Raw genomic sequence first — 57,671 nt, forward strand, 5'->3', positions numbered from 1 at the left:
GTTTTTTATTGATTTTATCTAGTAACTCGTCTTCTGTCGGTGCAGCAACTGGACGGTTATTGACAAAGGCAAAAGACTTCTTTCTGCCAGGACCGCAATAGGATTGACAGCCCACTTCAATTTTCGCGTCGGGATCAAGCTTTTCAAGACGCGGAATCAACGTTTTAATGTTTACCGCCAAGCAGTCATCGCACACTCTGAATTCATTGGACATCCTCCGGTCACCATCCTTTCCATGACAAACTATTTTTCATCCATTTATACGACTAAAGGGTATTTTACCGTTTCTACTTATGAATATCAAGAGGGCTGGATGATGTGAAAAGGATGTAAATAATCAAAAAACTAGTATCCTTTTAACCTTTTTGTATAAAAAATCCATATTTTGTCCAAAATGCTAGTAGAACACTCCATAAATCACTGCCACACGATATTTTATATAGTTATTTATTTTAAAAATTACCAGAAAGGGAGTATGTAGAAATGAAGGTTCGTCAAGACGCCTGGACAGAAGAAGATGATTTGCTTTTGGCAGAAACGGTATTGCGCCATGTGCGGGAAGGCAGCACTCAGCTCAATGCTTTTGAAGAGGTAGGAGATAAGTTGAATCGCACCTCTGCAGCATGCGGATTCCGCTGGAATGCAGTTGTCCGCCATAATTATGATAAAGCGCTTTCCCTTGCCAAGAAACAGCGTAAGCAGCGGCAAAGGATCCTTGGAAAAGATCAAGGAGGGAAAAAACGGCTTCTTTATACACCGCCGTCCCCAACGATTTCCGACATAATGGTTCCCCATGTACAAGAAGAGGAACTAGAGTTGAAATCCGAAGTCGATACTACCAATTATGAAGCAGCAGAGGAATTCGTTGTGGCAGAAGCCCTCGCTCCTAAGACACAGCACACACCAGTAACTTTGGAAACGGCCATGAGCCTTGATACCGTCATCGCCTATTTGGAATCTATGAACGGCCGCATGCTTCAAGCCGAAGTATTAAAAACCGAAAATGAAAGATTGAAGCTTGAAATTAAAGGGCTGAAAAAGCGAAACGAAGAATTGGAGAATAAAATCAGCCACCTAGAACAAAACAGCGGCTTGATGCAGGAAGATTATGAAACTTTGATGAATATCATGAATCGAGCAAGAAAGCTGGTTTTGTTAGAGGAAGAGGAACGTCCGGCAACTAAATTCAAGATGGACCGGAATGGCAATTTGGAAAAAATGGCCGAGTAATGAGATAATGTGGGGATAAGTTACATAGATCAACCACATGATAAAGGCCGTTTCACCCATGTTTATCCGAAAAAGGGAGCCAATAAGGCTCTTTTTTTCATTGTTTCAAGATAGAAGGAATAATATCTCCCCGGACGCCACTGCCTATCATCCAGTCCTTTTACAGTTTCAGTGAATGCTAAAGTCGTATTAAATGAAAGAAGCCGTTCCTGACTTAATGGAACGGCTTCTTTCATTTCAATCCTTTAATGCATCAAATACTTTATCATTGCGTTCCACCACTCTTGTCAAGTATGCCTCATACATCGGCCATTCCTGAACGGAAAGAGTGTCAGAGAATATCCTTTCGCTATGTTCCTTCAATACATGCAGGAATCTGAGCATCACGTCCTGAACACTCAATTGCACGCCCAACAATTCAGTTAGGGACGCCATTACCGAAGGGACGATATCAGGATAAACGAATTTGGTTTCTGCATTTCCTTTAGCTGCATCATAAAAACCCTTCACGAGGCTGGCACGTTCAGCCCCGCTTCCATTGACACACAAATAGATTTGCACCGCTACGCCATTGCGGATCCTGCGTTGGGAAATACCGGCAAATTTTTGCCCATTTATACTTAAATCATAACTTCCAGGACAATAGGAACCGACGATTTCCCTTGCTTCCATCGTGACTGGGAAATCGGAAAACATCAATTGGACAAGCTCCCACATCGCATCATATCCACGATTGATTTCAATTTTCCGCTCGTTTTCAGGAAAAATGAGCGACAAATTAAGGACACCCTCATCCAGCACGACTGCCAGTCCTCCGGAATTCCTCACGATGGCCTGAAAGCCATGTTCTTCTAAATGATCCAAACCCTTTTTAAGAAAAGGCAACTTCGTATCCTGTATACCCATGACGATGGTTCGATGGTGTACCCACGCCCTGGCTACGGCCGCTGATTTACCTGACCCCACGGAAGCGCAAAATGTATCATCCATCGCAAAGGACTCCAGAGCAGGAAACTGAGGTCCGACGGAAGATTGATCAATAATCCTCCACTCTTGCTGCATTAATAATGAATCTGTTTCACCCATACGAATCTCCCTCTAACATTTAATCCTCAAGCTGCCTATTGATACTGCGCCACAAACCCCTGTGCCGCTGTAATGACAGCCAGTTTATATACATCCTCTTCACTGCATCCCCTCGAAAGGTCATTCACCGGACGATTCAGGCCCTGAAGGATCGGACCGACAGCTTCGAAGCCGCCCAAGCGCTGTACCATCTTATAGCTGATGTTCCCTGCTTCGAGACTTGGGAAAATAAAAACATTCGCATCCCCCTGAATAAGGGAATCCGGTGCTTTTTTTCTTGCTACCGAAGGAACGAAGGCCGCGTCAAACTGAAATTCCCCATCAAGGATGATTTCCGGGTCCATTTCCTTTGCCAAATCGACGGCATCAACCACTTTTAAGGTCTCGGGGGATGTAGCCGATCCCTTCGTCGAAAAGCTCAGCATCGCCACACGCGGTTCGATATCGAACATGAGTGCAGTCTTCGCACTTTCTATGGCAATTTCAGCCAGGTCCTGGGAATTGGGGTTTATATTGATCGCACAATCGGCGAACACATATTTTTCTTCATCCCGGACCATGATGAATACTCCCGATGTTTTTTGGACGCCTGGCTTTGTTTTAATGATCCTTAGGGCGGGCCGAACCGTATCGGCAGTCGAATGAGTTGCGCCGCTGACCATTCCATGTGCCAGTTTCATATGGACGAGCATGGTTCCAAAATAGTTCTCATCCATTAAGATTTCACGTGCTTGTACATCGGTCGCTTTACCATCACGGACCTTCACGAACGCTTCAACCATTTCATCCATCATGATATAATTCTTCGGATCATATATTTCGATTGCATCAAGGGAGATCTTTAAATCTTTTGCCTTCTCTTGAATCAACCCGATATCCCCGATCAATACCGGTGTCACCAGTTTAGCTTTGGCAAGCCTGCCTGCCGCTCCCAAAATCCGTTCATCTAACCCTTCCGGAAAAACGATCTTTAAATTATGCCCCATAATTTTCGATTCCAATATTTCAAATAAATCACTCATTGGCTCTTCCTCCTTTTTAGATACGTTTCCCCCATTTTTTTTATATTTAACCATTGGATGAAAATCCATTGCCGTCTTCTTTTAAGAATACTCTAGCAGCCAGGTAAATTCCAGCCACTTTGGTCCCCTGCCAATCCGCAAATCAAAAATTTGCAGAAACGCCAGAAAACAGTGATGGTGTTTGCGGGTTGATAAAAATTTCCTTATACTGAAACTATGTTATATTAAAGTTATAATAAGACTTAGGAGTGATCGTAATGAGTGAAGCAGCACAAACACTGGACGGCTGGTATTGTTTACATGATTTCCGTCTAATCGACTGGTCTTCTTGGAAAACGTTATCAAGTGACGAACGCCAATTGGCCATCTCAGAATTCCAAGGTTTACTGGATAAATGGAATATGACACAAAACGACAATGAAGGCAGCCATGCCCTATATTCGATCGTTGGTCAGAAAGCGGACTTCATGCTTATGTTTGCCCGCCCAACCATGGAAGAATTGAATGCAATTGAAAACGAATTCAACAAAACGAAGCTTGCCGAATATACAATTCCCGCTTATTCATACGTTTCCGTCGTGGAATTAAGCAACTACTTAGCTGGCGGAGATGGTGAGGACCCATATCAGAATCCTCATGTCCGTTCCAGACTTTATCCGATACTTCCAAAAGCGAAACATGTATGCTTCTATCCAATGGACAAGCGTCGTGATGGCGATGATAACTGGTATATGCTTTCCATGGAAGAGCGCAAAGGATTAATGCGTTCCCACGGCTTGATTGGCCGCAGTTATGCCGGTAAAGTAAAACAAATCATTTCGGGTTCTGTCGGTTTTGACGATTACGAATGGGGCGTAACACTATTTGCAGATGATGTCCTTCAATTTAAAAAATTAATCTATGAAATGCGTTTTGATGAAGTGAGTGCACGTTACGCTGCATTTGGTTCTTTCTTTGTAGGCAATATCCTGCCGGAAGAAAACGTACCTTCATTCCTATACGTATAAGACGATGAGCTTCCGGTTTCCGGAAGCTTTTTTTTTGCGTCCCCCTCCTTATTTTTCCCCGGCTTTGGAATAAATCCATTCCACATCCCATACATTTTCAATAGTGATGAATTTATTTTTTCACAGTCCCATTCAGCTTCAGGAAAATTGATCAAGGCAATTCCTGACTCCAGCGAGGTGAAGGAACGTTACTTTTATTCATTAGCCGACAAGGGGATATGGCTTTTATCATGAACGGCAGCCGTTATGTATCGCTTAACATTCATTGTGGTTTTTTAAGCCACCCGGGGATTGTCCAGAAAACATATACAATACTACCGGTCGCTATAAATCGCACTGTTTCTTCCAGTCCACACTCTCGGATTGTCCAAATTCCACAGCATCAACTAAACCTTGAATTTAGGAGGGAATGCAATGTCACAAAATAATCCTTATGGTAACTACCCGTACGGGGGAAGCCCTTATTACCCCTATGAGAATAATGAGCCTGAACTAAGGCAGCAGAATCCTAACCAGCAACAAGGTTACCCGCAGCAAGGATACCAACAGCCATCATACCAGCCACAACAGCCCACTATGGCAGGCACGCCACAACAAATGCCGATGACGATGGGTCAACCCCCTTCCGGACCACAGATACCTGGCATGCTTCCGGTCGAACAATCATACATCGAGAACATCTTGCGTTTGAATAAAGGGAAACTAGCCACTGTTTATACAACGTTTGAAAACAACAAGGAATGGAATGCCAAGATCTTCAAAGGAATCATTGAGGCTGCAGGACGCGATCATTTAATCATAAGCGACCCTCAAACGGGAAAACGATACTTAATCCCGATGGTATACTTAGATTATATAACGTTTGATGAAGAAATCGAATATGAATATCCATTTGGAGGCGCTGGGCTTGCCACCTATTCGCCAAGGTGAAAAAATCCTATATAGAAGAGCCTCAGAATCTATTTGATTCTGAGGCTCTTCTTATATTGGAATGACTTTTTCCCAAAAAGAGCTGACCCAAGAAGATCAGCTCAGTTTGTAGACAAAAGAGGTTCGGAAAACTTTCTTTCATCAAATGCTGTTCCCAAACCAACACCTTCAACTCATCAGGTTTGGTTTCTATCTATATGTTATAACAAAGAGAAAGGTGCGAGACTCCTGCGTGAAAAGCGAGTCTAGGGAAGACCCCACAGGCGCAAGCCGAGGAGGCTCCATGACCGCCCGCGGAAAGCGAGTGCTTGTAGCGGAAATCAACGTCCAAATTGTACAAGCCATAAAAAAAACTGTAGGCAAACTCGATACTCGATTTCTTCGAATTTGTCTACAGTCTCAGCTAATCTAAGAAAATCAGCTAATTCCATTACAAGTATTTATATGCAGCAACGATCATTAAGACCCAAGCAACCAAGAAAGAAACTCCGCCAAGCGGTGTGATGGCCCCTAGGACTTTGATTTGCGTAACGCTTAGAACGAATAGACTTCCGGAAAACAGGATAATTCCTATTAACATAAGCCAGCCGGACCAGTTGATCATCGGACTTGAAATTTTCCCAGCCAATAAACCGAGTACCAATAAACCCACCGCATGGAACATTTGATATTGAACAGCGGTTTGCCAGGTTTCTAAATATTTATCGGGAATTTTCCCTTCCAGTCCGTGTGCACCGAATGCACCTAGTGCCACAGCAATAAACCCATTCAATGCACCTAAAATGATGAACAGTTTCAATTATTTCGCTCCCCTTCCCTAATTTAAAAATCGAACAAGGACTCCCCATTAGCCTCATCCATTTTAACCGGTTCTACATTCGGTGTAGCCGACATAACGGGCTGGGTCAATGTGATTGGCTTCGGTATGCTGATGTTCACCGCTTTTTCATCAACCATTACTTCACAAAGGGACTTAATCGCAATAACATACCCCTGCACCTTATCCTCTGAATTTGTCTGTTTCGCTTTTAAAACAAGCTCTTCGATTTTATCTAACATTTGTCTTGATGAAATATCCAACTTTACCACCTCGTCTATATACAGGTCAAAACTATCATATCTAGCATAGCAAAAATCAGAGAAGAAAACACCTTGCATATTTCCTACCTTTTCATTGGCTTGGCTTGAAATTTCAAGCATGGCTGTCCTGAGGAATGAAAGACATCAAGAGAAGGCTGGTTTGATGTTTTGAATTGAAAAGCACGGCAGCCCTTTGGAAAACTGGGATCCCAAGTTATATAGAAATGACTGCACGCCATACAATTCACCCGTTTCGTTTTCCTGCCCATATCATCGGTTCGTGATTTTCCAATCAATTGGGGATTCCCCCATTTCCAACAGAAATTGATTTGTTTTGGAAAAAGGTTTTGTGCCAAAGAAACCACGGGAAGCCGACAGCGGACTTGGATGTACGGACTTAATGATTTTATGGCGGGTTTCATCAATTAAAGGGATTTTGGTTTGAGCAGGTTTTCCCCACAGGATGAATACAACCGGTTTCGGACGGTCATTCAATAGGCGAATAACTTGATTCGTAAAGATTTCCCATCCTTTTCCGCGGTGTGAGTGCGCCTCTCCCTCACGCACAGTCAAGACGGTATTCAATAGAAGCACTCCCCGTTTTGCCCATTCAACAAGGTAACCATTATTCGGAACCTCATAGCCAGAATCGGTGTTTAACTCTTTAAAGATATTTCTTAAAGAGGGTGGGATGCGAACTTCCGGCTTAACTGAAAAACTAAGGCCATGCGCTTGACCAGGGCCATGGTAAGGGTCCTGTCCAAGGATGACAACCTTTACGTCTTCATAAGGAGTATAGTGAAGCGCATTGAAAATATCGTCCTGATCAGGATGAATGACTTGCTGGCTGTACTCTTGCTTTATAAATTCCCTTAGTTCCTGGTAATATTCTTTTTTGAATTCCTCTTTCAATAGAGGCCACCAATCATTTGCCAATAACTGCTTTTCCATCTGCCACAGCCCCTTTCCACTTTTTGAAACTATATTATATCAAACTTAATTGCCTTGCCTTTTCCATAGATTACGATTTATGTTTCTATATACCCCAAAAGTGGGAAAGTAGAAAGTTAGCAAGCAATTTAACCATGTTGGAGGATTCCCTATGAAAAAATGGTACAAAAGAAAACGATTTTATCTGCTTGTCAGCATTTTGATCGTCATTGCAACCGTAATCGTCTATAACAGCTACAAGCCTCTCCCCGATGGTATTTCTTATGAAGGAAAGGTTCATCATGTCGAGGATATCGATTTCATCTATGACCTTTCCTATCACGATGAACAAGGGAATCTGCAACATGAGCAGCGAATTTTCCAAACCATAAATCAAGCGATAGAAGAGGCTGATTCTTATATCGTAATCGATATGTTTTTGTTTAATGCTTTTTATGATGAAAAGATAAACTTCCCGAAGTTAACCGAGACTCTGAAGGATAATCTGGTGAAACAGAAGAAAAGGAAACCTGATCTCCAGGTTATATTCATTACAGATGAAGTGAATACTTCCTATAATGCCTACCAGTTAGAAGCATTGGAAACGATGAAGAAAAATGGAATTGATGTCATTGTTACCAACTTAGACCGCCTCCGGGATCCGAATCCTCTCTATTCAGGTGTGTATCGGACCTTTTTCCAATGGTTCGGTGAAAGCGGAAAAGGCTGGATTGTGAATCCAATGGCCAAAAGCGCACCAAAGGTCACCTTGCGTTCTTATCTTAGACTGATGAATATCAAAGCCAATCACAGAAAAGTGGTCGCTACTGAAAAAACGGCCATCATCTCATCTGCCAATCCTCATGACGCAAGTGGATTCCATTCCAATATCGCGTTCCAGATGGATGGGAATATCATCGGCGATTTTCTTAAAGCCGAAGAAGCCGCTTCGAAATTCTCGGGAGGACCAAAGTCATTTCCTGAGTTCAAAGGGAAATCGGCAGATGAAGGACCGATATCGGTACAACTGCTAACGGAAGGAAAAATCAATAAACATGTCCTTAAGGCAATTAAGGATGCAAAAAAGGGTGACAAGATCCATCTTGCCATGTTTTACATTGCCGATCGCGAGGTTGTCGAGGCATTAACGGATGCAGCTGAACGGGGTGTGAAGATTCAAATGATATTGGATCCGAATCAAAACGCTTTCGGAAGTGAGAAAATCGGGCTTCCCAATCTTCCGGTTGCCGCCGAATTCGAAAAGCTGGGGGATGAAAACATCTCGATCCGCTGGTACAAAACAGATAAAGAACAGTTCCATACAAAATTGATGATGATCGAAAAGGCTAATGAAACGGTTATCCTTGGAGGATCGGCTAATTATACCTCCCGCAATCTGGATGACTATAATCTTGAAGCGAATGTTGAAATCCATGCTCCAAATGATGCTGACGTTTCCAAGGATGTCGATAGCTATTTTCAAAGACTTTGGACAAATCAAAACGGAACTTACACGGTGGATTACAGCGAATACCAAAAGAAACTGCCTGTCTTCAAATACCTGACCTACCGCATTCAAAAGGTATTCCGCTTCACCACTTACTAAATATTCTTCGATAAAAATGTTTATCCGTGCCCAAACAAGGTTATATACCACTATAGCCAATCAGCAACTGTAATAAGCAAGATTCCATTTACCTATTTTCAAGAGAATCTTACTAAAATTCAAAGGAGGAGTTTATATGTATCAAGTACATGTAGTAGAAAACGGGTTACAAGCAAAGGAAAAAATCGATGAATTAGTTACATCAGGTTATACGAAAGACGATGTATATTTGTTTGCCCATGACAAAACCCGTTCAAAACACCTTACCGAGAATACAAATACAGAAGGTGTAGGCATGAAGGAACAAGGTTTCCTTGATACCGTCGGAAATCTCTTTAAATCACGCGGAGATGAACTTCGTAATCGAATGAGCAACCTTGGCCTTAGTGATATGGAGGCAGAACGTTACGAGGAAGTTCTTGACGAAGGAAAAGTAGTCATCGTCGCTTCCAAACAAGATAATAAAGACGGGGTTACACACTAACACCCGCTGACCCTATATGGATTCATAAAAAACGAGGCCCCAAAACCTGTGGCCTCGTTTTTTATGATCATTATCCCAGGATTCTTTGGTACGTGGCCTTTGCATGGACCATGTCCTTCGTACCGTGAATCAACGCCCGTCCATCCTTGAAAATGACGATACGCTCCCCAGCTTTTTCACAAGAGAGAAGAAATGGATTGAATTTCACCAAATAGCCGCTGCCGTCCAGATCCTTGGCTAATTTCTCGAGTTGCAGTTTCAAAGGTTTTGGCGGTCTTACCTGTACAGTATCCCTCCCGCAAAGAACAGCCGTTTTCGTTGCATTTTCCATTGTTAAAAAGGGGTATGTCCTCCGCTCCCCGCATGAGAGACAATCTTTCTTTTTCGCTTTTGTCAATTTAACGGTTTGGTATTGATTTCTCCACAGATCAAAAGAAACAAGTGCAGGTCGTACCGATTCCCAATCTTCCACAAGGATTTTCAAAGCTTCGGCAGTTTGGTGTGCCACTACCATCGTTACAGCTGGTGATATGATTCCTCCTGTGTCACAGGTCATACCTTGAATGGGGATCGCTTTCAGCAAACAGTGCAAACATGGAGTCTGTCCGGGAAGGATCGTCAAAGTCATCCCTACACTCCCCACACATGCCCCATAAATCCACGGTATATGAAGCTTTTGTGATATATCATTAATTATCATCCGTGTCTCAAAATTATCGGTTGCATCCAATATCAAATCAACATCACCAAGCAGCTGCTCGAGGTTTTGGGCAGTTGCGTCCATGATGATGGCATTCACTTCAACTTCATGATTGATATCAAATAAATGACGCTTTGCCGCTTCGGCTTTTGGCAGTTTCTCCTCGACATCCCGTTCCGTATACATTTGTTGGCGCTGTAAATTACTGGTCTCGACATAATCCCTGTCGACAATTGTAAGCTTCCCTACTCCTGCACGAGTAAGGGCCTCGGCATTAGCAGATCCCAAAGCCCCTGCACCAAGAAGCAATACATGCTTCTTCATAATTTTCAATTGGCCCCCTTCACCAATGGGGGCGAATAAAGTCTGCCTTGAAAATCGCTCTTTCACCGTGAACCCTCCCTTCCGAATGCTTTAGCCTCCACTTACTGGCGGAATGAAAGCTACGGTATCTCCATCAGATAGAATTGTGTCATCATCGGCAAATTCTTCATTGACCGCTGTCATCACGGTTTCAAGACCTTCCAATTGAAAATCCACCTTCATTTTTCCTTTTAGCTGCGCCACACTCATTCCATTTCCTTCTATAGTAACAGTCTCTTTGCCTAGCTCATCTTTCAATTGGGCAAATAAAAGTACATTAATCATCAATATCCTCCTCTTCCGGTTTCCCTGTTGGATATGGAACGGTTTCCAACTGGTTTCCGACCCATGTCTCCCCATCTTCCCAGTGTTCTTTTTTCCAAATCGGGACGATTTCTTTAATTCTTTCAATCGCATACCTGTTTGCCTCATATGCATCATTTCGGTGTGGCGTACTAACAGCAATAACCACTGCGATATCAGTGATTTCAAGTTTACCTACACGATGGGTGATCGCCGTTTCTGCATCAGGCCAACGCTCCTTGATCTCAGATCCGATTTGCTCCAATTTCTTGATGGCCATCGGTTCATACGCTTCGTATATTAAGTAGAGAGTCTTTTTTCCTTTCGTCATTTCCCTCACCGTACCAATAAAAGTCGTGACGGCACCTGCATTTCGACTGACTACTTTATCAATCACTTCCTGGATGACAATCGGCTCTTTTGAAATATTATAATTCATGTCTACCATCCTTTATATATAATTCAGTTTGATCAATATAACCTGCCTCTTGATAATCTTCCATCGTATTCATATTGAAAAAAAGGTAGTGAAAATGTTCAGGATTCTCGCGATATAACTTAAATTCGGTCTCTTTCATGATTTTCACCGAAATCTTTTCCAAAAATAGTCTCATTTTCAATTCATGTTTTAATAAACACTCCGTCAGTACAGGAAGACACCTTTTATGGTAAACAGCAAAAAGCGGCTGGAGCCTGCCATTTATTTCTGGAATGACAGCATCGAATTCAGGTTCATAATGGGAAATGATATCCTTTATGGCATCTGCATTCACAAACGGCATATCACAGGCTGCAAGGAACTGAAGCTCCGTTTTCGATGAGGTCAACCCTGCATGCAATCCGCCAAGAGGTCCTTGATCTTTATGTAAATCCGGAATTAGCGGCAGCTGCAGAAAACGATATTCTTCAAATGTATTCGTAATGACCATAATGTTTTCTGACACCTTTTTCAATTCGGATGCCACTCTTGAAATGTTCACAACGCCACCTATGGTCAACAGGGCCTTATTCACGCCCATACGGCTTGATTTCCCACCAGCTAAAAGCAACATTGTCCATTCCATAGAAACCACCCTCCCTTTTTTGGGTTTAATCCAGCATCGAACGGTAAAGCTATACTAAATGTATCCACTATAATTAAATATTTTAAATCAACTTTGAAAATAATGACACCTTCACAAACTTTGCTTTATATATCAAAAGATGGAAAATAGGATCAAAAGCTAAAAAGCATGCCACCCACCCATTTTATTTTCTGAATTCCAGGTCCGAAAAATGACTCATGCGTGGCCATTCCATTACCTTTCTTAAGGTACTCATATTAGGGTGAAAACTAAGTTTTACATAAAAGAAATTTTGGTATATTCTAAAAATAGGATATTACCTGGTATGCTGATAATATCGATATCTAATTCTCCTAAGGAGGTCACATAATGACTATGAAAAGAGCTATGACAGTTGCCGGATCGGATTCGAGCGGCGGTGCGGGTCTTCAAGCAGATTTAAAGACATTCCAAGAATTCGGCGTTTACGGTATGTCCGCTTTAACGACAATCGTGACGATGGATCCAAAGAATGGCTGGTCCCATAATGTATTCCCTACACCGGTCGAGGTTTTGGAAGCCCAAATCGAAACGATTCTATCAATCGGCATTGATGCCATGAAAACGGGAATGCTTGGATCAGTGGAAATCATTGAACTTGTTGCCCGTAAAATAGACGAGTTGAAGCTGGACAAGGTCGTAATCGATCCAGTTATGGTATGTAAAGGTGAAGATGAAGTGTTGCACCCTGAAACAGCTGTAGCTCTGCGCGAACTGCTTGTTCCACGTGCAACTGTAGTCACGCCAAACCTGTTCGAGGCCGCTCAGTTAGCGGGAACTGCGCCTATCAAGACGATTGACGATATGAGGGCTGCAGCCGAAAAGATTCATGCACTTGGTGCAAAATATGTCTTGATCAAAGGCGGTAATAAGCTGGATCATGATAAAGCCATTGACCTTTTATATGATGGAACTGAATTTGAAATCCTTGAATCAGAAAAAATCGAAACGACCAATACACATGGTGCCGGCTGTTCATCTTCAGCAGCCATTGCAGCTCAATTGGCTGAAGGTAAAAGCCCGCGTGAGGCTATCCTCATTGCTAAAGACTTCATCACCGAGGCCGTTCGCCATTCTTGGAAGATGAATGACTATGTTGGACCTGTCAATCATGGTGCATACCATAAATATGGAATCGCTGAAAAAACACAAAAATAAAACATCAAGTTTAATGGCCGCTCAAATTCATCGAGCGGCCTTTTTCGCTTTTTTTGTTTTTATTTAGTAAAATAGAAAGAAGGAAAAGCTTATCTAGCCGCCCAGTTAAGGAGGAAATTATAGAATGAAACCTATAGACCGTACAGAGGTGCAAAATGCCATTGATTCTTTCGCCGGACAAGATATATATCTTCACCTTGAAACGACAAATGGTGCCTATGCCACTCATGTAGATGAAGCTTTCTTTTCGGCAGGTGCTTATATTCGTAATGCTCTTATACAGTATGAACATGGGAAGATAGTTGGGGATGGACCCTACCGCATCGGCTTGAAGCTCAATATTGGCTGGGTATATGCAGAAGGCGTTAACCACTTCGAAATGGATGAACAAGGGAGATTGCTATTGGCAGGCCTTGATTTTTCCGGAAAGCTTGCGGTCTCCATGCAGCTCAGTCCCACTCCTTTTGAATGATGACAACTTGCTTGATATATATCATATAATTCCGATGAAAACTCCCATTTACCGATAACCATACTCACTGTAAGTAGAACGGAAGGAGAAATATACCTTGGAAAAAGAACGCCATGTATTAGTTATATTCCCACATCCCGATGATGAAGCTTTCTCGGTCTCCGGAACGCTTGCCCTTCATAGAGAAGCGGGCACTCCTGTCACCTATTTATGCTTAACTTTAGGAGAAATGGGACGTAATTTAGGAAACCCTCCATTTGCAACAAGGGAATCGCTCCCTAAAATTCGTAAAAAGGAATTAATCGATGCAGCAAATGCGATTGGCATCCAAGATTTACGCATGCTTGGATTGCGTGATAAGACAATTGAATTCGAAGATGATGAAAAGCTGACTTCATTATTTACCGATGCCATCAATGAATTGAATCCTTCATTGATCATTACGTTTTACCCAGGATACAGTGTCCATCCAGACCATGAAGCAACAGCACGGGCTGTGGTGCGGGCCGTTGAAAGAATGGAAGCGAAAGAGAGGCCTAAACTTCATTGTGTCGCCTTCTCGAATAACTGCATTGACGAATTAGGGCCACCTGACATCATCCATGATATCTCTGCCGTCGAAGAAAAAAAGGTAGCCACATTCACTGCCCACCGTTCGCAAACTCAGGCAATGGTGATCGATTGGAAAGAGAAATTCGAAAATCAGGATGCCGATTTTCTAGACTGGATCCGCAAAGAACGATTATGGACCTATAAATTTTAATAAACCGCCAATATGGCGGTTTTCTTTGTTTATGGCATAAAAAAAACGCCTGTGGGATACAGGCGGAGAAAAGGGGGATACTTTGGAAAATCAATCATAATATAAGCATCCCCAAAATTCTTCATTTTATACATCTTATTCAAAAAATCAGGCAGACAAGCGTTCCTCATGCTGCATTTTCACTCTTGCCGAGGCTTTTTTTCCATGCGCCAAGTAATAAATGCCAATAAGTATGAACGCAAAGATCGACATTCCTATGAATAACCCTTTGAACCCTGTATATGGAATAAGGAATCCCAATAGGAATGGGCCCACACCAATACCGAAGTCATACATGGTAAAAAACGTGGATGTGGCTAAACCCATCCGATTTGAGGGGGCTTCCTTGATGGAAATCGCTTGACTGCTTGATTGGAACGTACCATACCCCACTCCGATAAAGGCACCGGCAATCAGAAGCGTGATCCCATGATGGGATTGGCTCAGGATGACCATACCGACCGCAAATAGCAAGAGCGATGGGTAAATAACTGCATTTTCCCCCTTCACATCAAACATCCGGCCAGTAAACGGACGGGACGCCAAAAGGAATACAGCAAATACGACAAAGAAAAAGCTCGCCGCATCCATTAAATCCATTTCTTTTGCAAAAGACGTTAAATAGGACAAGATGCTCGAATAGGTAAATCCGGCAAATCCGATAAAAATGGAAATGGGCAGTGCCCTTTTTTCAAAGTAATCACTGATTTTAAATCCTTTTTGTGGTGAAGCTCCGACCTTTTCCCCTTCAGGCACATTCATGAATAACGATGCAACTAAAGAAAACGCGGCAAATAAGGAGGCTGCATAGAAAATGATGGAATAACTGAAATGCTGTGTTATCAGCAATCCAATAAACGGACCGAAAGCCATTGCCAAGTTTGTACTCATGGCAAAGTAACCTGTGCCTTCCCCGCGTCTTTCATTCGGAATGATATCTGCAGCAATCGTTCCAGTTGCCGTAGTGGCAAGGCCAAAAGCAAAACCGTGAATAAGCCGATCGATCAATAAGAGGGATAAACCATTCACCAGGAAATAGCCAATGGATGCAATCAGGAATAGCACCAACGAGCCAAGCAACATCCTTCTGCGGCCGATCTTATCAATTTTTTTCCCTGCAATTGGTCTGACAAGCACAGCCCCAAGAACAAAAATACTCGAAGCAAGCCCTGCTTGTGCTTGCGACGCATGAAAGTTATCCATCGTGTAAATGGTCAATGTCACCATCAAGACATAAAAAGTTAAAAATAGAAAAAAGTTCGCAGACGAGACAATCAGAAAGTCTTTCGTCCACAATTTCGGTTTGTGATTCATTTCAATCCTTCTTCCTTACTATTGTTTTAATTTTTCCTTCAGGAAAATCAACGTACGTAACGTTGCCTCCCGGTCTTCTTCAGCCAAACCGCTCATTAATTGAAGTTCAAATTCTTCAACTACCTTTTTGGCCTCTTGATAAGTCCTTAAACCTGACTCCGTTAACTGTATTCTCCGTTCCCGTTTATCTTTTCCTGGGACTTGTTCAATCAAATCAAGTTCTTCCAACCGGTTTACCGTCCTGGTTACCGTCGGTTTCTCCACATCTAGATAAGTGCTTATTTCAACAAGCGTAGAACAGCCAAACTGACTCAGATAATATACAATCGACCATTGGGAATGAAAAAGATCAACCTTGGCCAATTGTTCATTTAACTTTTTGGTAAATGACCTTGAAAATTGTAAGTTATGATGAAAAAAACCATTTTGAAAGGACAAAGGTATTCCTCCTGTAAAGTAGTTACCTAGGTAACTATACACCTATTCATTAAAAATGTCTAGCCTTCGGATGAACGAAAATAATCGTAGACACACTGTTTCCTAAGCTTCTCCACCGCTTCCGACACAACAAAAAAACCTCTTTTCAGGAGGTTCGGGCTTTTATTTGGGAGTTTAGAGGGATTACTCAGGATTTGGTGCCTTTTCTCATGAATTCGGGGCATATACTTGTTAATTTGGGCGTTACTCGTGGGTTTCGCGCTTTTACTCGTGAGTTTGGTGCTTTTACTGAATTTGGGCGTTACTCGTTGGTTTCGCGCTTTTACTCGTAAATTTGGGGCATTTACTCGTGAGTTTGGGCGTTACTCGTTGGTTTCGCGCTTTTACTCGTGGGTTTGGTGCTTTTACTCGTGAATTTGGGCGTTACTCTTGATTTGGGCGTTACTCGTGGGTTTCGCGCTTTTACTCGTGGGTTTCGCGCTTTTACTCGTGAGTTTGGGGCTTTTACTCGTGAGTTTCACGCTTTTACTCGTGATTTGGGCGTTACTCGTGGGTTTCGCACTTTTACTCGTGGGTTTGGTGCTTTTACTCGTGAATTTGGGCGTTACTCGTTGGTTTCGCGCTTTTACTCGTGAGTTTGGTGCTTTTACTTGTTAATTTGGGCGTTACTCGTTGGTTTCGCGCTTTTACTCGTGAGTTTGGGCTTTTACTCGTGAATTTCACGCTTTTACTCGTGAGTTTCACGCAAATACTCGTGAATTTCACGCTTTTACTCGTGAATTTTGCGCAAATACTCGTGAGTTTCGCGCAAATACTCGTAAGTTTATAGGACATAAACCGAAAAGGAAACCCCGCCATTAGCGAGGTTTCCGATTATATGCTTCTTTTCTTCTCATTGATAACATCAAGGCATATTTAACCGAGACAGCGGCAAACGATAAAGCTTATCATCCTTTTCATCAGGATTTCCTCGGCCGTCCGTATTGTTGCTTATGAAATAAAGAAATTCTTCATCAACGAATACATCGCGTATCCTTCCTGAGCCTGTGATGATATTAGTCAGTTTTCCGCTTTTCACATCATAACTCTTAAGTGCTTCGCCCCTTAAGGCTGCAAAATAGAGCTTTCCGTCAAAATAGGCCATGCCAGAAGGAGCCCATGTATTTTCACCGGAATGAATCAATGGTTTTACCATATCAGCTTTTTGCTCATCGCCCTGTATCTCTGGCCAGCCATAGTTCTTGCCCGGATCAATTTTATTTAATTCATCGTGAGCCGAATCTCCATGCTCACTTTCATACAACTGTCCTGCTTCATCCCAAGCAAGGCCTTGTGGATTGCGGTGACCGTATGAATAGACGTATGAATTCTCGAAAGGATTATCGTTCGGAATGGTGCCATCCAGGTTCATGCGCAGAATTTTTCCGCCTAAAGAATCTGTGTCCTGTGCGATCTCAGCCCTTCTTGCATCACCTGTCGTTGCGTATAGCTTATCATCCGGACCAATCTTGATCCTGCCGCCATGGTGGAAGTCCCCGCTTGGTATTCCGTCGATTAAGGTCTCCATCTCCTGCCACTCATCATCATTTTTTTCTAAAATGACGATTCGATTGATGGAATTCCCGCCTTCTTCATACGTATAATAAGCGAAAGCTTGCCCACTGTTAGAAAAATCGGGAGCTAATAAAAATCCAAGCAACCCAGCTTCCGCTTTAGATGACAATGTCTTTTTTAGGTTGACCTTTTGCCGTGTCATCTCACCCTTGTCCCATTCAACGATAGTTCCTGTCCGCTCCGAAACATACATTGTGTCCCCATTCTTCTGAATCGACCATGGGGCATGCAAGTTCGTTACCAGCACATCCGGATCTTCACCTAAAGTGCCCGTCACTTCCTTGTCAGGATTCGGCTCGGTTTTACTGTCATCATCATTCATGTTACAACCACTTAAAATCAATGCAGCCATAAGGAAAAATAAGAGCATTTTTTTCAAAAGTCTTTCCCCCTTCGATTCATGATTTTAATAGGCTGACTGTTTAAGTACCTTTAAAATGGCCTCCGCTACACCGGATTCATCATTTCTGCCTGTTACTTCATCACACAGTTTTTTAATTTCGAGCGGGGCATTTCCCATTGCGACAGACAAACCTACCCGTTCAAACATGGATACATCATTATAATTATCCCCAATAGCCATCGTTTCCTGCATCGAGCCGGATTTTCCATTCACATATGTTTCAAGTGCCGTACCTTTTTGAGCTGTTTCACTCATGATTTCCACATTTTCACGTCCCGATGAAGTGACTGTAACTCCCTGTCCTTTCAATTTCGAAGCAATTTCATTTAATAAATTTAAATCCTTTGAGAAGCTGAGAATTTTATAATATTCCTCATTCGAACGGCTGAATAACTCGGAATAATCGGAAATGGAAGTTACCTGTCCAAGCTGTAGACGCTCCTCAGCATATTTCCGCATATTCTCAGGGTCAATGTCCGGATTGGCTGTAACGAATACATCAACCAAAACAGATATTGCGTTTTCATAGTCTTTAGAATAAATCCCCTGACTCGTATATATTTCGAAATAAATCCCTTTTTCTTCGAGGAATCCAGCGACCATTTTAGCAGTGGCAGCTGACATTGGATTGGAAGCGGCAATATTTCCGTCCTCCGTGAAGAGGGCAGCCCCATTTACACAGATGACAGGGCAAACGATGCCTGCTTCATCTAAAGCGAACCTTGCTTCCACATAAGATCTTCCAGTAGCAATGATCACTTCCACTCCCTCACTTTGCGCCCTCTGGATAGCGTGCTTATTTTCCTCACTGACCTTTTGCATTTTGTTTAACAATGTTCCGTCCATATCAATCGCAATCGTCTTTATCAATTCAACCGGCTCCTTTTTTTCAATATAATCCCTATTTTAACCGAAAGGACGTGGATAAACACGTTTAACAAACCCGTATCTATTCTTGTGTGACTTCCGTCATTAAAAAATAGTCTTATGTATATAAATAAACTGCACCTAATTAAAATAATAGGTGCAGTTTGTTTTCTTAATGCAGAATCGTTTGGCTATCGACATCTTGTGCCCGTTCAATGATCTGTTCTTGGATGTCTCTTTGAATGTCATCGATGGCTGTAAAGTCCATTGCTTTTACATAAATCTTTTCAAGTTCGTCATGCAGCTCTTTCGCCTTAGCCAGATTTGCTGTCGCTTCATTCATTTTTGTCCGGTACCTGGTGGAAACATCCTTTATCTGATCGGCATAAATTTCATCTGTTCCAGGCAGGATAGCTGTTTTATATATATCTATGATTTCATCACCTTCACAACTCGGGAAATATTCATGCGGTGATGTGCTGTCAAAAATGGCGATCCCTACCTCCCGGACGATTACCATGTCCAAGCTATGCGGATCGAATCCGCAATGATATACTTCCACATCAAAACCTCTTTGCTCCGCAGCCTTTGCAATCTTCTTCAGCATCGTTGATTTTCCTGAACCTGGACGTCCCTTTAAAAAGTACCGTTTTTGTATTCCCTCAGTAATATTTGGGATGAAATCAACTGCACCTTTTGGTGTAGCTGCCCCTAAGAATCGGTGACGAACATCCGACTTCTTATTAAGGGTTATATCTCTATAAAAGCCTTCTATCAATTTATTGGTCAACCCATTCAATTTAGCGAAATCAATATTTGCTATATAAATGTCTTCCCATTCATCATGTATCTTCAATGCTTCAGCGAATAGGGCATATGCCTTCTCGAAACTCTTGCTTCTTGCATTCGTCAATCTTATGATGGCCGCTCTTTCAGAAGCCAGCTGCTGGGAATTCCAGGCAGCCCCTAGATTGACATATTCCTCAATGGCCCCAGGTGCCTTCGGCTCAATCACATGCGGCGCGGTCCCATCCACGAGTCCGATTTTCAAAGCAGGAATGATCACTCCATCAATGGAATCATTATCGGACGAACAATGTAAATACTCGATGTCATAGTCTTTATCCAGCCATTCTTGGCCGATTTTTTTCATAATGGTCGATTTACCGGAACCAGGTCCGCCTTTTAAAATGAATAATCTTTCCAGACCTGCCAAATTGGAATCATATAAACTATAAAAACCTTGAGCCGTATTGCCTCCTGCGAAATAATGCATCACTTTTCCTGTCACTTTCACACTCTCCCTCACAATACAGATGTGATCTTCAAGACAGCTTATGCAGAAATGAACTAATAGGTGAATGCCTACAGGTTAACAGTCTATTTTATTAGGGCTGCAGATTCCGCTTGTGTGACCTCCAGGAATTCTGACGGTTTTAATACGATCTGTGTACCGATCTTTCCTCCGCTTACGATGATTTCAGGCAGGTTTGCTGCACTTTCATCAATAAAGGTCGGGTATTGCTTTTTCATTCCGATCGGTGAACAGCCTCCCCGAATGTACCCTGTGAATTTTTGCAGATCTTTAACCGCAAGCATTTCAATTTTTTTTGCACCTGCAGCCTTCGCTGCTTTTTTCAAGTCCAGTTCGGTGGCTACAGGAATGACAAATACGTAAAGCTGCTGCGGTCCGTTATGGGTAACAAGCGTTTTAAAAACGGTTTCTGGCGCTTTTCCAATTTTGTCCGCAACAGTGATCCCATCGATTTTTCCGTCGCGGGCATCATAACTCATCATGCCATACTCTATACGTTTGTTATCAAGAATTCGCATTGCATTCGTTTTACTGGCTCCCATAGAAAATTCCCCTTATCGTTTTCTACCATCTTACCATTTTAATTACCAGGCAAAAAGAAAAGCACAGTGCCAAATGCATCTGTGCTTTCCCTAAAAATCATTCTAAATGACGTCTTTGGAAATCAGCGATTCTCTTGTAGTCGCCTTCCAATTGCCTGCTCACGGATAAATAAATCGACATTAATTCTTCATATACTTTAACGTTCTCTTCAATCGGGATAAGTTCATTCGTTTCACCAACCATACCTTCAACCTCATCAAGGCTTTGGATTTCTCCTAAAGCGTATAATCCAAGAACGGCTGCACCTAAGCTTGAACTCTCGAAGCTTTCAGGAATTGTCACGTTTTGATTGAATATATCAGCCATGATTTGGCGCCAGAGCTTTGAGCGGACAAATCCGCCGCTTGCATGGATCTTCTCGGGAGCACCCGTCAATTCCTTAACAGCAAGAAGGACACTATACAAGTTATACATCACACCCTCCAGCACTGCCCGGACCATATGGTCACGAGTGTGATGAAGCGCCAGTCCGAAGAAGGAGCCCCTTGCATCGGCACTCCATAATGGTGCCCGTTCCCCTGCCATATACGGGTGGAATATCAAACCATCAGAACCAGGTGCAATATTTGAAGCCATATCCGTCAGGATCTCATAGGAGTCCTGTCCCGAAGCCTTCGCTTTTTCGATTTCCACACGGCCCAACTGATCGCGTGCCCATCGGAAGGTGATTCCCCCATTGTTGACCGGTCCGCCGATTACCCAGTGATTCTCAGTAAGGGCATAGCAGAATGTCCTGCCTTTCGGATCTGTAAGCGGCCGGTCACTGACGGTTCTTACCGCACCGCTCGTTCCGATTGTCACTGCCAGAACGCCTGGCTTGATTGCGTTTTGCCCTAAGTTGGCAAGCACACCATCACTCGCGCCAATCACAAACGGGGTACCAGCCTGAATGTTCATTTTTGCAGCTAATTCCTCACTTAATCCTGAGAGGATATGCGTTGTAGGGACAAGCATCGGCAGCTTATCAGCCCCAATTCCAGCAATGGTGAGTGCCTCTTCATCCCACTTCAGGTCATTCATGTTGAACATGCCCGTTGCAGAAGCGAGTGAATAATCCATCACATACTCATTGAAAAATTTATAGATGATGTATTCTTTAATTCCGATAAATTTGTCCGTTTCGTTAAAAATCCCGGGATGCTCATTTTTTAACCACATTACTTTCGTGATTGGGGACATCGGGTGAATGGGTGTTCCGGTCCTGTGATACAATTGCATCCCTTGTTCCGAAGCCTTCAATTTCCTCGCATAGGCAACACTTCGATTATCAGCCCATGTAATGCTATTTGTCAGCGGTCTGCCGTCTTTACCCATTGCGATAAAGCTATGCATCGCCGAACTGAACGATATCAAGCCCAGTTCTTGCTTTTCTATTCCGCTTGCAATCATAACCTCGCCTATTGCAATGATGACCGCTTTATAAATTTCTTCGGGATCTTGTTCCGCCACGGAAGGAGTTGGACTGTGCAGAGGATATCCCCTCGAACAAGATTGGACAACCTCCCCCCCTTTTGAAAAAAGAACAACCTTCGTACTCGTCGTACCAATATCTATCCCCATCATATAACCTGAATGTCCCATATTTACAACATGCTCCTTTCTCTTAAACAATTGAATTCAATAGTAAGATTAGGATAAGTGAAACGAATGATATAATCGTTTCCATAACCGTCCAAGACTTTAACGTTTGTGCGACTGTTAAATTAAATCTTTAGCGACATGGATCATAAGCTGCAACGGCTTCATCCACCCCGCTCGTGATCAATACAATTTTAAATGCACCGCACGCCCCGATAATCAAGATGATGGAGCAGTTGGGCGAGGCAGGCGGACATGAATTGGTTTAGTTCTTCTTTATTAAAACCTCTAGCGCATTCTAATGTAAAGAATGATACCACCACAGAAATCATGAGGGCGATGATTGGTTTTCCAATGAAGGCATTCCAATCATTTCTTTTTATATCTTCAGCAAACAAAGCACCGAAAGCCGCGATCAACAATAAAAAGACCGGCATTAAAACCGTGTTCCGCTAGCCCCTCGATGCTTGTTCATCCATTAAAAATGGCATTGGGAATTTCGATGATCAAAGCATATAAAATGCCAAAAGGGATTAGCTACCCTTACTGCACCTCCGAATCGACCATCATCTTTCCAAGCATGTTACCTAAACCGAAAATGATTGCCATCTAACCAAGAGTATTACCTACCCCTATCTGAACAGCATCTGCAACATCCGTAATATCCATACCTGCGTTAATCCTAAAATGACGGAAGCAAGAAGTAACGCAATAAATGGGGACCATTTTGCTTTGGCTATGATAACGATCAAGAGCAAACCATTGTTATGGCTAACAATCAATAAAAGTAAGATTTCAATGAAAAAAGCATCGAACCAGTTCTTTATGAACAAACTCGATACCTGATTCAGTCATGAGAACATCATTCTCCAATGAAAAGAGGACCGGATATGTGCTTGATTTCTTTCTCCAGATGTTCAGGATAGGCAATGAGGAAGCAGGTGGATGGTCCTGATGATTTTTCAATATCGACATTATCACTTATATGCACAGAAACACCTTCACCACTTTGATCCAGGTGCTTCCATTCATATGCTATCCCTTTTGAGCCGACTGGAAGTGCCTGAACGTCTTCCATTTCACATAGGCTTTTATATAAAGATAATGGCGCGACCCAATCTTGCTGTTCCATTACTTCTTCTCCAACGAGCGGCCTGCCGATCAGAGCGATTTTCCGTGAAGGATGCTGCTTTTTAACACGTTCATTCACTCGCTTACCAATCACCATAAGACCAAGTGCTGATTGAAGAAGCGGCATGTTACTTTCTGTGCTGCCAGTAATGGGAAGGTCCCCCATTCCCAATTCACCCAGACCCTTTTTGACACCCCTGGTCAAGTCCTCCCAGGCTTCATCACCGCAGAAATTATTTAGAACGACGGATACGGGTCTTCCGCCAACGCCCAAACACTCCATGACGGCAACCCGAAAGGAATAATAGCCAACGACCTCATAAGGGACATGGACAATGTCCTTTTCCTTCAGCCCGATACCGCCGCTATTATCACTAGAAACAATCAATGAATCTGATTCGGAAAATGGCAAAATCAACGAATCACTCATTCTACGAGTCCATCTTTAAAAATCACTTTTTTCAGTACAGGCTCCAAGCGTGGCAGTAAAAGGGCAGCCAATACTACATTTACCGCCGTCGCTGCCGTTAATCCCGGAACCAATAACGTGTAAAAACCAGGGCTGATAAGAAATGCGAAAGGCAGGGCTAAAACGAAGGCATTACCGATAAAGAAGAGGAAAAATGCGCCTACTTTTTTTCCGTGCATATATAAAATGCCATACATCCATGCAAGGACTGCCATTTCGACCATGATCAAAAAGTGGAATGGCCCAAGCGGCATGCCGCCGATGAACGCTGAAATGATATGACCAAGCCCAGCTACTATAGCCCCCGATACCGGGCCAAGTATGACAGCCGCCAAAAGGGCCGGAAAACTATCCAAAGCGATGCTCCCGATCGGGGAAGGGATTTTAATCATTGCCCCTACCGCCGATAAGGCAATGAATATAGCGATTGCACTAATTTTTCTTACGTCCATGTTTACTCTTTTTCCTTTCTTTTCCCTCCACGGAACACATTTGCGCTGCGGATATATTCCACATCTTTCACACCAAGACGGAAATTGATCACACGTGCAACAGCAAAGAAGTAATCCGACAAACGATTTAAATATTGAAGTGATAATGGTGAAACAGCCGCACCCGACTTGATCAATGAAACGACCAATCGTTCTGCCCTTCTTGTAACGGTTCTGGCAATATGAATGGTTGCAGCCGCTTTTGAGCCGCCAGGCAGGATAAACTTTTCCAATTCCGGCGCTTCAAGTATGAAGGCATCTATCCGTTCTTCCAAATAGGTAATGGCCTCATCCGTCAGCTTTTGTGGGGCCTTCTCGGAAACGGTTGCCAAATCACCGCCGCAGTCAAACAACTCATGCTGGATTTTCTCTAGGTCGGCCAGTATATCCGTAAATATCGCTGGATCCAATTCTGTCACCGCAAGACCGATATAGCTATTCACTTCATCAACCGTTCCATAAGATTCCACACGGATGTCATCCTTGTCAAGCCGACCTCCGATTACGCTTGTTTGTCCCTTATCCCCTGTACGTGTATAGATTTTCATCCCAATTACCTCCTCTACTTTATTCGCTGGTCAATTCCATACCAGATGATATCAACGCGCCATGATATGGATGCTACATCTTGAAAGACCCATCCGCAGGCATCGCGCCATCTGCGATCTCTTGCTTCCATCGGCACTATGCCTTTGGTGATATCTGAACCTATCACAATGCAGTTGCGGTCATCTCTTTCTTTCTCCCATATTCGCCAATCAGCCATGATTTCCTTCCATTTTTTTCGAATCGAATCTGAATCCATCTTTTCTGCATCTTGTTGAATCCATGCATCCAACCCTTGCAATGCAACAGTCTTGCCTTGAAAATCAATCATTTCCGGCTGTTCTTTTCGATAACCGGATAGCCAAAGGACATCATTTTCCAAACCATACAATTGCTTTACCCATTTTGTTTTGCCATTATAGGCGCCTCCTGTAACAAAGTGCAGCGTTCTCCCCTCCTTAAGCTGTTCCGGTCTTCCCATATCAGCTCATATCCCCTGCCATGGGAAATCCTCCAATCAAAAAAAGACTTTTCCTGCGGGGCATAGCGGACCAATAAATCACGCATTACCCCTCCATGCGTCATTAGGGCAAATCGGTTCTCCTTACAGGCAATCAATTCGTTCCAGCCCTTATTAACACGCTCGGAAAATGCCGGATAGCTTTCACCCCCAGGCACCAGTGCCTCCATGGGACGTTCCAGCCAATTAAGATATTCTCCATCTGTCTTCAACTCATGATACGTCCGTCCTTCCCAATTGCCGAAGTTCATCTCACGGAACGAAGGGTTTTTGACCGGAACTGCATATGGAAACAGAAGTCGTGCAGTTTCCACACAACGGGGCAAATCACTGCTGTGAATTTTTTCATACTGTGGGTAAGAGCCCCTTAAGTCCAGTATTTCCTTTTCTCCTTCGGTACTTAATGGAGAATCCGTCCAGCCTAAATAGGCCCTTCGCTCATTTGCTACTGTCAGCCCATGGCGAAGTAGTGTAATAGCCACAATATCAGCCATAACCAAAGCTCAACCCCTTCCACGGATGCTCCCAGTACATCCCCTGTTATCCCACCGAACCAACTGACGACTTTACGTTTTATATAAACCAGTAAAATCATTGCAGCCAGGCACATGATGAAAAATAAAGTGACAAGCTTAAAATCGATGATCCAGGCAATCGTCAGACTTACAAGGAGATACAGCCAATAAATGGGCAAACTGCTTTTCGTTACTGCACTTTGAAAAAAAGCACCGAGCCCCTCTTTTTTAGCCAGCGGCATCCGAATGAGTAAATAACCCATCACACATTTGCTTAAGAGCGGAAGGGCTATGATCAAGAAGTATGTCCATTCATTTACCCTTTCGACAATTTCATAGATAAATAGAAACCGGGCGGCCAATAGAACTATGACGGAGATGACACCGAATGCACCTGTCCTGGAATCCTTCATGATTTCCAAACGCCTATTCTTATCCTGATAGGAAAAAAAAGCATCACTTGCATCGATCCAGCCATCAAGATGCAAACCACCCGTTAATGCCATCGTCAAAAACCAAAGGAAAAAGGCAATCGCAAGCGATGACAATGGGGTCCATTCCACTAGTGCATACAAAACGCCGCCCAATATCAAGCCTAGCAAAAGACCTACTAATGGAAAGGTTTGAATGGCACGGTGAATATATTTCTTCTCCATCGGAAGCTGCTTCTTTATTGGAAAGACCGTAAAGAACTGCAGGTTAATTAAAAATCCGATCACTCCGCTCATTCCTGCATGCACCCTTTCTTCCGCAATGGAATTCCCGCTTCCACAAGATAGGCTTCATCGGCCTGCCCGACGATCGTTTGATGAAGCAGGCCCAGTGTTTTTCCGTATATATGGAGGAAATCATCCTGGAAAATCGGTTCCTGCACCAATTCATTGCTCACGACTATTAAACAGCTGGATTGTTTTCTTATCTCATTGATCCCGGTTATTATTTTTGAAAAAACGCTATTTAAGAATTCTTCTTCAAGCGGAATGCCAGGGCCAAATAGCTCGTTATCAAGCAGGGTTGTCAGACAATCGAGCAGAATTATGGAATCATGATCAATGTCAGCCCCTATTCTTGTAATATCCGTTGCGTATTCAGAGGTCTTCCAAGCAATCGGGCTGCTTTCTCTATCTTTTCGATGCCTAAGGATGCGTTCACCCATTTCAGCATCACTGACACGGCCGCAGGCGAGATAATGCAAGTTCCCATTCGTTTGGAGCGCAAACTCCAGTGCTTTTCTTTCTGCGAAGCTGCTTTTTCCTGAACGGACACCCCCGGTTATAAAACAGAGCCTTGCTTTCTCCACTGTCTTACCCCCTCCATCAGTGCTTCGTTATCATGTTCACTCTTCACTGCAAACCGAAGCCACACTCCGTCCAAACCCGGAAAATTATAGGTATGGCGCGGTACAATTCCTTTTTTCAGCAAAAAGGGGAAAAGGGATAGAGATTCATCCTTCACCAAATAAAAATTAACTGTGCTAGCGGAGACATTCAACCCTTGCTCCTCATAAAACCGGAATAGTTTTTGCTTTTGCAATGCAATATCGTCTCTTGTTTTTCTCATATAGGCTTCTTCCGCAAGACACATTTTCCCCACTTCAAGCGCCACGTGGTTGACGCTCCAATGCGGCTTATAGTTTCTTACCCGTTTTATGATGTCAGGTGCCGCAAGCAAGTAGCCTAGTCTCAAACCCGGGATTGCAAAGATTTTAGTCATTGATCTTAGAATGAGTAAATGTGGAAATGAATTGATTAAAGAAGCATAACTAAAGGCATCTTCCGTAAAATCATAAAAAGCCTCATCCAAGACCACCAGGCAATCCGCTTTTTGGCATTCCATGATCAATTCCCTGACTGCATCCCGATTAAATGAAACACCCGTCGGATTATTAGGCGTACATAAGAAAATTGCATCATATTCGGGTAATTGGGGAATCAATCGCTCCAAGTCCAATTGCCACTCAGGAGCATCAAGCTGGTGAAAATCGACCTTACATCCTGCTGCCAAACAAGCTTCAGCATATTCCGCAAATGCCGGCTGAATGATCAGCACCCTTTGATTGGCTAATCCGTTCGCTACCAGCATGATTATTTCGGCACCACCGTTCCCCACCAAAACGGATTGCTCAGGAAGAGCTTCTTTTTTTGCAATGGATTTTGTCAGTTCAATGGCATGCGGATCTGGATACTGAAGGATTCCTTCGAAAAAACCAGCCCACTGTTCCATTATGCGTAAAGGCGGACCCAATGGGTTGATGTTAGCACTGAAGTCGAGAACCGCTTCAGGCATCTCGATTTTCAGCGCTTCATAAAGATAATGAGGATTAGAGCCATGAGAAGGTAATGTCAAGAATAAGCCCCCCTAGCCATAGCATCAGCAGAAATAGAAAAGATGACCGATGCATGATGGTAATCGTTTTTGGTATATGTTTTGCTTCCAATCGAACAAGCGGGACTCCCATCCTCGCACGGTCGGAAACAATTCCTTTGTACATATTACGGCCTCCAAGCTGTATTCCCAAAATCGCAGCAACGCCTGCTTCACACCACCCGCTATTCGGGCTTGGATGTTTTTTTGCGTCATTGAATAATATCTTCCATCTAGCACCAAATCCATGATAGCGGGATTTTGAGCTCAGTAACATCAGGTAACCGGTGAGGCGGCTGGGAATCCAGTTCACGATATCATCGAGCTTGGCTGAAGCCCAGCCGAATTGCCCATATTTATCATTTTTGTACCCTACCATGGAATCGCATGTATTAATTGCCCTGTACACCATAGCGAGCGGCGCACCGCCAATAGCTGCCCAAAACATTGGGGCTGTAATCCCATCACTGGTATTTTCAGCTACAGTTTCCACGGTGCCCCTGACGATTTCGGATTCATCAAGATCCTCCGTATCACGGCCCACGATATAGGAAAGCTTTAGCCTCGCTTCAGGAAAATCGCGTTCATTAAGCGGAAGGCAAACATCCATCCCAGCTTGCTTCAAGCCCTTCTGAGCTATCGTAGTAGAAATGACAGCAGCTTCCCAAAGGATACCTGCAAGCGGATGGATTAGATAAGCCAAATAGACGGTAAGACCCGTAATCAATAACACCGCCGATAAGACGATGATCAACATGAAGAGTCCATTCCGTTTCTTATATGCCCCTCTATTGAATGCCAGATCCAGCTTGCTTATCATCGTTCCTATCCATTTGACCGGATGCGGCCAATTTGGCGGATCACCGATTAATAGATCAAGGAAAAATGCCAGCGTAACCGCAAAAAGATGATGATAGATCATAAATCCTCAATCCTTTTCCGATTATTCTTTAATGCTTCCACTGTACAATCATATACGCCGCGACTGATCAGCTTCCCTAACGGAGTGATGGTGCCTGCATATTGAAGCTTTGCCCCTCTTTGAGCAGCCGCAATCAAAATGCTGTCAGTGGATGTTCCTGTTGCACATGTATTTGTCACCTTATCCAGTACATGCAAATCATGAAGCGCTTTTACTTTTGCCTCGGTCGCAGTAACTATACTGTGGATGAAAGCCTCTTCTGCCAAATGTCCATTTACGAATATCCATGTATTTATCGTTCCCGGAGCGGAACTCCAAGAATGCCGGTCAGCTAAAGAAGCGTCGATGGCATTCCCTACACCAGCCGTCACGATAATGAAAACAGAGAAATCTTCAGCTCTTAAAAGCTTGAAGGCAACCGTATCGAGAAAGACAGCTGTCATCATCCCTACCGTCTCCTGAGGTTCAAAACCATGAGTTTTTAAATAATCGGCCATTTCAACATGATGATCCTCGCAGTCATAGCCATGATGGACGTGCCTATTCACAAAATATTTATGCCAGCCCGTCCCTGAACCAGTCACTCCGGAAGACATCGTTCTAAGCGGGATCGGAGAATGCAATTGAATCATCTCAGGCCCGACTGTCAAATAAGATTCATCAATTTCCAATGGAATAGTATCATGGCCATGCTTTTCCGGAACGATGAACATCTGCGGTTTCGGAAGGGCGGGATGTGGATGTTTTTCGATCGTCGTATGATATACACCCTGAATCCGTTCCTGTTGGAGCACTTCATTCGGCACATCAACAACCTGAATTTTCCCTTTCTCAAGCAACATCAGCCGATCACAATATAACCCAGCCAAATTCAGGTCATGGAAAATTGAAATAACGGTCAAATTCTGCTCTTTTGCCATTTTCCTCATTAAATCAAGAAGGTCTTTTTGATAGGAAAGATCCAAGTGATTCGTAGGTTCATCCAAAAAAAGGATTTCAGGCTCTTGGGCAAGTGCCTGTGCCAGCAGCACCCGCTGCCTCTCCCCTCCTGATAATCGTTCAAAATGCAGATCCTGAAAATTGGCTACGCCCGTTTGTTCCATAACCCGTTGGACAATCGCTTCATCTTCTGCGGACCAACTATGGAACCAACCTGACTGATGGGCATATCGCCCAAGTGAGACCGTCTCTTTTACTATATAGGAGAAAGCTAATGAGGAATGTTGAGGGAGCACAGCAATGACCTGTGCAAGTTGTTTTGACGAATAATCCTTCAAATCCCTACCTCTTATCCGTACGCTTCCGCCCTTATAATCGAGCACCCCGCTAAGCATACCTAAAAGCGTCGTTTTTCCGCTGCCATTAGGACCAATAATCCCGAATAATTCTCCTTTATGTACATCAAAAGAGACAGAGTCCAAAACAGCTTTGTTGTCATATCCACCTGTTAACCCTTTAACTTCAAGCATCCGTTTTTACCCTTCTCTCCGTCTCTTTAATAAAATCAGCGCAAATGCAGGTGCCCCGATAAGTGAGGTGATCACCCCGATCGGCAGTTCCGATGGGGCAATGACCGTCCGTGCTACAAAGTCAGCCAAAATTAGAAATCCGCTTCCTATCAACAATGACAGCGGAAGCAAATGTTTATGGTCAGGTCCCCATAACTTTCGGACAAAATGAGGAATGACCAATCCTACAAAGCCAATCGCCCCTGAAACGGCAACCGCCGCCCCTGTCAATGTCGAACCGGCTATCAAGATCCACATTTTCCGCCGCTTAACATTCACACCTAAGTGTTTTGCCCGGTCTTCCCCGAAAGTCATCGCATTCAATTCGCTTGTATTCATGATCAAGATAAAGGAACCAATGATAAAAAACGGCAAAATGATTGCAATATAATTCCATCCGCGCATTGAAACGCTTCCCATCAGCCAGCCGATGATTTGTCTTAATTCATCACCCGTCAGCGCAATCATCAATGAAATGAATGCACTTAAAAACGAGCTGAAAATGATTCCCGTTAAAATGATCGTTTCCACTTTCATGGATCGATCCATTTTTTTTGCAAAAGTCAATACGCAGAGCATCGTGAGCACTGAGCATAAGATGCTCAGTGCCGGAAGAGTGTATAAACCGATGAACGGCAGTGATATATTCAAGAATATTGTCAATACGGCGCCGACCGATGCTCCTGATGAAATACCTAATGTGTAAGGATCAGCGAGCGGGTTCCGGAGCAGCCCCTGAAATGCCGCACCCGCAATCGCAAGCGATGCCCCGACCAAACCCGCAAGCAACACACGCGGCAAGCGGATGTTCATCACGATATTCGTCAGCATCACATCCGGATCAGCAGAAATCGGCAAATGAAAGATCTCCTTGCCGATTATTTGTAAAAGTACGGAAATCGGTACTGACACCGAACCAAAGGAAATGCCTATCGTCATTGCGAATAACAAAATTAACAACGCAATCAAATAAGCAACCGTCCATTTAGTTGTCAAATAGGTTCGGATAGACTTTTTGGGCAAGTTCCTCTACTCCCTCTATCAAGCGTGGACCTGAACGGGTCACCAAGTCTGAATGGACATCAAAGACTTGGCCATTCTTAATGGCATTTACGTCTTGCCATCCTTTTCGGCCCGTCACTTCATTTACTGCGTCTTTCGTATAATAACCATATGTTGTAATGATGACATCCGGATTTGCAGCAATCATCGACTCTTCATCAATTTTTGCCCAACCGTCCAAATCAGCAGCAGCATTATCCGCTGAAATAATATTAAGCATCTCATTCATGAAAGTATTTTTTCCCGGTGTGTATATTTCCGGTGAAGGCGAAACTTCCACTAAAACAGTCTTCCTATCCTCTTCCTTTACGGATTTGGCTTTTTCCTCGATATCCTTGAGCTTCGTTTTCATATCCGCAACGATTTCATCTGCCTTGTCATGTTCTCCCGTTGCCTGTCCAATCATTTCAATAGACTCATAGACTTGGTCAAAGCTTTGTGCATCATTGACTACGAGGACATCTATTCCAGCATCCTTAAGCTGCTGTAAACCCTCATTCGAATTATGGGCACTTGATGCATGGGCAAGAACAAGGTCAGGCTTCATGGAGACAATCAGCTCTGTGTTCATTTCCATTCCGCCAACTTTTTCAATTTCTTTCGTTTCTTCCGGGTAATTATCATTATCGGAAACACCAATGACCTTTTTACCCAAACCAAGTGCAAAGACCACTTCCGTATTACTTGGTATTAACGAAACGATTTTCTTCGGTTTTTGTTCTATCGTTACTTTTTCCCCAGTTGCATCTTTAATCGTAATCGGGAAAGCTTCGTGTTGAGCATGATTCGTTTGCTGCTTTTCTTTTCCTTCATCAGTAGTGTCACTGCAGCCGACCATCATGCCTGCAACAAGCAACATCAACAGTATCAGACCAAAAATTTTCTTCATTTTCATTCCCCACAATCTTTTTATTTAATTTCTTTCCACCTAATAATCTCGGAAGATGCCCCCAAAACAAAAAGCACCTCCCGTTAAACGGAAGGTGCTTGTATGGCAACAATATCATTACGGACTTCTTATGGTCTGCCACACACCTTCCCATCCGCGTAGGTTACAGGTGTACGAATTTTGGCAGGTCTCCTGGCTCATGGTCATCGTCAACGGCACCTTCCCATATCTCATACAGTGGTACACAGCCGTCAGCTCCCATATACAGTGGCGGGACCGCGCTGGCATTTCACCAGCTTCCCTTTTAAGTCATTACGACACCAAATCGTTCATATGTATATAATTTTCACTGCCTTCATTATACACCATGTAAGAATCGATTATTATATGATTTTTCTGAACAGGTTCGAAATGATCCTCCCACCTTCAATGATTTGAAGCATTTTCAATCAGTGACGCAAACCCATCGTCTGATAACCCGGGTGAAATCCGAACTCGATGCAGGGCATGCATCCCTTGTTCCCTTGAAGCTCCCCTAGGTTCGGTAGTGACTGCCATCTGTATCCGGCTTCTTCTGACAGCCTGAGAGTCACTTCGTTATACCGGCCAACCGGATAGGAAAGCACTGTCGTGTCCTGGTCGAGAATACGGTCGAATAGCCCCTTCGACTGGACCATTTCAGCTTCTTGCTGCTCTGCCGTCATGCGGTTCAGCTCCAAATGGTTGATAGTATGGCTTTCGATCGAAATCCCATTCCCGCTCATCTCCATCATTTGATTTTCAGTCAGGTGATGACCTTTATCAATGGACTTCCCGATCATGAAAACAGTTGCTTTCATATCATTTTCTTTTAATATCGGGAAAGCCTCCGTGAAGTTATCTGTATAGCCATCATCAAAAGTAAGCCAGACGCACTTCTCACTTGGCATCCGGTTCTCGGTTAAAACGAGGAATGCTTCTTCAGGAGATAATGTATAGTAGCCATTCTCCCGAAGCCAAGCCATCTGAGAACGGAATTCCTCTCTTGGAACCCGAAGGCGATTACCTTCAGAAATGCTATGATACATCAAGATTGGAAGCTGGACGTCGGACTCGGCCGTTATCCAGTCTTCCGTATCGATTTTGCCCTCCACTTCCTGCCCTTCCGCATTCTGCGGAGCCGTCCTTGTGCCTATACCTTCTAAAATCCCTTGTGAGCATCCAGGTAAAATCAAAATCCCCAGCAATGCAACCATCCATAAAACTCTATATTTTCCCACTATCATTCTCCTGATTTTTTATAGTAAAATAGTACCGGAAAACTAGTGATTAATAAAGTATTCCATTAAATGAAAAAAAGGAAAGATGAGAGCTTAGTGACCTGTTAAGCATTAATGAGGATTTTTTTTCATAAGTATGTGCTATTAGCTTGAAAAGTTTGCCTATAAGAAATATAATAAATAAGTCGTCGACTTTTTTATATGTCCCAGTAGCTCAGCAGGATAGAGCGACAGCCTCCTAAGCTGTAGGTCGTAGGTTCGATTCCTATCTGGGACGCTAATTAAAAAACCCTGTTACAATGCGGTTCTTCCGCGTAGTAACAGGGTTTTTTCTTGTGATTTATGGGGCGGTTAGACAAAGCTAATCACAAGTTCATATAAAAAAATCCGAGCCCTGTAAAACACAGAACTCAGATTTTTTATATCAAGATAACCAATAGTTCCAAACAAAATTCCCTTTAGCTATACTTACTTTCTATCTAAGCCTATCTCGTTGATTTTTTCTTCAAAAATAGGTCCAAAACTTTCAGAATAAGTATTCGTTAAATGTCTATTGTCCCGATAAATTATAACATTGCCAATAATGGGCTGAAATTTACCGTTCACTTTAAAGTAATCTGTTAAGTCAATTTTATGCAATGATTTATTCTCTTTTTCAAATTGTCTCCAAAAGCTTTCGTCTTTCTGATTATCTACTGAATTCATTTTTTTTGTAGTTTCTTCTAGTCCATCTGTTTCTAATGATTCCAGTACATTAAAACTATATCTTGGATCATCACGAACAGCTAACACTTCAATACCATATTCATCTTTAACATACTGCAGCTGATCAACCATCTGTTGCTGTATTTTATTATTAGGCGTATCAGAAGCTGTGGCGTGAGAAATGACTAGATCTACATCTGCATCCTTTAGATAATCGAGAACATTATTGACCCAGATACCTTTCAAATCATCATCCGCATAACCTGTTGAAAAACGTGTACCTGAACGGGTCATATTCAATACACGATAATTATCATCTTTTGTTGCTTGTAATATGGCACCTAACCAATGCTCTGAATGGGAACTGCCGATCAGGGCAATTGTAGCATCGTAATTTTCAGTTTCGCCATATTCCCCAATTTTCAAGTCACTTTCCTTCAACCCTTGGTTACTGCCGTCCAAATGCGCTTGTGGTAAATCATCAAAGACTTCAGAATATGATGGAATTGGTTCTTGATCAGGTATATCATCAGGGTTTTTTACAGCTAACGCTCCTGGATAATTTTTATCGTTTATATTATTTTCCAGTTTATTTTGATCTATATATACTCCAATTAAAAGAGATGCAATCAAGAGTACATTCAAACTGCCCATTATCCCGAGTCTCTTGAATGAGAATTTATTGTCCTTTGAGCTTCGGATTGGTTCTTCTATATACCGAGTCATTAAAAAAGAAAGGGCAATTGATGAAATGATAATAAGCGTTCCGACGATGAATCCTGGAGTTTCTTGGACATTATAACGATAGAACTCCAATAGTACCCAATGCCACAAGTAGATTCCAAAAGCGATTCCACCTAGCTTCACCATTACGGGTGAACCTAAAAAGCGTTTGACACCATATTTTGTATCGCGTGTACCAGACAAAACAATGAATAATGCGCAGGTCATTGGCCATAAGGCAATATACCCCGGAAACATTTCAGATACATTGAAAACTATTCCCGTTAAAATTAAACCGATTAATCCAAGCCACCCTATCACTGTTGCTATATATTTATTTACCTTAATTGATGATAAATTGATACAGAGCAAACTGCCTAAAGCAAATTCCCACACACGTGTCATCGTTATGAAATAAGCCCATGGCTGATTGACAGAGGTTAAATATATGGAGTATATAAAAGAAGAAACAAATAATATTCCTAAAATCGTATTAATTAATGTTTTAACTTTAGTTAATTTATATTTTTTTATTAAAAATAAAATCAAAGTGAATAATAAAAACCAAATTATATAAAATTGTCCTTGTATAGACAAAGCCCAAAAGTGTTCAACAGGTGTTTTCATTTGACTGGAATCTAAATAATCCGTGCTCGAAAAAGCCAGTTGCCAGTTTTGATAGAAAAACATGGAGGCAAATACTTCATGTATAGTTTTATCTAAAATTGATTTAGGTAATAAAAACCAACTTAAAACCAGAACAATTGCAAGAATAAAAAATACAGAAGGAAGTAATCTTTTCATTAATTTTGTGACATATGGCCGAAACCGAAATTCCCCTGTTCGATTAATTGTGGAAACAATTGAAGTAGTAATAAGAAAACCTGAAATTACAAAGAATACATCAACCCCGCCAGAAACACGATTAAGCCATATATGATAAACCGCCACCAGCAGTGCAGCAACAACGCGTAACCCTTCGATTTCGGGTCTGAACTTACTTTCAGTATTAATTAATTTTTGATTCATTTGATTCTATCTCCTACCTTTTGTCATGCATACAATTTAAAATTATATCACTTTACAATAATGATTTGTCAACATAGTAGAAAAGGTTCTTTAATTTTCACAAGTACGGATTTTTTTCCAACTTTTCAACCAAGGCCCATTACAGAAAATGTACGTTGCCTGGGTACGAAGCCTACAGCTGAGAGTTACTTCTTGATGGAAAAACGTCATGGGGCATTTTGAATATTTGGAAGCTGACGCAAACTCGGCATGTTACAACTTGTTATTTCAGCAACATAATCATTTTTTAGGATATAATCATGTTTTTTTAAAAATATATGTTTTAACCTGTCCTATCCGGGTATATGAATACTGTAAGACATTCTCACCAAAGGAGATGATAGTGCATGATGAGTACAATCAGAAGCCAATGGAACAAAGAGAATGACGCAGCGGTGTTTAGTCCCGGTGATCAGCGTTAGAGTCAATTGAAGAGTTGGATGATAATCAAATATGGGAATTACTAGTCTTCTCATCCAAAGGAGGAGGATACGATCATGAGTATTTACAGCCTATGGAATCCAGAGAATGATGAAGCAGTTTTCAGTCCGGGTGATCAGAAGCCATTCAGTACGCTCATACGAGTAGATTCGGATAAACACACACACACTGACAAAACACTTGAATATGATTTACATGGCACCGTACTGAATGAAACTTAACAGATGCAGCGATATATGGAAAGGGATGGAGCGAGCGCTCCATCCCTTTCTGCCGTCTTTTTCTTTTATTCCAATTTCGCCACTTCAGCAAGCAGCAACCTTAGGAAAGACGGGTCTGCCGGCAAGGAACTTTGCCCAGACCTGTTCCATGCATATAACCCATAAAAAAGAGCCCTTTCACCAAGGAGCTAAAGGTGAAGGACTCTTTTCTTTTATTTATCGAATTTCAGTTTGGCCAAGGCATCCGCCAATGCAGTATTGATCGGCTCTTCCTTATTTTGCTTTTTCATATAATTGGATACTTCATTTTTGGATACTTTTTGATTCTTATTTTGCCCTCTTCGTTTATTGTAAGAAGAAAGTTTTTCGTGAAAACCGCATTTACAGGTGAATGTCTGTGCTTCTCCTTGACCGCGCATTTCCATCTTTTTATGACATTGCGGGCATCTGGCATTTGTTACACGTGAAACACTTTTTTTGTGGCCGCATTCACGATCTTGACAGACAAGCATTTTTCCCTTTTTACTATTCACTTCTAACATCAGCTTGCCGCATTCAGGACATTTCGTTCCTGACACGTTATCATGCTTGAATTTTCGGTCACTATTTTTGATTTCAAGGACGATATTTTTGGCATAAACGCGCATATCGCCGATGAAGGCTTGCTTTGGCAGCTTCCCTTTTGCTATCGCAGTTAACTTTTGCTCCCATTGGGCTGTCAAAGCTGGAGATCGCAAGTCTTCAGGTGCCAGTTGAAGAAGTTGTTTTCCTTTCGAGGTAACATGAAGGCCCTTTCCTCTCTTCTCGATTAGGAAACTATTGAACAGTTTTTCAATAACATCCGCACGTGTTGCAACAGTTCCAATCCCGCCAGTTTCACCAAGTGTCTTGATGAGCTCTTTGCTTTCCCCTGCCATGAAACGAGCAGGATTCTCCATTGCCGAAAGAAGCGACCCTTCATTGAATGGTTCCGGCGGTTTCGTTTCACCCTCTGATTGTTTCACAGTCGAAATGGTTAAACTGTCACCTTTTTGAACGTTCGGAAGCAGTTGCTCAGCAAGGCCATCCTTAACTTCTTCCTCATCAAATTGGTGATCATAGACTTCCTTCCATCCCGATTTCAGGACGACCTTCCCTTTTGCCATGAACGTTTCCTGCCCCATTTTTGCGGTGATGGTCGTTTGTTCATATTCAAAAGGCGGCATCAATACAGCTAGGAACCTTTTAACGACCAAATCATAGATTTTCGATTCTTTGTCGCTCAGTTTTCCCGGCAGTGGCGTTTGCTCAGTGGGGATGATTGCATGGTGATCGGAAACCTTGCTATCGTCCACGAACGATTTATTGGTTTTAATCGGGCTGCGCAGAATCCTAGATGCATACTGGGCATATGGTTTAATGCTTACAGCCTGTAATCTTTCTTTTAACGTATCAACCAAATCCGTTGATAAAAAGCGTGAATCCGTCCTTGGATAAGTCAAGACCTTATGGCTTTCATATAAGCGCTGCATGATCGATAACGTCTCTTTCGCCGAATAGCCGAATTTCTTATTGGCGTCCCGTTGAAGTTCTGTTAGATCATATAAAGAAGGGGCAAAACTTTTCTTATGTGCCTTGTTCACTTCAACCACTTCTGCACTTTTCCCCTTAACGGCTGCAAGAACCTTTTCTGCCTGGGTTTTATCGAATGTGCGGATATCTTTTGATTGGGCATCTTGCCAAATCAGGCGCAAATTGGATTCTGCAATTGCCGAAACGCCATAAAATTTCTTGGGCTGGAACTGTTTTATTTCTTCTTCTTTTTTTGCAATCATCGCAAGTGTCGGCGTTTGGACCCTCCCGCAGGATAACTGGGCATTGTGCTTCGTTGTTAGGGCACGTGTCGCATTCATCCCAACGATCCAGTCCGCTTCCGCCCTTGCTACAGCAGAGGCAAATAGGTTTTCATACTCCTTGCCATCCTTCAGATTTTTGAATCCATCTTTGATCGCTTTATCCGTTACAGAGGAAATCCAAAGCCGTTTGACCGGCTTCTTCACATTCGCTTTTTCGAGAATCCAGCGTGCAACAAGTTCCCCTTCACGGCCTGCATCCGTCGCAATGATGACATCCTTGACATCATTGCGATTCAATTGTGTTTTAACCGATTGAAATTGTTTGCCTGATTGCTTGATCACGACCAATTTCAAAGCAGGCGGCAGCATGGGCAGGTCCTCAAGGCGCCACGTTTTATATTTTTCATCATAAGATTCCGGATCTGCATGGGTGACCAAATGACCAAGTGCCCAAGTGACGATATACTGATCGCCTTCGAAAAAGCCATTACCCTTTTTCCCGCAATTCAGCACTTTTGCTATATCTCTGCCGACCGAAGGTTTCTCGGCCAGTACGACTGTTTTACTCATAATAACATCCTTTCGCTTTTAAACTGGTTCCTCCATTATCTCATATAATTTAAGACAGGGCGATAATGCACGGCATGGCATTGGATCCATTGGTTCACAATAAGGATTTCCCTTCGAGGGGCTCCCTGTACCCACATATATGTAAATTAATAGATTAGATAGCAATCCCGTGCAGATTTTAGTATGATGAAACTTAGGGATTTTTTCAAATTAATTGGGAGGTTCAATATAAAATGAGCTTACTTTCTATAGATAAATTAGCACACAGCTTTGGCGACCGTACCTTATTCAAGGATGTATCGTTCCGCCTGATGGCCGGTGAACATGTTGGGCTGGTCGGGGCGAATGGTGTCGGGAAGTCAACGATGATGAATATCATTACAGGACAACTCATCCATGATGAAGGCCGGGTCGAATGGACACCTGGTGTCGAATATGGCTATCTTGATCAACATACGATACTTTCTAAAGGTAAATCGATTCGCGACGTCTTAAGGGATGCATACTTACCTTTATTCGAGCAGGAAAAAGCACTGAATGAAGTTACAGAGAAAATGGGTACTGCCACTCCGGAGGAACTTGAAGAACTCTTGGAACAAATGGGTGAAATCCAGGACAAGCTGGAAGCCGGCGGCTTTTACAATCTGGATATTAAAATTGAAGAAGCGGCACGCGGTTTAGGGTTGGATGCAATCGGTTTGGACCGTGATGTCTCTGCCCTAAGCGGCGGACAACGGACAAAGGTTTTACTGGCCAAGCTACTTTTGGAACAGCCTGAAGTACTGCTCCTTGATGAACCGACGAACTACTTGGATGTAGAGCATATCCGCTGGCTGAGCAGCTACTTAAAGGAATATCCTAATGCATTTCTATTGATTTCGCATGACACTGAGTTCATGAACGGTGTCGTCGACGTCATTTTCCATCTTGAATTTTCTAAACTGACCCGTTACACGGCAACTTATGAAAAATTCCTTGAGCTGGCTGAATTGAATAAAAACCAACATATTAACGCATATGAAAAACAGCGCGAATTCATTAAAAAGCAGGAAGATTTCATTGCAAAAAATAAAGCACGCTATTCAACGACAGGCCGGGCAAAGAGCCGTCAAAAGCAATTGAATCGAATGGAGCGTATCGATCGTCCAGAAACTGCAATGAAACCTACCTTTGACTTTAAAGAGTCACGTGCGAGCAGCCGTTATGTCTTTGAAGGTGAAGATCTGGAAATCGGATATGACCGCCCATTGCTTCCCAAGTTATCCATGACCATCGAGCGGGGAGAAAAAATTGCCGTGGTCGGCTGTAACGGAGTTGGTAAATCCACTCTATTAAAAACGATTTTGGGTAAAATCGATCCTCTAGGCGGTAAAAGATCACTTGGAGATTTCCTTTTTTCTTCTTATTTTGAACAAGAAGTGAAAGCAGGCGATACGACGCCGATCGATGAAGTATGGAATGCATTTCCGCATCTGGACCAACCGCAGGTACGTGCGATTCTTGCCCGTGTCGGTTTGAAAAACGAGCACATTACACGTCCGATGAGCCATTTAAGCGGTGGAGAACAAGCAAAAGTGCGCCTATGTAAACTCATGCTTACCGAAAGCAATTGGCTGTTATTCGATGAACCGACGAACCATTTGGATGTCGTTGCAAAAGAAGAACTGAAACGTGCATTGAAAGAGTATAAAGGAACGATTGTCCTTGTATGCCATGAACCTGATTTCTATGAAGATTGGGTAACCAAAGTATGGGATGTAGAGGAATGGTCGGCACAAAATTAATTTTGGGGGGATGTCGCAGAACGCGGCATCCCCTTTTTATTCGGAAAGTCACGATTGCTGAAAAGCCAGAAGGTATTCTCTTTAAACTCAATTATGATTGAAGAAATCTTCATTTCGATCTTCATACCGGCATCCGTGCCGTATAACTGGATAGAAGAAATCCCGCAAGATGCTTGCTTTGATGAGGCTTGGCAGACAGTCGGCGGAAAGTAAGCGGATTTCCGAAAACAACTGGAACGTTTTAAAGAAAAAAACTGTAGGCAAACTCGCTTTCTTCGAATTTGTCTACAGTCTGAAGGTAAATTCTATTGAGTTTTTCCTTTTTCCTTCTGCATTGAGATTGGCCATTAGATTCCCCGTAACTTTATCCATTTCCATTATATTGGTAGTTAATCACCTTTTGTTTTTTCGGTTTTTCTCTATACCTCAGGAAGTAAAGGATCAGTGTCAATGTAACGGCTATAGTCATTTGAATTATAAAGATTGTTTTCATAATAAATAACGTTTCAATACTGATTCCAATAACCATATACGAAACGATCATCAAGGCCTTTATCTTCTTTTGAATTTCATACTTATAAAAGCAATCTATGATTAAGCTTAACATTAGAAAACAGTAGAAGGCCTTATAGCCATCAAGTATCAATAAAAAGGGAATGCCCTCTACCAATACTTTTAATAAAAGAAGAAGCGTGAACGTTACAATCAGAAAAAAACCATTCGTAATGTCTACGGCGATTCGTTCCATTTTTAATGAAATGGGTAATACATCAAGTCTAAGCTTTTGATGTAATTTGTATTCAATTTTGATATTTGTTAAATTTAGGAAGTTGACGAAAAATGCAATATAAATGGTATCCACGAAAAAGTTAGTATGCATATCTTCGATTTCCATAAATGGTAAATACATACTAATTAAATTAAAGACGATAACTGTAATATTAATCGTAATGAGTTTACTAATATAGTTAACATCTCTCAGTAGCCTGAAGAAATTGTACTTTATTAGACCATTTATAACTTTATTCCGTATGAGGATATTCACTACCCTTGTAGATATCCGGTTTGTGACGTGATTGAACTTCTGAGAATTTAGATTGGCACCTTTTTCTTTTATTAACCCACCGACAATGATTGGATAAGTGATAAACGTTATTACTAAAAACATACAGAGAATAAGCAAAATGGTTGTTATCGTGAAATCTAATTTGGATAATAAAGGCGAAAGTTTACTTGAATTAATATAAAATATTAAAACGATGAGAAGGGTAATGGCCGAAAAATACGGGAATCGAACCTGATACTTCTTAAACCAAAGGATAAAAAACTCAGAATATGTCCGAAGAAACTTCAATGAGAAAACAAAGAATAATAGCAATAGGATATTCAACGTTGATGCCCCGTAAAATAAAAGAAAAGAAACCACGATTGTAAGCTCTAGAACAATTTCTGCTGTTAGGTTCGATTTAATCAAATGATAAAAAAAGAGTTGGTTGGGCTTAATCGGAATGGTTTTGGAAAAGCTTATGATATAAGTGGTGCTTTCATATAAAGCCATAAACACAAAAAGCAATAACAACTCGATTACAGTGAGCACAATGATATAATAGTAGATTACCGTACTCGTATGTACATCAAAAAAAGACAAAAGGATAAAGAGCAAAGAAACCCAAAAAAGAGCTGTGAATAATAATTTTACAGCTTTTTGTTTTTGGTTTAGACTCTTTTCTTCGGTATAGATATTGTATAACTTGCTGTATGAATGAAAATTCATTCTACTACCCTCTCTGTCATTTCTTCATTTTTTTGACTATGAAGCTTTCCATTTTCCAATTGATATATGCGGTCGGAAATATCCCATGTATGGTCCATGATATGACTTGTGAATAAAGTTGCTTCTCCATTTGCTTTTCGTTTTAGGAAATATGCTTTCACCCAGTTAACAGCCTCATGGTCCAAGCCCTCGAAAATTTCGTCACATACCAATACCTTAGGATTATAAAGAATGCTACCGATCAATTGGATTTTTTTCTTTGTTCCGAAAGATAAAGAACTAAATGTGGAATCTAATTGATTTATGACATTCAATTCCTCCGCTAAGGATGTATATTTAGCAACAACTGATTCTTCTGGAAGGTTGTATATAGAAATTATAAGTTCAAAGAACTCTTTTCCGGTAACCTTCTCCAAATGCAGTTGATTATCAACCGAAACAAACGAAGTAACTGTTCTCAGGAAGTTATGATTATTATGATTTTTATTCAAAATATTAATTTCACCTGAATCATAATCCATGAAGTTCAATAAGCAGTTTAAGAAAACACTTTTCCCAATTCCGTTACTTCCTACTATCGCTACTATTGAATCATGTTCAATAGTTAAATTTAAATTGTCTAATACTTTCTTGGAACCAAAACTCTTATTTAGATGATGAACCTCTATACTATTAATCGCAATCACATCCAATTTAACTCATAGTATCTATATAGTACCAGAAATTACAGATAAAGTAATGACATTAGGATAAGTATTAGGTTTTGTTGCTTAAGTTAAATTAATAAATTAATCTATTAGTCCAGCAGCTCTTAATGCATCATAGATTGCATATAGTGCACTTGCGTTTGATGCTAACCATTTAGTGAAAGCCCAGTATCCAGCTTCCCATGCAGCTTTTGCTGCACTGTATACTGAGTATGCGCCAGCTTTGATTGCGTCCCATGCTCTAGATCCGTATTTTACGATTGCGTTATAAATTTTAATAGCGATACTTAACATTTTTAATCATCCACCTTTTGGTTTTTTTTAAAATTTCCTAATGTCATTTACGATATCTTGCTTTAATAATACAAAAGAAAAAAAGAAAAAAAAGGTAAAAAAGGCAATGTTTCGGAAACCCGAAAACCCTTTGCCACAGGTGGTTTCGTCTTTCCGCAAATCCTTTTACATTCATGGAATTCCTATGTAAATTATGGTAAAATTTCCTTTCATGGATTAGTAATTTCGTTGCTCCCGGATGGAGGAATGAGGTTTACATTTTTTAAACGCTATAATCAAGAGCAAAAATCCATGTTATACATAATCAGCTTTTAAACTTAGAAAAGGAGTTTTTATAGTGAAGAAACTGACCGTATTTTTCGAAATTATCTTTGTACTAAGTTTCGTTGGTTTAACCCTCCGGTTTTTTGGAGTTGAAAAGGCAGAAGATTGGGCCATCATCTTTTACATAACCGGTGGATCTAGTTTCTTAATCAGTTACTTGCTTCGACAATCAACAAAGAATAAAGATACCGTAAGTAGTGATAAATAAAGTGCCCAATTCCATTCCCACTTTATGAAAAGGCGTACTCCAACCGGAGCAGCGCTTTTTATTTTGTTTATATTTGTTATTTAACAGGATAGAAAAGGATAAATGGAATCCCTTCCTGCGGTTCATCGTACGGCTCCTCCATACTTATCTCCTTTTGTGGGGATCCCACTTTTAATTCCCGGCACGGAGAACACACCAATTCCCCTTACTAGGGTCTACAGGTAGTTAAATTAGATGTTGCCTTTGGAGACGAGTTTATCAAACTCCTTATCCTCCCTTTGGTCCGGTACAGGTGACAGATGCCAAATAGGTAAGGTAAAGGGTTCTTATCTAAAATTAGATAAGAACCCTTTTCCATTTCATCACTATCCATATGATCAATAGAATTACCGCAATACTAGCCCAAATTATTACTTGACCGTTTTTTTCAAATTAACACCTTCTTTTAACAAGCTGAATACCAGTTACTTGGTATATATGCATAGTAATTTTGGTAGAGTCCACATCCATTATCTTGTTTGGGATAATTAAAACTCTGCAGAGCTTCTTTGGCGTGGAACATGTCGGCAAAAGTTTGACTTGTTACTTGGCCAATCATCTCAAATTCCCCTACAGCACCCGCTATTACTGCAGTTCTTGGCAGTACTGGTTATTTAGGTACAAATATATCTTATGTTATTGAAGATGAATTAAAGATACGTAAAATGCCAAAGAAAGGGCATCCCTTCTTTGGCACTTAATAAAAAACTAGAAATGTCGTTCGATGAGATTTTTTAATGCCGTAAATTTGTGCCGGCTTAAGTTAATCTTGTGATTGCAGTGATGTAATTTCACATTATATGATTTCATATAATTGTCCGATTCTATGTATTCGATTTGGTCAATCGACACCAAATAGGATTGATGCGTTCGATAAAAATTACACTGATTAAGAATGTCTTCTAACTTATTTAAGCCTTCCGAGCATTCCACAGTCTCTGCATCTTTTAGGTGGATAAATGTTTTTCTCCCCTTTTTCTCTATATAGAGAATGTTGGCTGTATCGATTAAAGAGATTTTCCCATTCGCCTTTACGCCAATTCTTCTTATCTTTTTATGCGTATAACTAAGGCGGTCAAGCGTCTGCTTTAGTCTTACAATATTAATTGGCTTAGTTAAAAAATCTTCTGGGTAATATTTGTAACCCTGCAAAGCGAAGTCTTGATGGGCACTCATGAAAATAATCTTGATTTGGGGATGATTTTCTTTCAGATAATGGGCAATGTCAAATCCATTGGACACAGGCATATTAATATCTAATAATATTACGTCAATGGTCAGCCCCTGATCGATAGAATTAAACAATTCACTCACATCAGTTGTACTTAATATCAAATTCACATTTGGGAATTTAGTTACAAACCCCTTAATCTCGTTAAGGATTGGTTCCTGATCATCAATAACAGCAAGACGTATAAATCCCATCATGACTCCTAGTTTTCTTCATCTGGTAGCTCTGGTTCGTAGGAAAACCAGAAGCAACTACTCATCGAGGTGATGGAATTAAAAAATAACGATATCATTCCAATAGCAAAAGTTAGAAATTTCAACATAATCAATGTAACCCCTTTAAGGTAATTTTATATATAAAAGCATCTAAAATTAAGACGCTTTTCCCCAAAAAATCCGTTAAGGATAGTCCTTGGAAAATTAGAGCAGACCACACACAATACATTATGGTTTGAGGTAGAAAAACGCTCAATCCCGTGCATAGAATGAATGTGGTCACAGCCTTCATTTTCTGTTTTAAAATACTTTTTTGTGTGAAAAGGTGCTTTTTTTTATGTAATATAGGTGCTTTTTGAACAGTAATCAAAAAACTTATAAGTAAAAATAAGATAAATAGAATCTTATAGGATGAAAGAACGTCTGTATATTGTACGCAAACTAATGTCAGAAAAATAATTTGCAACGTGCTAAGAATAAGACATGAATAATACCCTTTGAAATGGGCACCTCCTGAAAACATTCGAAGGAGAGCCCCTGAAAGCAAGCCCATCATGGTTTCAGGTAAGATTCCTAATGGCCAAACAAGTAAACTGACCAAAATGATTTGATTCATCCCCGATATCATCCATTCAAGTCCATAGCGAATTTTATCTTTACTTTTTATGAGTTGCGGATTCTCAGAGACAACCAGGTTTGAGATGTTCGTTGCCAAAAGGTTCGGTAAGAAATGCTTAAACATATTGCCCTCCATGCGGTATTTTTACAATGAACGTAATCATGTCATCTATGACTTCTGGGTATATATGTCCTCCGTACTGCATGACAAGACTTTCAACAATGGCCAAACCCTGACCAGTGTTGCATGCATTAGTTTTAGTCGTAAAGCCTTGATCGAAGATACTACCAATATGTTCTAAAGTTCCATCCTCTATAAAGTTGCTTACTTCTAAAATATAATGGATATCGTTTCTTTGGATTTTCATGTTGATATATCTCTTTTCCTCTTCTAATTGATCGACAGCTTCAATAGCATTAAGGATTAAATTTCCGAATATCTTATTTGTTTCATAAACCTTACAAGGAAAGGCAGATAAATCATCTGCAATGTAGTAATACATGTTGATGCCTTTTTTGGCACCCTTCTCTTTGTAGGAAAGTAATAACCCCCCAACAGCTTCTGAAGCTATGGGTAATACATCGCTTACGTAGGATATTTCTTCTAGCACTGAGTTAATATAGTCTACTGAGTCATTGTATTTTCCACTGTTCAGCATTTGTTTCAGCGCTAATATATGATGAATAAAGTCGTGTCGCTGCGAACGCATTGTCGTGATATGTTTAGTAATGTCTTCTTCATATTGACCATCTAAGGAAACAGCCAGATCCTCAATTTTTTTTACCATATGATAACGAATTATATACAATAAAGAAATTGTAATTAAAACTAATACTATAGCTGATGTTATGCTTAAAAACTTTAACTGTTTGAATTCAAAAACGAAAATGTAAAACAAAAAAAGAAGGCCAAATAAGAATACTAAAACAGATAAAATAGTATCGTTTTTATTTTGTTTTTTCTTGACTGGTATGGGAATATAATAATTTGCTTTTCTCAAGATTACATAAAATATTACCATTATCACAAGGTGCGGAATGGCCCTTACTAAAGGTAAAGCACTCAAAGAATGTATATATGGGAATTCTTTAAAGAGCGTGAATCCGATAACCTCTGAGATTAACAATAAAAGACATCCAAGCAACACAGCTATAATTGATGCAAAACTATTCAGGTTTGTGACAAAAGTCAGTAGAAACCCAATCGCTAAAATCGTTACTAAAAGGTAAGTTATCGAAGGCAATGTTTCTTTTACCATTAACAGAATAATACTTCCATAAAAACTTACGATGCATATCGGGATCATTTTATCTTTTAAAGAAATTCCAATTAATCGATACCCCACAAGGATAATGACTAACGTTTCCAAAAACCCACCGAATATCGACAATAACACGACAAACTTCCTCCTCAACTTTACAAAAATACCATAAAAGGAGTAATTTTACATCTATTTTTAGGATAATTTATGCAAATATTTCAAATTAGGGCATTTTTTTTGTTAATTGGGATAAAATAAACATCGTTAAGACCCACTTGGACCTTTATGACCAAATCAACTAATAACTCTGGTAGTATTTGTTTAATAATTAATGGAGGAGTGTTATCGTGAAAAATGAAAAAGTGGGGTTTAATAGTGTAGAAAGTCGTATTATTCAGCTTATTGCCAGTGAGGTGCCAAATAAACAAATTGCACTAGAATTAAACTATTCGCAGAGGATGGTAGAGTACTATATTAGTAATATTTCCAAGAAACTTGAAGTGCATACACGAGTCGGCATTGTTGTGAAAGCATTTCAAAATAAAATTCTCCATTAAAAGAAATACTCCTTCTATGACGTTTCTTTTCTATTAGCCTGTAGAGAAAAATTGTCATTTCTCTCTACAAGCTTCTAAAAAAACATTTTACATAAGGTCTGTTCCTACTTGGATACCAAGTAACAGCAACATTTGGTGGTGTCCTATTTCAGGAAGATGAGCGTAATCTTTGTACCCTTATTTTCTTCAGATTCGACTTCGATCGTTCCATTATGGTATTCGACAAGTTGTTTTGTTATAGCAAGTCCTAGCCCTGTTCCATCAGTATCTTCTGATACAGATGTGCCACGATAATACCGATTAAATAAATTTTGCTTCGTATATTCGTCCATGCCTATTCCATTGTCCTGAACATGGATGCTGAAACAATCTTTCCCTTGTCTTACGATCACCCCAATTGAGGTTCCTTCAATATTGTATTTTGCTGCATTACTTAACAGGTTCACAATAATTCTCTTGAAATACTTCTTATCAATTGTATAGAAAATGGGGTCCTCTTCAACGTCGACGGTATAAAAGTGATGTTTTTCAACATTCGTTCTAAAAAATTGATTTACAACTTCCTTAGTAAAGTCATTAATATCAACCTCTTCTCTATACATCGGAAGCGCATTATTTTTTATGCGATAGGTTAAGTTAATGTCTTCTATGAGATCCGACATATAGGACGCATTCTGTTCAATCGATAAATAAAAGTCACGAACTTCATCCTCTGTCCAATTATAATCAGAGGAATTCAGCATCACTGCATATCCGTAGATAGTGCTTAGAGGAGTTTTCAAATCATGTGAAAGTCCCGAAATCCATTCTTCTCTCGTTTGTTGTATTTTTTTCTGCTGCAATTCACTTTCTTTAAGCATATTTGTCAGCTTTTTCAACGAATTTATGACCTCTTTAAAAGGTTTAAAAGACGATTTAAGATTTCCGTTCGTTTTCAGGCTGTATGCCAAACCCTTACGTTTCCCCATTGGTTCCTCATAGACACCTTTGGCTAACGATTGAAGCCAGTGAATGATATGGATAATCGGCTTTCCAAACTTCTGAGCATACCACCAAGAAATGATAAATAGAATAAGCAGCATGACAATGAGGGTGATAACCAGCCCTCTTAGTACTGTTTGATTAATATTAATTGAACTAAACATGTGTTCTTCATAGTTTTTATTGGGAGCTATTACGACATAAGATGTGTCTGACTCCTTATTATAGTAAGTGGCGATGTTCTCTGTTTTTTCCCAGTAGCTATCTTGAAAATCAACTATCTGAAATAAGGAAGGTTCTGCTAGATTTTCATTCGTTACATACTTTCTCATTAACTCACTCTGATCATCATAAATGTAAAGATTAGCCTTTTCCTTGGATAACACTTTTTTGATTCGTTCAGTCACCAACTGTTTTTCGCCTGATTTTCCCATCTGTTCTCCAACCAATCTGATGATTTCAACCAAAGTTCGCTTCGAACCGAAAACAGCAATGTATGACTGATTTTTTATATCAAGGGACCAAAACGTCCTTTCATTCGATTGGTTTGATGTCATTTCAATTATTTGTTGTTTTGAATAGACTGATGGAAGGCCCTTAGGTGTGTTCAGAGAAAACTGAACTTCACCTTTATCATCAATGATCTGGAGCCATCCATCCTGTTTAAGGATGCTTTCCTTGATATTCTCCTTTACGCTTACTTGCCCGTCATTTAGCTTTATGGATTGCTGCAGAAAATCACCTGGAGTTTTAGAAAAATCCTCCTTTGCATCTTGTTCAACAATGGAAAATGCTAGAATGAGAAGGCCAATTACTGAAAAGAAAATTAAGAAACTCAATGCCATGACAATTTGAACAATAAATTTAATTATCAGATGCTGTGTAACACTCATTTGACCGATTTGCTCACAAATTTATACCCAATGCCGCGAACTGTAATTAAAAGCTTGGGATTACTTGGATCTTGTTCGATTTTTTCCCTTAGTTTTCGCATATGTACAATAACCGTATTTTCATCTCCGTAGGAGTCTGCCCCCCACACCCTATCATAAAGCTGTTGTTTTGAAAAAATCTGATTGGGAGACTTGGCGAAGAAAGTCAGAAGCTGATAAAGCTGTGCCGACAAGTTTATTTCTTTTCCATTTACTTTTACAACAGCCTCATTGTATTTAATGAATAAAACGCCGTTATCAAATCTATCATTTACTTGTGACAAACTCAGGTTCTTTTTATTTCTTTTCAATTGAGCTTTTATTCGAGCAACTAGTTCTAATGGGTTAAACGGCTTCGTTATATAATCATCTGCCCCATATGCAAATCCTGATACTTTATCAAAGTCTGAACCTCTGGCAGTGAGGAAAAAAACCGGAACATCCGACCTTCTTCTAATGATGGAACAGATATCAAACCCTTCCATATCCGGAAGCATGACATCCAGCAAAATTAAATCATAGTCAGTTTGTTCAACTAAGTCGAGTGCATCTCTCCCAACATATGCAGCATCGACATTTGTAAAGCCCTCTTTTTTCAATAACACTTTGACCATCTTAACCAACGTCACTTCATCATCCACGATTAATATTCTTGATGCATGCACATTTATCACCCCTGATTAAAAATATATCATGAATGACATGCTTTAATTATCCAAAATTAACAATTTTAAGGTTCCGTTAATGTACCTTTATGCAAATGTTAATCTTGCGCTCTTATAATAAGCGATGAAAGGAGCTGTCACGATGACAACGATATGTTTACGAGAATTCAAGAGTCTTTTCAAGAGTATTCGCTCAATTATTATTATTATTTTTATGCTTGGAGTTACATTAGGGTCTGCAAAGCTACTTAGTAAATGGAGCTCTGAGTTACAGGATGTAGGTCTTGATAATGCTTATATGGGCGGTCTTTATATTCTCCTGTTGCTCGCAGGTCCCATTTTTGTTACGAGCTTATCTCATGATGTAATAAATCGAGAGACCCATTCTCGAACCATGCGTTTTTTAGTAACAAAATTGTCGAGGGATAAAATTGTTATCGGAAAATTTTTAGGGGTTTCACTCTTCTGGTTTGTATGTATTCTACTTTCTTTAATCATGTTGATTCCTTTTGCAAAAACATTCTATTTTGCAGAATTGATTGAATCAGTTATTTTTATTACCTACTTTGTTGCCCTGTTCCTATTTATCTCAACCTTAATTAATAAACCTGGATTAAGTATATTTTTAGGTATCATTCTATCGATTACGCTTCCAGTTTTGGGGATTTGGGGTATGGTTTCAAAAGAAATAATCATCCTGAAGATATTCAGTTACTTGACCCCTTACTTTTATGTTGGGCAGGAACAGTCCTTTTATGTTTATTTCATCCCAATCTTGTCACTGGTCTTTCTTTTATCAAGCATAATAATTCTTAGAAAGAGGGATTTCTAATGTATGCTTTTGAAACAAATCAAATAACTAAAAAGTATGGAGATCATACCGTTGTCAATAAGGTTGATTTAAATGTTACCCAGGGTCATATATTCGGCTTCTTAGGGAAAAATGGAGCTGGAAAGTCAACCTTTATTAATATGGTAACGGGCATAACCACACCTACCTCCGGCGATTTTAAAATTCTCGGCTCAAGTGAGATTACGGAAGATAAAATCAAGCGAAGAATAGGCGTCCTTCCTGATTACTCCACTTTCTACGACGACCTGACCGGTATTGAACATTTAAAGTTTTTAGGAAATGTATTAGGTGTGAAACGTTCAAAGGCAGATTTAATTGCGTTATTAGAACGTGTTGAACTTGGAGATGCAATTAAAACGAAAACCAAGAAGTATTCTTTCGGGATGAAGAAAAAATTAGGTGTCGCCCAGGCGCTCATTAATGATCCGGACTTAATCTTTCTCGATGAACCAACTTCTGGTGTAGATGCAAACGCGGTTCTAAATATCCATTCCTTGATTAAAAATGTAGCTGCAGAGGGGAAAACAATATTTTTAACATCTCATAACCTAAATGAGGTTGAAAAGCTTTGTGATGAAATTGCAATAATGGATAAAGGGATTATTCAAGCTCAGGGAAGCATGGAACAATTAAGACATAAGTATCAATCTCAATTAACAGTTAAGGTGAAACACGGGAAGATTCCTATTGAGCATAAAGCCGGGTTACAACAAATTTTCGAGAAAATTGGAAAAGATATTGAGTGGGGAACAGAAAATACATCTTTAGTAGTAGCTGAAGAATCAAGCATTCCTGTCATTAATCGAGCCTTTTCCAATACAAAAGTGGATATCTATCGGCTTGAGGTCAATGAACCATCTCTGGAAGAAATATTCCGTAACCTTGGTTCCAGCCAGAGAGGAGCATGATATGAAGTCCACTGGAATTGTACGGAGACTAGATCCATTAGGTAGACTTTGCATACCTAGTGAAATAAGAAAGATGCTGGATTTGGAGATAAGTAACCCACTTGAAGTGTTTATAGATGACGAACATATCATCCTAAAAAAACATGAATCGCAAAATGAATGTTTATTAACAGGAGAGGTATCAAGTCAAAATCTTATCCTGGGAGATGGTTCAATCATTCTGACTCCTAAAGCTGCAGAATTGCTTTTTGAAGAATTGAAACATTTAAAGGAATCCCAACATTTTGGAAACCATGTGGGCTAAAGCCCCTAAAGGCAACTATCAGCAATGAAATAAAAGAGAACAAAAACTTATTTAAATGCAGAAAACCAGTATTGAAAATTATACTGGTTCTTTTGTGTTCTATTTATTTGTCGCTCCATTTTAAAATGAAAAGTGGAAGGCTCCTTCGGCCAGCCACATTTCCTTAACCTGCGGCTTAAACTCGTTCCGCCACCAAGGTATATGTTTTCGGAAGCCCAATATCATGGATTTTATGATTCGGTTCTTCCTCGAGTACTTTAATAACCAGCCCTGATTGACCTATTGACGTTATAAGTTCCCCGATTGTCCATTTACGCTGTACAACTCTTGAAAGGCTCCCTTTTTCCTCATCAGGCATATGCTTCGAAAAAGCGACCTCATTGTTTTCGATTGCCGGAGCGAAATAGTTGCCTGTGACTTTGTGTTTTTTACCATTTGAAGTAATGAGCTTTGTTGAAATCGGGTGAAATTCATGCAGTACGAATTGGCCTCCAGGTTTCAGCATCATTTTAATTTTTTCAAATAACGGCTGCAGATCTATTAAGTAGTGAAGCACACCGAGCTCCATTAAAACCAAATCCTGATTCCCTGATACATGCTCGGATGATAGGGAAAGGACATCCGAAACGATATACTCGATGGAGGCATTGGCACCACTTGCCAGCTCATTTGCAAACATTGCGTTTTCCTGGGAAAAATCAACAACTTTCACTTCGGCTCCCAACATGGCAAGGGCAACTGCTTTGACACCGTTCGATCCCATCAAATGAGTGATTTTTTTACCGGATATATCTCCCATATACTTATAAAAAGGGTGCAGTCTCCATTTTGGGTTTTGCTTGATTTTTGATGCCAATTCCACGGGATCTCCATAACGATTGACAAGCGCCAAATAATTATTCTGGTTCCACGCCTGTTCATTTTCCGCTGTGAACCCCTTCTGCTCGGCTGATAAGTAAGCATGGATCTCGGCACTGTACTTTCTCATTTCTTCTTCGTATAAATAACTGTATAACGACCTGCACCAAACCTCCATATTCCCCATCTTTATGGACAAACGATAAGGATCCGTTTTAATGGTCGTGTTAAACCGGCAGCGAACAGTGACAGAAACCCCATCGACATCCATTAGAAAGAATGCAGTCTCAGGACTTCTTTCAGGCTTTGTTGGGGAGTATTCGGAAAAAAGATCCAAAGCCTCATTAAAGACATCCCATTGTACATCCAGGTCGATTTTCTTATATTCATCGATATCCACTCCTTGTACGAACAGAGCAGATCGACCTGTATATTGGTATGGAATAGTAGCTTGATCCAACATGTTCGCCATTAAGGTGATTGTATGATAATAACTTGCCTTCATATGTACCTCCTAAACATCAAAAGAGCATGACGATTATTCTTCTATAGCAAATTTCAAACCGGTACTCGTAATGGCAATCAGCTCTTCATCGTGGCGGTCTATGCCATAAACGAGTAATGTAACAAGCATATATATGGCTCTGAACCGGGCTAAGCTCTCTGTTTCCTTTTCGATTTCACCATAGATTTCGAAAAAAGCCCTGCGCGCCTCTTTTGGGAAATAACTGTATAAAAAGGAGAAATCAATGGCTGGATTCCCGATATGAACATCTCCCCAATCAATGATACCTGCGAGAACGCCTTCGTCATCAAGTAAAACATTCCGGATATGAATGTCTCCGTGAACGAGTGAAATCGGATGCTGAACATCCAATTCGCCTAAGGCTTCAACAAAATCCTTAACCGCCTTTGCCTGTTCAAAGTATCCTAGCTTTAATAGATTTGAGACATTTTCCATAAGTGATTTCCTTCGATAGGATACATCAAGCCTCATCATCCCATCAGGCTGCACCCCCAAACGCATAGCCCTTTCCGCAGGGAAACTGTGAAGAACCTTCAAAAAACGGGCAAACCTTTTTGCCGATTCGACCTTATTTGCCTCTGATTCTTCTACAGGCAAGTGTCCTTTTACCATTTTATAACCGGTAAAAGGATAAGGATACAGGGTACTTGGTTTCCCAAAAAAGATCGGTTCAGGGATAGCTAGCGGAAAGGTGCCTGCAATGGATGGCAAAAGCTGATTTTCCACCTGAATCAACGTAACTGCAATAGGGCGGCGGGGGAAACGGAATACAAATTGCCCATTGATTTGTATCACCGTGTTATCGAAACCCTCCCCAAGTTGCTTGATCTCTTTCAACTCAATTTCCGGAAACTGCAGTTTGATCAATTTCCCTGCAAGCTCCAGCGAAACTGGATATTCTGCCAACCAAGGCTTTTCCACTCCCGTCTCCCCCTTTTACCGGTTTCTCCCTCTATTAGAAAAGCTTCCAGATCCACCCCTGCGATTACTTGCCCCTTGTGTACTAGGGGATCTACGGCTGTCTCTTTGATCTCCTCGCGGATTGTCACGCTTTGGCCCACGGCTTTCTTCCGAGCGGCCACCCCGCGGATTCTCTCGCCTTGGTCCGCGGCCGTTTTCCGAGCGACCTCCCCGTGATTCGTCACGTTTAGGTCCGCGGCTGTTTTCCATCCGGCCTCCACGTGGTTTCTCCCTCTCGACTTCACGATTGTCCGCTTGATTTACAGAACGGTGACTGCCTCGATTCGGCCCTCTCGTATCTATCCGTTCCCGATGTTTCCTTCCCCCTCCCGAACGCGGGCGGCGGGTACCCTCATCGGAAGAGTCATCATGACGCTTCCTTTTTTGCCTCACCTCATCGGGTTGGAACATTTTCACTCCTTCAATCGTCCTTCTTTCGATTTTCATGGATATCCCTTTTTCAATATCGCTTAAAAGCTGAAGATCCTTCGTTGCTATGAAGGTTACAGCCAAGCCATTCTCACCCGCTCGGCCAGTCCGGCCAATTCGGTGGATGTAACTTTCTGCATCCTCGGGAACATCATAATTAAACACATGGGTCACGCCTTCTACATCGAGCCCCCGTGCAGCAACGTCCGTTGCCACTAAATATTGAAGCTTTGCGTCTCTGAAGTTTTTCATCACACGTTCCCGCTTTGCCTGTGAAAGGTCACCATGAAGCTCTTCAGAATTGAATCCAGCTGCCTTCAGGGCATCATTCAAAACCGAAACACGCCGTTTTGTACGGCAAAATATGATCGCAAGGTATGGCTGTTCTTCTTTGATCATGTTGATTAATGAAGACTGTTTGGCACGATCGGTCGTCTCGATGACAAGCTGCCTGATTTTCTCGACCGTTACTTGCTCAGCCTTCACAGCGGCAGTTAATGGCTTAGTCATGTAGCGTTTTGCCAATTGATGGACCTGTTCAGGCATCGTCGCTGAAAAGAGCAGCGTTTGGCGCTCCTCTGGAAGCTGTCCCATGATCTCTTCCACTTCTGGTAAAAACCCAATATGAAGCATTTGATCAGCTTCATCAAGCACAAGTGTTCCAGTTTGTGAGAGATCGATGGTGCCTCTTCGTAAATGATCTAATAACCTGCCTGGCGTGGCGACCACCACGGAGATGTTTCTTGTCAGCTTTTTCATTTGCTGCTCGACATCCTGTCCGCCATAAACTGCAAGCACTTGAAGTCCTTCGATTTCATCAGCGAATTTTTTCAATTCTGCAGTGATTTGCAAAGCCAATTCCCTGGTTGGCGTGACGATCAATGATTGTATGTGGGATGCGGCGAGATCGACTTTTTCCAAGATTGGCAGCAAAAATGCCAAAGTCTTCCCCGTTCCCGTCTGCGCCTTCGCGATGACATCCCTTCCAGCAAGGATATCTGGTATCGATTTCTCCTGAATCGGGGTAGGGGCGGATATTCCTATTTGCTTTAATATCTTATTAATCGCCGGGCTGACGCCAAGGTCGATGAATTCTGTCATGTATGGGCCTACTTTCTGAATTTCTTCATTTAATTGACTGATAAATCCACTTTAATGGTAACAGCTTCGTTCACTTCATGTCATTATCCTTAGTCTAAACTATTTGTTAGTATATCATTATCTATTTTCGAGAAAACCTGTACCTTAAAATTTTTCATGCTATTGTACTTTAGTTATTTTTCTAATATAATTTATAAGATTTATTATCATAGAGCTACTTACTTGAAAAAGGGTAAGCATCTCCTCCTTGTATATTTTTGCAAGGATTTTTTGTATAGAAAAAAAGGAGTGACCGCATGTTTAAATTAAAAGAACGGAATTCAAATATTAAGACGGAAGTACTTGCGGGGCTTACAACCTTTTTAACACTGGCTTATATCATCGTTGTAAACCCAATGATCCTTTCTGATGCCGGTGTTCCATTCGACCAGGCATTCACAGCAACCATAATCGCAATAATAGTCGGTACCCTATGCATGGCCCTTTTAGCCAAT

Annotated in this window: 62 protein-coding genes, 1 tRNA gene, 2 pseudogenes and 1 riboswitch (2 of these 66 running past the window's edge); of the genes and pseudogenes, 18 read left to right on the forward strand and 47 right to left on the reverse strand. The window is 41.2% G+C overall.

Going from position 1 to position 57,671, the window contains the following annotated elements; genetic code table 11:
- A protein-coding gene (locus tag ACIQZD_RS16495) for a YuzB family protein (RefSeq protein ID WP_048683566.1) crosses the window boundary here: on the reverse strand, window positions 1-214 show its 5' portion. It extends 8 nt beyond the left edge of the window; only the first 214 of its 222 coding nucleotides appear in the window; it begins with the start codon at window positions 212-214; its stop codon lies beyond the left edge, outside the window.
- Between the two features lie 269 nt (window positions 215-483).
- Between ACIQZD_RS16495 and ACIQZD_RS16500 the strand changes: the two genes are divergently transcribed.
- Window positions 484-1,230 (forward strand): RsfA family transcriptional regulator, encoded by a 747-nt coding sequence (locus tag ACIQZD_RS16500; protein WP_402904581.1) that lies wholly within the window; start codon window positions 484-486, stop codon window positions 1,228-1,230.
- Window positions 1,231-1,467: 237 nt separating this feature from the next.
- On the opposite strand, the gene lipL is transcribed toward ACIQZD_RS16500, so the two are convergent.
- Window positions 1,468-2,316 (reverse strand): octanoyl-[GcvH]:protein N-octanoyltransferase, encoded by an 849-nt coding sequence (gene lipL / locus ACIQZD_RS16505; RefSeq protein ID WP_137023604.1) that lies wholly within the window; start codon window positions 2,314-2,316, stop codon window positions 1,468-1,470.
- 35 nt (window positions 2,317-2,351) lie between these two features.
- On the reverse strand, window positions 2,352-3,338 hold the full coding sequence (gene pta / locus ACIQZD_RS16510; RefSeq protein ID WP_137017371.1) for a phosphate acetyltransferase: 987 nt from the start codon (window positions 3,336-3,338) through the stop codon (window positions 2,352-2,354).
- 257 nt (window positions 3,339-3,595) lie between these two features.
- Between pta and hemQ the strand changes: the two genes are divergently transcribed.
- Together hemQ and gerQ are read left to right on the forward strand one after the other, a co-directional pair.
- A complete protein-coding gene (gene hemQ, locus ACIQZD_RS16515) occupies window positions 3,596-4,345 on the forward strand; it encodes a hydrogen peroxide-dependent heme synthase (RefSeq protein WP_350300713.1) in 750 nt (249 codons plus the stop codon).
- A 414-nt stretch (window positions 4,346-4,759) separates the two neighbouring features.
- Complete coding sequence (gerQ, locus tag ACIQZD_RS16520) at window positions 4,760-5,275, forward strand: spore coat protein GerQ (protein ID WP_402904585.1); 516 nt, start codon at window positions 4,760-4,762, stop codon at window positions 5,273-5,275.
- A 430-nt stretch (window positions 5,276-5,705) separates the two neighbouring features.
- On the opposite strand, the gene ACIQZD_RS16525 is transcribed toward gerQ, so the two are convergent.
- The 3 genes from ACIQZD_RS16525 to ACIQZD_RS16535 all read right to left on the reverse strand — a co-directional run bounded on the left by ACIQZD_RS16525 (window position 5,706) and on the right by ACIQZD_RS16535 (window position 7,306).
- Complete coding sequence (locus tag ACIQZD_RS16525; protein ID WP_402904587.1) at window positions 5,706-6,074, reverse strand: DUF423 domain-containing protein; 369 nt, start codon at window positions 6,072-6,074, stop codon at window positions 5,706-5,708.
- Window positions 6,075-6,097: 23 nt separating this feature from the next.
- Window positions 6,098-6,355: a YwdI family protein gene (locus tag ACIQZD_RS16530; RefSeq protein WP_137023602.1), complete on the reverse strand. Its 258-nt coding sequence runs from the start codon at window positions 6,353-6,355 to the stop codon at window positions 6,098-6,100.
- Between the two features lie 270 nt (window positions 6,356-6,625).
- Window positions 6,626-7,306, reverse strand: coding sequence for a uracil-DNA glycosylase (locus ACIQZD_RS16535; RefSeq protein WP_402904589.1), 681 nt, complete (start codon window positions 7,304-7,306; stop codon window positions 6,626-6,628).
- A gap of 151 nt (window positions 7,307-7,457) precedes the next feature.
- Here ACIQZD_RS16535 and ACIQZD_RS16540 point away from each other — a divergent pair, with 151 nt between their 5' ends.
- Window positions 7,458-8,891: a phospholipase D family protein gene (locus ACIQZD_RS16540; RefSeq protein ID WP_402904591.1), complete on the forward strand. Its 1,434-nt coding sequence runs from the start codon at window positions 7,458-7,460 to the stop codon at window positions 8,889-8,891.
- A gap of 136 nt (window positions 8,892-9,027) precedes the next feature.
- On the forward strand, window positions 9,028-9,375 hold the full coding sequence (locus ACIQZD_RS16545) for a YflT domain-containing protein (protein WP_053536921.1): 348 nt from the start codon (window positions 9,028-9,030) through the stop codon (window positions 9,373-9,375).
- Between the two features lie 70 nt (window positions 9,376-9,445).
- Here the strand turns inward: ACIQZD_RS16545 and ACIQZD_RS16550 are convergent, their stop codons facing one another.
- Genes ACIQZD_RS16550 through mobA form a run of 4 tightly spaced genes read right to left on the reverse strand, consistent with a single transcriptional unit; the run spans window position 9,446 to window position 11,805 of the window.
- Complete coding sequence (locus ACIQZD_RS16550; protein WP_402904593.1) at window positions 9,446-10,465, reverse strand: MoeB/ThiF family adenylyltransferase; 1,020 nt, start codon at window positions 10,463-10,465, stop codon at window positions 9,446-9,448.
- A gap of 24 nt (window positions 10,466-10,489) precedes the next feature.
- Window positions 10,490-10,723 carry a molybdopterin converting factor subunit 1 gene (gene moaD, locus ACIQZD_RS16555; protein WP_101223877.1) on the reverse strand — a complete coding sequence of 78 codons (234 nt, stop codon included), beginning with the start codon at window positions 10,721-10,723 and terminating at the stop codon, window positions 10,490-10,492.
- On the reverse strand, window positions 10,716-11,180 hold the full coding sequence (locus ACIQZD_RS16560) for a molybdenum cofactor biosynthesis protein MoaE (protein WP_402904596.1): 465 nt from the start codon (window positions 11,178-11,180) through the stop codon (window positions 10,716-10,718). Before ACIQZD_RS16560 ends, moaD begins: the two co-directional genes overlap by 8 nt.
- Window positions 11,170-11,805: a molybdenum cofactor guanylyltransferase gene (mobA, locus tag ACIQZD_RS16565; protein WP_402904598.1), complete on the reverse strand. Its 636-nt coding sequence runs from the start codon at window positions 11,803-11,805 to the stop codon at window positions 11,170-11,172. The genes ACIQZD_RS16560 and mobA overlap by 11 nt, the downstream gene beginning before the upstream one ends.
- Before the next feature lie 369 nt (window positions 11,806-12,174).
- On the opposite strand from mobA, the gene pdxK reads away from it, so the two are divergent.
- From pdxK to bshB2, 3 genes are all read left to right on the forward strand, one after another.
- Window positions 12,175-13,002, forward strand: coding sequence for a pyridoxine/pyridoxal/pyridoxamine kinase (gene pdxK, locus ACIQZD_RS16570; protein WP_402904600.1), 828 nt, complete (start codon window positions 12,175-12,177; stop codon window positions 13,000-13,002).
- A gap of 124 nt (window positions 13,003-13,126) precedes the next feature.
- Window positions 13,127-13,474 (forward strand): YojF family protein, encoded by a 348-nt coding sequence (locus ACIQZD_RS16575; RefSeq protein ID WP_402904602.1) that lies wholly within the window; start codon window positions 13,127-13,129, stop codon window positions 13,472-13,474.
- A 97-nt stretch (window positions 13,475-13,571) separates the two neighbouring features.
- Window positions 13,572-14,237, forward strand: a complete 666-nt coding sequence (bshB2, locus tag ACIQZD_RS16580; protein ID WP_402904604.1) for a bacillithiol biosynthesis deacetylase BshB2 — start codon at window positions 13,572-13,574, stop codon at window positions 14,235-14,237.
- Between the two features lie 147 nt (window positions 14,238-14,384).
- On the opposite strand, the gene ACIQZD_RS16585 is transcribed toward bshB2, so the two are convergent.
- From ACIQZD_RS16585 to ACIQZD_RS16695, 23 genes and pseudogenes are all read right to left on the reverse strand, one after another.
- Window positions 14,385-15,590: an MFS transporter gene (locus ACIQZD_RS16585; protein WP_402904606.1), complete on the reverse strand. Its 1,206-nt coding sequence runs from the start codon at window positions 15,588-15,590 to the stop codon at window positions 14,385-14,387.
- 18 nt (window positions 15,591-15,608) lie between these two features.
- Window positions 15,609-16,028, reverse strand: a complete 420-nt coding sequence (locus ACIQZD_RS16590) for a MarR family winged helix-turn-helix transcriptional regulator (RefSeq protein ID WP_402904608.1) — start codon at window positions 16,026-16,028, stop codon at window positions 15,609-15,611.
- A 904-nt stretch (window positions 16,029-16,932) separates the two neighbouring features.
- Window positions 16,933-18,021 carry a PQQ-dependent sugar dehydrogenase gene (locus ACIQZD_RS16595; RefSeq protein ID WP_402904610.1) on the reverse strand — a complete coding sequence of 363 codons (1,089 nt, stop codon included), beginning with the start codon at window positions 18,019-18,021 and terminating at the stop codon, window positions 16,933-16,935.
- A gap of 27 nt (window positions 18,022-18,048) precedes the next feature.
- On the reverse strand, window positions 18,049-18,915 hold the full coding sequence (locus ACIQZD_RS16600; protein ID WP_402904612.1) for a Cof-type HAD-IIB family hydrolase: 867 nt from the start codon (window positions 18,913-18,915) through the stop codon (window positions 18,049-18,051).
- Between the two features lie 169 nt (window positions 18,916-19,084).
- Complete coding sequence (locus ACIQZD_RS16605; protein ID WP_402904614.1) at window positions 19,085-20,203, reverse strand: PRK06851 family protein; 1,119 nt, start codon at window positions 20,201-20,203, stop codon at window positions 19,085-19,087.
- An 89-nt stretch (window positions 20,204-20,292) separates the two neighbouring features.
- Window positions 20,293-20,769 (reverse strand): Cys-tRNA(Pro) deacylase, encoded by a 477-nt coding sequence (ybaK, locus tag ACIQZD_RS16610; protein WP_402904616.1) that lies wholly within the window; start codon window positions 20,767-20,769, stop codon window positions 20,293-20,295.
- Between the two features lie 97 nt (window positions 20,770-20,866).
- A complete protein-coding gene (gene gntK, locus ACIQZD_RS16615; protein ID WP_402904618.1) occupies window positions 20,867-22,411 on the reverse strand; it encodes a gluconokinase in 1,545 nt (514 codons plus the stop codon).
- Between the two features lie 22 nt (window positions 22,412-22,433).
- A pseudogene (locus ACIQZD_RS16620) lies at window positions 22,434-22,526 on the reverse strand (GntT/GntP/DsdX family permease); the annotation flags it as partial.
- A 15-nt stretch (window positions 22,527-22,541) separates the two neighbouring features.
- On the reverse strand, window positions 22,542-22,631 hold the full coding sequence (locus ACIQZD_RS16625) for a hypothetical protein (protein WP_402904620.1): 90 nt from the start codon (window positions 22,629-22,631) through the stop codon (window positions 22,542-22,544).
- Window positions 22,603-22,845, reverse strand: coding sequence for a GntT/GntP/DsdX family permease (locus ACIQZD_RS16630; RefSeq protein WP_402904622.1), 243 nt, complete (start codon window positions 22,843-22,845; stop codon window positions 22,603-22,605). Before ACIQZD_RS16630 ends, ACIQZD_RS16625 begins: the two co-directional genes overlap by 29 nt.
- A gap of 425 nt (window positions 22,846-23,270) precedes the next feature.
- Window positions 23,271-23,969, reverse strand: a complete 699-nt coding sequence (locus ACIQZD_RS16635) for an ATP-binding protein (RefSeq protein ID WP_402904624.1) — start codon at window positions 23,967-23,969, stop codon at window positions 23,271-23,273.
- The gene (locus ACIQZD_RS16640; RefSeq protein WP_402904626.1) at window positions 23,966-24,460 is read right to left on the reverse strand and encodes an ECF transporter S component; all 495 of its coding nucleotides are present in this window, start codon (window positions 24,458-24,460) and stop codon (window positions 23,966-23,968) included. Before ACIQZD_RS16640 ends, ACIQZD_RS16635 begins: the two co-directional genes overlap by 4 nt.
- A gap of 2 nt (window positions 24,461-24,462) precedes the next feature.
- On the reverse strand, window positions 24,463-25,047 hold the full coding sequence (locus ACIQZD_RS16645) for a cob(I)yrinic acid a,c-diamide adenosyltransferase (protein ID WP_241589569.1): 585 nt from the start codon (window positions 25,045-25,047) through the stop codon (window positions 24,463-24,465).
- Window positions 25,048-25,061: 14 nt separating this feature from the next.
- Window positions 25,062-25,526, reverse strand: a complete 465-nt coding sequence (locus ACIQZD_RS16650; protein ID WP_402904628.1) for a bifunctional adenosylcobinamide kinase/adenosylcobinamide-phosphate guanylyltransferase — start codon at window positions 25,524-25,526, stop codon at window positions 25,062-25,064.
- Complete coding sequence (locus tag ACIQZD_RS16655) at window positions 25,442-26,059, reverse strand: histidine phosphatase family protein (RefSeq protein WP_402904630.1); 618 nt, start codon at window positions 26,057-26,059, stop codon at window positions 25,442-25,444. Before ACIQZD_RS16655 ends, ACIQZD_RS16650 begins: the two co-directional genes overlap by 85 nt.
- On the reverse strand, window positions 26,017-26,808 hold the full coding sequence (gene cobS / locus ACIQZD_RS16660; RefSeq protein ID WP_402904632.1) for an adenosylcobinamide-GDP ribazoletransferase: 792 nt from the start codon (window positions 26,806-26,808) through the stop codon (window positions 26,017-26,019). The genes ACIQZD_RS16655 and cobS overlap by 43 nt, the downstream gene beginning before the upstream one ends.
- A complete protein-coding gene (locus ACIQZD_RS16665) occupies window positions 26,805-27,380 on the reverse strand; it encodes a bifunctional adenosylcobinamide kinase/adenosylcobinamide-phosphate guanylyltransferase (RefSeq protein ID WP_402904634.1) in 576 nt (191 codons plus the stop codon). The genes cobS and ACIQZD_RS16665 overlap by 4 nt, the downstream gene beginning before the upstream one ends.
- Entirely contained in the window at window positions 27,353-28,426 is a 1,074-nt protein-coding gene (gene cobD, locus ACIQZD_RS16670; RefSeq protein WP_402904636.1) for a threonine-phosphate decarboxylase CobD, read from the reverse strand. Before cobD ends, ACIQZD_RS16665 begins: the two co-directional genes overlap by 28 nt.
- Window positions 28,401-29,366, reverse strand: coding sequence for an adenosylcobinamide-phosphate synthase CbiB (gene cbiB, locus ACIQZD_RS16675; RefSeq protein ID WP_402904639.1), 966 nt, complete (start codon window positions 29,364-29,366; stop codon window positions 28,401-28,403). The genes cobD and cbiB overlap by 26 nt, the downstream gene beginning before the upstream one ends.
- A complete protein-coding gene (locus ACIQZD_RS16680) occupies window positions 29,363-30,835 on the reverse strand; it encodes a heme ABC transporter ATP-binding protein (protein WP_402904641.1) in 1,473 nt (490 codons plus the stop codon). The genes cbiB and ACIQZD_RS16680 overlap by 4 nt, the downstream gene beginning before the upstream one ends.
- A 6-nt stretch (window positions 30,836-30,841) precedes the next feature.
- Window positions 30,842-31,897 (reverse strand): FecCD family ABC transporter permease, encoded by a 1,056-nt coding sequence (locus ACIQZD_RS16685; RefSeq protein WP_402904643.1) that lies wholly within the window; start codon window positions 31,895-31,897, stop codon window positions 30,842-30,844.
- Complete coding sequence (locus ACIQZD_RS16690) at window positions 31,860-32,825, reverse strand: ABC transporter substrate-binding protein (RefSeq protein WP_483878406.1); 966 nt, start codon at window positions 32,823-32,825, stop codon at window positions 31,860-31,862. Before ACIQZD_RS16690 ends, ACIQZD_RS16685 begins: the two co-directional genes overlap by 38 nt.
- A gap of 165 nt (window positions 32,826-32,990) precedes the next feature.
- Window positions 32,991-33,165, reverse strand: a riboswitch (cobalamin riboswitch).
- Between the two features lie 86 nt (window positions 33,166-33,251).
- A pseudogene (locus tag ACIQZD_RS16695) lies at window positions 33,252-34,090 on the reverse strand (polysaccharide deacetylase family protein).
- 197 nt (window positions 34,091-34,287) lie between these two features.
- Here ACIQZD_RS16695 and ACIQZD_RS16700 point away from each other — a divergent pair.
- Window positions 34,288-34,361 (forward strand) — tRNA-Arg (locus ACIQZD_RS16700).
- Between the two features lie 191 nt (window positions 34,362-34,552).
- On the opposite strand, the gene ACIQZD_RS16705 is transcribed toward ACIQZD_RS16700, so the two are convergent.
- On the reverse strand, window positions 34,553-36,541 hold the full coding sequence (locus ACIQZD_RS16705; RefSeq protein WP_402904647.1) for an acyltransferase family protein: 1,989 nt from the start codon (window positions 36,539-36,541) through the stop codon (window positions 34,553-34,555).
- Between the two features lie 536 nt (window positions 36,542-37,077).
- Here ACIQZD_RS16705 and ACIQZD_RS16710 point away from each other — a divergent pair.
- Window positions 37,078-37,242, forward strand: coding sequence for a hypothetical protein (locus ACIQZD_RS16710; RefSeq protein ID WP_402904649.1), 165 nt, complete (start codon window positions 37,078-37,080; stop codon window positions 37,240-37,242).
- Between the two features lie 212 nt (window positions 37,243-37,454).
- Here the strand turns inward: ACIQZD_RS16710 and ACIQZD_RS16715 are convergent, their stop codons facing one another.
- Window positions 37,455-39,647 carry a DNA topoisomerase III gene (locus ACIQZD_RS16715; RefSeq protein ID WP_402904651.1) on the reverse strand — a complete coding sequence of 731 codons (2,193 nt, stop codon included), beginning with the start codon at window positions 39,645-39,647 and terminating at the stop codon, window positions 37,455-37,457.
- A gap of 233 nt (window positions 39,648-39,880) precedes the next feature.
- On the opposite strand from ACIQZD_RS16715, the gene ACIQZD_RS16720 reads away from it, so the two are divergent.
- Together ACIQZD_RS16720 and ACIQZD_RS16725 are read left to right on the forward strand one after the other, a co-directional pair.
- On the forward strand, window positions 39,881-41,431 hold the full coding sequence (locus ACIQZD_RS16720; protein ID WP_402904652.1) for an ABC-F family ATP-binding cassette domain-containing protein: 1,551 nt from the start codon (window positions 39,881-39,883) through the stop codon (window positions 41,429-41,431).
- Window positions 41,432-41,485: 54 nt separating this feature from the next.
- Complete coding sequence (locus ACIQZD_RS16725) at window positions 41,486-41,644, forward strand: hypothetical protein (protein WP_402904654.1); 159 nt, start codon at window positions 41,486-41,488, stop codon at window positions 41,642-41,644.
- Window positions 41,645-41,795: 151 nt separating this feature from the next.
- Here the strand turns inward: ACIQZD_RS16725 and ACIQZD_RS16730 are convergent, their stop codons facing one another.
- From ACIQZD_RS16730 to ACIQZD_RS16740, 3 genes are all read right to left on the reverse strand, one after another.
- Window positions 41,796-43,205, reverse strand: coding sequence for a hypothetical protein (locus ACIQZD_RS16730; protein ID WP_402904656.1), 1,410 nt, complete (start codon window positions 43,203-43,205; stop codon window positions 41,796-41,798).
- The gene (locus ACIQZD_RS16735; RefSeq protein ID WP_402904658.1) at window positions 43,202-43,891 is read right to left on the reverse strand and encodes an ATP-binding cassette domain-containing protein; all 690 of its coding nucleotides are present in this window, start codon (window positions 43,889-43,891) and stop codon (window positions 43,202-43,204) included. Before ACIQZD_RS16735 ends, ACIQZD_RS16730 begins: the two co-directional genes overlap by 4 nt.
- A 102-nt stretch (window positions 43,892-43,993) precedes the next feature.
- Entirely contained in the window at window positions 43,994-44,206 is a 213-nt protein-coding gene (locus ACIQZD_RS16740; RefSeq protein ID WP_402904661.1) for a hypothetical protein, read from the reverse strand.
- Between the two features lie 337 nt (window positions 44,207-44,543).
- On the opposite strand from ACIQZD_RS16740, the gene ACIQZD_RS16745 reads away from it, so the two are divergent.
- Entirely contained in the window at window positions 44,544-44,738 is a 195-nt protein-coding gene (locus tag ACIQZD_RS16745; protein ID WP_402904663.1) for a hypothetical protein, read from the forward strand.
- Between the two features lie 445 nt (window positions 44,739-45,183).
- Here ACIQZD_RS16745 and ACIQZD_RS16750 read toward each other — a convergent pair whose 3' ends face one another.
- The 4 genes from ACIQZD_RS16750 to ACIQZD_RS16765 all read right to left on the reverse strand — a co-directional run bounded on the left by ACIQZD_RS16750 (window position 45,184) and on the right by ACIQZD_RS16765 (window position 48,238).
- Window positions 45,184-45,336 (reverse strand): hypothetical protein, encoded by a 153-nt coding sequence (locus ACIQZD_RS16750; protein WP_402904665.1) that lies wholly within the window; start codon window positions 45,334-45,336, stop codon window positions 45,184-45,186.
- Window positions 45,337-45,485: 149 nt separating this feature from the next.
- The gene (locus tag ACIQZD_RS16755) at window positions 45,486-46,202 is read right to left on the reverse strand and encodes a LytR/AlgR family response regulator transcription factor (protein ID WP_289327117.1); all 717 of its coding nucleotides are present in this window, start codon (window positions 46,200-46,202) and stop codon (window positions 45,486-45,488) included.
- 130 nt (window positions 46,203-46,332) lie between these two features.
- On the reverse strand, window positions 46,333-46,977 hold the full coding sequence (locus ACIQZD_RS16760) for an accessory gene regulator ArgB-like protein (RefSeq protein WP_402904668.1): 645 nt from the start codon (window positions 46,975-46,977) through the stop codon (window positions 46,333-46,335).
- Window positions 46,958-48,238, reverse strand: coding sequence for a sensor histidine kinase (locus ACIQZD_RS16765; RefSeq protein ID WP_402904670.1), 1,281 nt, complete (start codon window positions 48,236-48,238; stop codon window positions 46,958-46,960). Before ACIQZD_RS16765 ends, ACIQZD_RS16760 begins: the two co-directional genes overlap by 20 nt.
- Before the next feature lie 212 nt (window positions 48,239-48,450).
- Here ACIQZD_RS16765 and ACIQZD_RS16770 point away from each other — a divergent pair, with 212 nt between their 5' ends.
- Window positions 48,451-48,660, forward strand: coding sequence for a response regulator transcription factor (locus ACIQZD_RS16770; RefSeq protein ID WP_402904672.1), 210 nt, complete (start codon window positions 48,451-48,453; stop codon window positions 48,658-48,660).
- 143 nt (window positions 48,661-48,803) lie between these two features.
- On the opposite strand, the gene ACIQZD_RS16775 is transcribed toward ACIQZD_RS16770, so the two are convergent.
- Together ACIQZD_RS16775 and ACIQZD_RS16780 are read right to left on the reverse strand one after the other, a co-directional pair.
- Window positions 48,804-50,534 (reverse strand): sensor histidine kinase, encoded by a 1,731-nt coding sequence (locus ACIQZD_RS16775; protein WP_402904674.1) that lies wholly within the window; start codon window positions 50,532-50,534, stop codon window positions 48,804-48,806.
- A complete protein-coding gene (locus tag ACIQZD_RS16780) occupies window positions 50,531-51,238 on the reverse strand; it encodes a response regulator transcription factor (protein ID WP_402904676.1) in 708 nt (235 codons plus the stop codon). The genes ACIQZD_RS16775 and ACIQZD_RS16780 overlap by 4 nt, the downstream gene beginning before the upstream one ends.
- A 142-nt stretch (window positions 51,239-51,380) precedes the next feature.
- Between ACIQZD_RS16780 and ACIQZD_RS16785 the strand changes: the two genes are divergently transcribed.
- Genes ACIQZD_RS16785 through ACIQZD_RS16795 form a run of 3 tightly spaced genes read left to right on the forward strand, consistent with a single transcriptional unit; the run spans window position 51,381 to window position 53,303 of the window.
- Entirely contained in the window at window positions 51,381-52,070 is a 690-nt protein-coding gene (locus ACIQZD_RS16785) for an ABC transporter permease (protein WP_402904678.1), read from the forward strand.
- Entirely contained in the window at window positions 52,070-52,999 is a 930-nt protein-coding gene (locus tag ACIQZD_RS16790) for an ABC transporter ATP-binding protein (protein ID WP_402904680.1), read from the forward strand. Before ACIQZD_RS16785 ends, ACIQZD_RS16790 begins: the two co-directional genes overlap by 1 nt.
- A gap of 1 nt (window position 53,000) precedes the next feature.
- Entirely contained in the window at window positions 53,001-53,303 is a 303-nt protein-coding gene (locus tag ACIQZD_RS16795; protein WP_402904682.1) for an AbrB/MazE/SpoVT family DNA-binding domain-containing protein, read from the forward strand.
- A gap of 175 nt (window positions 53,304-53,478) precedes the next feature.
- On the opposite strand, the gene ACIQZD_RS16800 is transcribed toward ACIQZD_RS16795, so the two are convergent.
- Genes ACIQZD_RS16800 through ACIQZD_RS16810 form a run of 3 tightly spaced genes read right to left on the reverse strand, consistent with a single transcriptional unit; the run spans window position 53,479 to window position 57,177 of the window.
- A complete protein-coding gene (locus tag ACIQZD_RS16800; RefSeq protein ID WP_402904684.1) occupies window positions 53,479-54,666 on the reverse strand; it encodes a class I SAM-dependent methyltransferase in 1,188 nt (395 codons plus the stop codon).
- Between the two features lie 33 nt (window positions 54,667-54,699).
- On the reverse strand, window positions 54,700-55,608 hold the full coding sequence (locus ACIQZD_RS16805; protein WP_402904686.1) for a phosphotransferase: 909 nt from the start codon (window positions 55,606-55,608) through the stop codon (window positions 54,700-54,702).
- 15 nt (window positions 55,609-55,623) lie between these two features.
- On the reverse strand, window positions 55,624-57,177 hold the full coding sequence (locus ACIQZD_RS16810; RefSeq protein ID WP_402904688.1) for a DEAD/DEAH box helicase: 1,554 nt from the start codon (window positions 57,175-57,177) through the stop codon (window positions 55,624-55,626).
- A gap of 296 nt (window positions 57,178-57,473) precedes the next feature.
- Here ACIQZD_RS16810 and ACIQZD_RS16815 point away from each other — a divergent pair, with 296 nt between their 5' ends.
- Window positions 57,474-57,671, forward strand: the beginning of a protein-coding gene (locus ACIQZD_RS16815; protein ID WP_101223911.1) for an NCS2 family permease. The gene runs 1,095 nt beyond the window's last position; the window shows 198 of its 1,293 coding nt (coding positions 1-198); the start codon lies at window positions 57,474-57,476; its stop codon lies off the right edge, out of view.

This window comes from Peribacillus sp. NPDC096447, assembly GCF_044762725.1.
GTDB lineage: Bacteria > Bacillota > Bacilli > Bacillales > DSM-1321 > Peribacillus.

Coding starts and splice junctions, on each gene's coding strand:
- ACIQZD_RS16500 (WP_402904581.1), top strand. CDS start 484: ATGAAGGTTCGTCAAGACGCCTGGACAGAAGAAGATGATTTGCTTTTG.
- lipL (WP_137023604.1), bottom strand. CDS start 2,316: ATGGGTGAAACAGATTCATTATTAATGCAGCAAGAGTGGAGGATTATT.
- pta (WP_137017371.1), bottom strand. CDS start 3,338: ATGAGTGATTTATTTGAAATATTGGAATCGAAAATTATGGGGCATAAT.
- hemQ (WP_350300713.1), top strand. CDS start 3,596: ATGAGTGAAGCAGCACAAACACTGGACGGCTGGTATTGTTTACATGAT.
- gerQ (WP_402904585.1), top strand. CDS start 4,760: ATGTCACAAAATAATCCTTATGGTAACTACCCGTACGGGGGAAGCCCT.
- ACIQZD_RS16535 (WP_402904589.1), bottom strand. CDS start 7,306: ATGGAAAAGCAGTTATTGGCAAATGATTGGTGGCCTCTATTGAAAGAG.
- ACIQZD_RS16540 (WP_402904591.1), top strand. CDS start 7,458: ATGAAAAAATGGTACAAAAGAAAACGATTTTATCTGCTTGTCAGCATT.
- ACIQZD_RS16545 (WP_053536921.1), top strand. CDS start 9,028: ATGTATCAAGTACATGTAGTAGAAAACGGGTTACAAGCAAAGGAAAAA.
- moaD (WP_101223877.1), bottom strand. CDS start 10,723: ATGATTAATGTACTTTTATTTGCCCAATTGAAAGATGAGCTAGGCAAA.
- ACIQZD_RS16560 (WP_402904596.1), bottom strand. CDS start 11,180: ATGAATTATAATATTTCAAAAGAGCCGATTGTCATCCAGGAAGTGATT.
- mobA (WP_402904598.1), bottom strand. CDS start 11,805: ATGGAATGGACAATGTTGCTTTTAGCTGGTGGGAAATCAAGCCGTATG.
- pdxK (WP_402904600.1), top strand. CDS start 12,175: ATGACTATGAAAAGAGCTATGACAGTTGCCGGATCGGATTCGAGCGGC.
- ACIQZD_RS16575 (WP_402904602.1), top strand. CDS start 13,127: ATGAAACCTATAGACCGTACAGAGGTGCAAAATGCCATTGATTCTTTC.
- ACIQZD_RS16585 (WP_402904606.1), bottom strand. CDS start 15,590: ATGAATCACAAACCGAAATTGTGGACGAAAGACTTTCTGATTGTCTCG.
- ybaK (WP_402904616.1), bottom strand. CDS start 20,769: ATGGGAGCCAGTAAAACGAATGCAATGCGAATTCTTGATAACAAACGT.
- gntK (WP_402904618.1), bottom strand. CDS start 22,411: ATGGGACATTCAGGTTATATGATGGGGATAGATATTGGTACGACGAGT.
- ACIQZD_RS16630 (WP_402904622.1), bottom strand. CDS start 22,845: ATGCCGGTCTTTTTATTGTTGATCGCGGCTTTCGGTGCTTTGTTTGCT.
- ACIQZD_RS16635 (WP_402904624.1), bottom strand. CDS start 23,969: ATGAGTGATTCGTTGATTTTGCCATTTTCCGAATCAGATTCATTGATT.
- ACIQZD_RS16640 (WP_402904626.1), bottom strand. CDS start 24,460: ATGGACGTAAGAAAAATTAGTGCAATCGCTATATTCATTGCCTTATCG.
- ACIQZD_RS16645 (WP_241589569.1), bottom strand. CDS start 25,047: ATGAAAATCTATACACGTACAGGGGATAAGGGACAAACAAGCGTAATC.
- ACIQZD_RS16650 (WP_402904628.1), bottom strand. CDS start 25,526: ATGGGAAGACCGGAACAGCTTAAGGAGGGGAGAACGCTGCACTTTGTT.
- ACIQZD_RS16655 (WP_402904630.1), bottom strand. CDS start 26,059: ATGGCTGATATTGTGGCTATTACACTACTTCGCCATGGGCTGACAGTA.
- cobS (WP_402904632.1), bottom strand. CDS start 26,808: ATGAGCGGAGTGATCGGATTTTTAATTAACCTGCAGTTCTTTACGGTC.
- cbiB (WP_402904639.1), bottom strand. CDS start 29,366: ATGATCTATCATCATCTTTTTGCGGTTACGCTGGCATTTTTCCTTGAT.
- ACIQZD_RS16680 (WP_402904641.1), bottom strand. CDS start 30,835: ATGCTTGAAGTTAAAGGGTTAACAGGTGGATATGACAACAAAGCTGTT.
- ACIQZD_RS16690 (WP_483878406.1), bottom strand. CDS start 32,825: ATGAAGAAAATTTTTGGTCTGATACTGTTGATGTTGCTTGTTGCAGGC.
- ACIQZD_RS16705 (WP_402904647.1), bottom strand. CDS start 36,541: ATGAATCAAAAATTAATTAATACTGAAAGTAAGTTCAGACCCGAAATC.
- ACIQZD_RS16710 (WP_402904649.1), top strand. CDS start 37,078: ATGAGTATTTACAGCCTATGGAATCCAGAGAATGATGAAGCAGTTTTC.
- ACIQZD_RS16715 (WP_402904651.1), bottom strand. CDS start 39,647: ATGAGTAAAACAGTCGTACTGGCCGAGAAACCTTCGGTCGGCAGAGAT.
- ACIQZD_RS16720 (WP_402904652.1), top strand. CDS start 39,881: ATGAGCTTACTTTCTATAGATAAATTAGCACACAGCTTTGGCGACCGT.
- ACIQZD_RS16730 (WP_402904656.1), bottom strand. CDS start 43,205: ATGAATTTTCATTCATACAGCAAGTTATACAATATCTATACCGAAGAA.
- ACIQZD_RS16740 (WP_402904661.1), bottom strand. CDS start 44,206: ATGTTAAGTATCGCTATTAAAATTTATAACGCAATCGTAAAATACGGA.
- ACIQZD_RS16750 (WP_402904665.1), bottom strand. CDS start 45,336: ATGATTGGCCAAGTAACAAGTCAAACTTTTGCCGACATGTTCCACGCC.
- ACIQZD_RS16755 (WP_289327117.1), bottom strand. CDS start 46,202: ATGGGATTTATACGTCTTGCTGTTATTGATGATCAGGAACCAATCCTT.
- ACIQZD_RS16760 (WP_402904668.1), bottom strand. CDS start 46,977: ATGGAGGGCAATATGTTTAAGCATTTCTTACCGAACCTTTTGGCAACG.
- ACIQZD_RS16775 (WP_402904674.1), bottom strand. CDS start 50,534: ATGAGTGTTACACAGCATCTGATAATTAAATTTATTGTTCAAATTGTC.
- ACIQZD_RS16785 (WP_402904678.1), top strand. CDS start 51,381: ATGACAACGATATGTTTACGAGAATTCAAGAGTCTTTTCAAGAGTATT.
- ACIQZD_RS16790 (WP_402904680.1), top strand. CDS start 52,070: ATGTATGCTTTTGAAACAAATCAAATAACTAAAAAGTATGGAGATCAT.
- ACIQZD_RS16795 (WP_402904682.1), top strand. CDS start 53,001: ATGAAGTCCACTGGAATTGTACGGAGACTAGATCCATTAGGTAGACTT.
- ACIQZD_RS16800 (WP_402904684.1), bottom strand. CDS start 54,666: ATGAAGGCAAGTTATTATCATACAATCACCTTAATGGCGAACATGTTG.
- ACIQZD_RS16810 (WP_402904688.1), bottom strand. CDS start 57,177: ATGACAGAATTCATCGACCTTGGCGTCAGCCCGGCGATTAATAAGATA.